This is a genomic window from Erwinia mallotivora (assembly GCF_000590885.1).
In the GTDB taxonomy this organism is placed as follows: Bacteria; Pseudomonadota; Gammaproteobacteria; order Enterobacterales; family Enterobacteriaceae; genus Erwinia; species Erwinia mallotivora.
Genome location: NZ_JFHN01000045.1, coordinates 288358 through 346028, shown reverse-complemented (window position 1 = coordinate 346028; position 57671 = coordinate 288358). Strand labels below are relative to the sequence as shown.

General features: G+C 52.5%; 47 protein-coding genes, 2 pseudogenes and 3 CRISPR repeat arrays (1 of these 52 running past the window's edge). Of the genes and pseudogenes, 24 read left to right on the top strand and 25 right to left on the bottom strand.

The features are described from left to right. Positions 1-1453: the 5' portion of a multicopper oxidase CueO gene (cueO, locus tag BG55_RS10390; RefSeq protein ID WP_034937214.1), read on the bottom strand. It extends 203 nt beyond the left edge of the window; only the first 1453 of its 1656 coding nucleotides appear in the window; the start codon lies at positions 1451-1453; its stop codon lies beyond the left edge, outside the window. A 197-nt stretch (positions 1454-1650) separates the two neighbouring features. Here cueO and BG55_RS10385 point away from each other — a divergent pair, with 197 nt between their 5' ends. The 3 genes from BG55_RS10385 to speD all read left to right on the top strand — a co-directional run bounded on the left by BG55_RS10385 (position 1651) and on the right by speD (position 3791). After that, positions 1651-1998 (top strand): YacC family pilotin-like protein, encoded by a 348-nt coding sequence (locus BG55_RS10385; RefSeq protein WP_034937211.1) that lies wholly within the window; start codon positions 1651-1653, stop codon positions 1996-1998. 108 nt (positions 1999-2106) lie between these two features. Then, positions 2107-2964 carry a polyamine aminopropyltransferase gene (gene speE / locus BG55_RS10380; RefSeq protein ID WP_034937210.1) on the top strand — a complete coding sequence of 286 codons (858 nt, stop codon included), beginning with the start codon at positions 2107-2109 and terminating at the stop codon, positions 2962-2964. A gap of 17 nt (positions 2965-2981) precedes the next feature. After that, a complete protein-coding gene (gene speD, locus BG55_RS10375) occupies positions 2982-3791 on the top strand; it encodes an adenosylmethionine decarboxylase (RefSeq protein ID WP_034937207.1) in 810 nt (269 codons plus the stop codon). A 45-nt stretch (positions 3792-3836) separates the two neighbouring features. Here the strand turns inward: speD and BG55_RS10370 are convergent, their stop codons facing one another. From BG55_RS10370 to dtnK, 3 genes are read right to left on the bottom strand one after another with little or no spacing between them, the layout of a single operon-like run. Further along, entirely contained in the window at positions 3837-4601 is a 765-nt protein-coding gene (locus BG55_RS10370) for a DeoR/GlpR family DNA-binding transcription regulator (RefSeq protein WP_034937205.1), read from the bottom strand. Between the two features lie 6 nt (positions 4602-4607). Further along, positions 4608-5588 carry a D-threonate 4-phosphate dehydrogenase gene (locus BG55_RS10365; protein WP_034937203.1) on the bottom strand — a complete coding sequence of 327 codons (981 nt, stop codon included), beginning with the start codon at positions 5586-5588 and terminating at the stop codon, positions 4608-4610. Next, on the bottom strand, positions 5581-6894 hold the full coding sequence (gene dtnK / locus BG55_RS10360; RefSeq protein WP_034937201.1) for a D-threonate kinase: 1314 nt from the start codon (positions 6892-6894) through the stop codon (positions 5581-5583). The genes BG55_RS10365 and dtnK overlap by 8 nt, the downstream gene beginning before the upstream one ends. Positions 6895-7094: 200 nt before the next feature. On the opposite strand from dtnK, the gene BG55_RS10355 reads away from it, so the two are divergent. The 9 genes from BG55_RS10355 (at position 7095) to BG55_RS10315 (ending at position 17039) form a co-directional block, all read left to right on the top strand. Further along, complete coding sequence (locus tag BG55_RS10355; protein ID WP_034937198.1) at positions 7095-8243, top strand: iron-containing alcohol dehydrogenase; 1149 nt, start codon at positions 7095-7097, stop codon at positions 8241-8243. A 16-nt stretch (positions 8244-8259) separates the two neighbouring features. Then, positions 8260-9144, top strand: a complete 885-nt coding sequence (locus tag BG55_RS10350) for a dihydrodipicolinate synthase family protein (RefSeq protein ID WP_034937196.1) — start codon at positions 8260-8262, stop codon at positions 9142-9144. Positions 9145-9185: 41 nt separating this feature from the next. Next, positions 9186-10136 carry a phosphoglycerate dehydrogenase gene (locus BG55_RS10345; protein WP_034937193.1) on the top strand — a complete coding sequence of 317 codons (951 nt, stop codon included), beginning with the start codon at positions 9186-9188 and terminating at the stop codon, positions 10134-10136. Positions 10137-10219: 83 nt separating this feature from the next. Next, the gene (locus BG55_RS10340) at positions 10220-11539 is read left to right on the top strand and encodes an MFS transporter (RefSeq protein WP_034937190.1); all 1320 of its coding nucleotides are present in this window, start codon (positions 10220-10222) and stop codon (positions 11537-11539) included. Positions 11540-11719: 180 nt separating this feature from the next. Next, positions 11720-13135, top strand: a complete 1416-nt coding sequence (locus BG55_RS10335; RefSeq protein ID WP_034937189.1) for a sodium:solute symporter family protein — start codon at positions 11720-11722, stop codon at positions 13133-13135. Further along, positions 13135-14322, top strand: a complete 1188-nt coding sequence (locus BG55_RS10330) for a sialidase family protein (protein WP_034937187.1) — start codon at positions 13135-13137, stop codon at positions 14320-14322. The genes BG55_RS10335 and BG55_RS10330 overlap by 1 nt, the downstream gene beginning before the upstream one ends. After that, positions 14319-14795 (top strand): NanQ anomerase/TabA/YiaL family protein, encoded by a 477-nt coding sequence (locus tag BG55_RS10325; protein WP_034937186.1) that lies wholly within the window; start codon positions 14319-14321, stop codon positions 14793-14795. The genes BG55_RS10330 and BG55_RS10325 overlap by 4 nt, the downstream gene beginning before the upstream one ends. After that, positions 14792-15469, top strand: a complete 678-nt coding sequence (locus BG55_RS10320) for an SDR family NAD(P)-dependent oxidoreductase (protein ID WP_034937184.1) — start codon at positions 14792-14794, stop codon at positions 15467-15469. The genes BG55_RS10325 and BG55_RS10320 overlap by 4 nt, the downstream gene beginning before the upstream one ends. A gap of 277 nt (positions 15470-15746) precedes the next feature. Continuing rightward, positions 15747-17039 carry a glycoside hydrolase family 28 protein gene (locus BG55_RS10315; RefSeq protein WP_034937182.1) on the top strand — a complete coding sequence of 431 codons (1293 nt, stop codon included), beginning with the start codon at positions 15747-15749 and terminating at the stop codon, positions 17037-17039. A gap of 396 nt (positions 17040-17435) precedes the next feature. Here the strand turns inward: BG55_RS10315 and BG55_RS10310 are convergent, their stop codons facing one another. Continuing rightward, positions 17436-17639: a hypothetical protein gene (locus tag BG55_RS10310; RefSeq protein ID WP_034937180.1), complete on the bottom strand. Its 204-nt coding sequence runs from the start codon at positions 17637-17639 to the stop codon at positions 17436-17438. Between the two features lie 13 nt (positions 17640-17652). Beyond that, positions 17653-17970 carry an MchS3 family protein gene (mchS3, locus tag BG55_RS10305; RefSeq protein ID WP_276525030.1) on the bottom strand — a complete coding sequence of 106 codons (318 nt, stop codon included), beginning with the start codon at positions 17968-17970 and terminating at the stop codon, positions 17653-17655. 1110 nt (positions 17971-19080) lie between these two features. Between mchS3 and BG55_RS10300 the strand changes: the two genes are divergently transcribed. After that, positions 19081-19395: a hypothetical protein gene (locus BG55_RS10300; protein ID WP_034937175.1), complete on the top strand. Its 315-nt coding sequence runs from the start codon at positions 19081-19083 to the stop codon at positions 19393-19395. Positions 19396-19554: 159 nt separating this feature from the next. Here the strand turns inward: BG55_RS10300 and BG55_RS22265 are convergent, their stop codons facing one another. Further along, on the bottom strand, positions 19555-19746 hold the full coding sequence (locus tag BG55_RS22265; RefSeq protein ID WP_034937172.1) for a hypothetical protein: 192 nt from the start codon (positions 19744-19746) through the stop codon (positions 19555-19557). A gap of 712 nt (positions 19747-20458) precedes the next feature. Next, positions 20459-20821 (bottom strand): protein YacL, encoded by a 363-nt coding sequence (gene yacL, locus BG55_RS10290; RefSeq protein ID WP_034937415.1) that lies wholly within the window; start codon positions 20819-20821, stop codon positions 20459-20461. Positions 20822-21398: 577 nt separating this feature from the next. On the opposite strand from yacL, the gene BG55_RS10285 reads away from it, so the two are divergent. Then, entirely contained in the window at positions 21399-21914 is a 516-nt protein-coding gene (locus BG55_RS10285) for a hypothetical protein (RefSeq protein WP_034937169.1), read from the top strand. A gap of 242 nt (positions 21915-22156) precedes the next feature. Continuing rightward, a CRISPR array of direct repeats spans positions 22157-23385; the repeat unit is 28 nt; unit sequence TTTCTAAGCTGCCTGTACGGCAGTGAAC. A gap of 129 nt (positions 23386-23514) precedes the next feature. On the opposite strand, the gene cas6f is transcribed toward BG55_RS10285, so the two are convergent. From cas6f to BG55_RS22545, 9 genes and pseudogenes are all read right to left on the bottom strand, one after another. Then, entirely contained in the window at positions 23515-24069 is a 555-nt protein-coding gene (gene cas6f, locus BG55_RS10280; protein ID WP_034937165.1) for a type I-F CRISPR-associated endoribonuclease Cas6/Csy4, read from the bottom strand. 8 nt (positions 24070-24077) lie between these two features. After that, positions 24078-25082 carry a type I-F CRISPR-associated protein Csy3 gene (gene csy3, locus BG55_RS10275; RefSeq protein ID WP_034937162.1) on the bottom strand — a complete coding sequence of 335 codons (1005 nt, stop codon included), beginning with the start codon at positions 25080-25082 and terminating at the stop codon, positions 24078-24080. A 17-nt stretch (positions 25083-25099) separates the two neighbouring features. Then, positions 25100-26050, bottom strand: a pseudogene (csy2, locus tag BG55_RS10270) (type I-F CRISPR-associated protein Csy2). Next, a complete protein-coding gene (gene csy1, locus BG55_RS10265) occupies positions 26047-27393 on the bottom strand; it encodes a type I-F CRISPR-associated protein Csy1 (protein WP_034937159.1) in 1347 nt (448 codons plus the stop codon). The pseudogene csy2 and the gene csy1 overlap by 4 nt, the downstream one beginning before the upstream one ends. 91 nt (positions 27394-27484) lie before the next feature. Continuing rightward, the gene (gene cas3f, locus BG55_RS10260; RefSeq protein WP_034937156.1) at positions 27485-30733 is read right to left on the bottom strand and encodes a type I-F CRISPR-associated helicase Cas3f; all 3249 of its coding nucleotides are present in this window, start codon (positions 30731-30733) and stop codon (positions 27485-27487) included. Next, positions 30730-31710 carry a type I-F CRISPR-associated endonuclease Cas1f gene (cas1f, locus tag BG55_RS10255; protein WP_420889617.1) on the bottom strand — a complete coding sequence of 327 codons (981 nt, stop codon included), beginning with the start codon at positions 31708-31710 and terminating at the stop codon, positions 30730-30732. The genes cas3f and cas1f overlap by 4 nt, the downstream gene beginning before the upstream one ends. Positions 31711-32039: 329 nt before the next feature. Continuing rightward, on the bottom strand, positions 32040-32501 hold the full coding sequence (locus BG55_RS10250; protein ID WP_052018782.1) for a lysozyme inhibitor LprI family protein: 462 nt from the start codon (positions 32499-32501) through the stop codon (positions 32040-32042). Continuing rightward, positions 32494-33420, bottom strand: coding sequence for a DUF8812 domain-containing protein (locus BG55_RS10245; protein WP_034937151.1), 927 nt, complete (start codon positions 33418-33420; stop codon positions 32494-32496). Before BG55_RS10245 ends, BG55_RS10250 begins: the two co-directional genes overlap by 8 nt. Before the next feature lie 199 nt (positions 33421-33619). Continuing rightward, a pseudogene (locus tag BG55_RS22545) lies at positions 33620-33757 on the bottom strand (Fic family protein); the annotation flags it as partial. Between the two features lie 175 nt (positions 33758-33932). Here BG55_RS22545 and BG55_RS10240 point away from each other — a divergent pair. Next, entirely contained in the window at positions 33933-34154 is a 222-nt protein-coding gene (locus BG55_RS10240) for a hypothetical protein (RefSeq protein WP_034937148.1), read from the top strand. A 61-nt stretch (positions 34155-34215) separates the two neighbouring features. After that, positions 34216-34964: direct repeats of the CRISPR family, unit length 28 nt; unit sequence TTTCTAAGCTGCCTGTACGGCAGTGAAC. A gap of 339 nt (positions 34965-35303) precedes the next feature. Here the strand turns inward: BG55_RS10240 and acnB are convergent. After that, a complete protein-coding gene (gene acnB / locus BG55_RS10235) occupies positions 35304-37901 on the bottom strand; it encodes a bifunctional aconitate hydratase 2/2-methylisocitrate dehydratase (protein WP_152542724.1) in 2598 nt (865 codons plus the stop codon). Positions 37902-38199: 298 nt separating this feature from the next. Here acnB and umuD point away from each other — a divergent pair, with 298 nt between their 5' ends. From umuD to BG55_RS10220, 3 genes are all read left to right on the top strand, one after another. Then, a complete protein-coding gene (umuD, locus tag BG55_RS10230; RefSeq protein WP_034937143.1) occupies positions 38200-38634 on the top strand; it encodes a translesion error-prone DNA polymerase V autoproteolytic subunit in 435 nt (144 codons plus the stop codon). Beyond that, positions 38618-39880 carry a translesion error-prone DNA polymerase V subunit UmuC gene (gene umuC / locus BG55_RS10225; RefSeq protein WP_034937141.1) on the top strand — a complete coding sequence of 421 codons (1263 nt, stop codon included), beginning with the start codon at positions 38618-38620 and terminating at the stop codon, positions 39878-39880. Before umuD ends, umuC begins: the two co-directional genes overlap by 17 nt. A gap of 212 nt (positions 39881-40092) precedes the next feature. Then, complete coding sequence (locus BG55_RS10220) at positions 40093-41466, top strand: glycoside hydrolase family 28 protein (protein ID WP_071995003.1); 1374 nt, start codon at positions 40093-40095, stop codon at positions 41464-41466. A gap of 72 nt (positions 41467-41538) precedes the next feature. Beyond that, positions 41539-41806: direct repeats of the CRISPR family, unit length 28 nt; unit sequence GTTCACTGCCGTACAGGCAGCTTAGAAA. Positions 41807-41893: 87 nt separating this feature from the next. On the opposite strand, the gene BG55_RS10215 is transcribed toward BG55_RS10220, so the two are convergent. The 4 genes from BG55_RS10215 to BG55_RS10200 all read right to left on the bottom strand — a co-directional run bounded on the left by BG55_RS10215 (position 41894) and on the right by BG55_RS10200 (position 46994). Then, the gene (locus BG55_RS10215; RefSeq protein ID WP_034937139.1) at positions 41894-45028 is read right to left on the bottom strand and encodes an efflux RND transporter permease subunit; all 3135 of its coding nucleotides are present in this window, start codon (positions 45026-45028) and stop codon (positions 41894-41896) included. Further along, the gene (locus BG55_RS10210; protein ID WP_034937137.1) at positions 45028-46200 is read right to left on the bottom strand and encodes an efflux RND transporter periplasmic adaptor subunit; all 1173 of its coding nucleotides are present in this window, start codon (positions 46198-46200) and stop codon (positions 45028-45030) included. Before BG55_RS10210 ends, BG55_RS10215 begins: the two co-directional genes overlap by 1 nt. 36 nt (positions 46201-46236) lie before the next feature. Next, positions 46237-46587: a helix-turn-helix domain-containing protein gene (locus BG55_RS10205; RefSeq protein ID WP_034937136.1), complete on the bottom strand. Its 351-nt coding sequence runs from the start codon at positions 46585-46587 to the stop codon at positions 46237-46239. Between the two features lie 152 nt (positions 46588-46739). Next, positions 46740-46994: a YdgH/BhsA/McbA-like domain containing protein gene (locus BG55_RS10200; RefSeq protein WP_034937134.1), complete on the bottom strand. Its 255-nt coding sequence runs from the start codon at positions 46992-46994 to the stop codon at positions 46740-46742. A 281-nt stretch (positions 46995-47275) separates the two neighbouring features. Here BG55_RS10200 and BG55_RS10195 point away from each other — a divergent pair, with 281 nt between their 5' ends. Continuing rightward, the gene (locus BG55_RS10195) at positions 47276-48169 is read left to right on the top strand and encodes a LysR family transcriptional regulator (protein WP_034937132.1); all 894 of its coding nucleotides are present in this window, start codon (positions 47276-47278) and stop codon (positions 48167-48169) included. A gap of 44 nt (positions 48170-48213) precedes the next feature. Here BG55_RS10195 and BG55_RS10190 read toward each other — a convergent pair whose 3' ends face one another. Next, complete coding sequence (locus BG55_RS10190) at positions 48214-49269, bottom strand: NAD(P)-dependent alcohol dehydrogenase (protein ID WP_034937130.1); 1056 nt, start codon at positions 49267-49269, stop codon at positions 48214-48216. A 1154-nt stretch (positions 49270-50423) separates the two neighbouring features. Here BG55_RS10190 and BG55_RS10180 point away from each other — a divergent pair. Together BG55_RS10180 and BG55_RS22980 are read left to right on the top strand one after the other, a co-directional pair. Further along, on the top strand, positions 50424-51149 hold the full coding sequence (locus tag BG55_RS10180; RefSeq protein WP_200871612.1) for a 2-oxoglutarate and iron-dependent oxygenase domain-containing protein: 726 nt from the start codon (positions 50424-50426) through the stop codon (positions 51147-51149). After that, a complete protein-coding gene (locus BG55_RS22980) occupies positions 51140-51439 on the top strand; it encodes an isopenicillin N synthase family oxygenase (protein ID WP_200871611.1) in 300 nt (99 codons plus the stop codon). The genes BG55_RS10180 and BG55_RS22980 overlap by 10 nt, the downstream gene beginning before the upstream one ends. Before the next feature lie 96 nt (positions 51440-51535). Here BG55_RS22980 and BG55_RS10175 read toward each other — a convergent pair whose 3' ends face one another. After that, complete coding sequence (locus BG55_RS10175; RefSeq protein WP_034937125.1) at positions 51536-52624, bottom strand: tartrate dehydrogenase; 1089 nt, start codon at positions 52622-52624, stop codon at positions 51536-51538. A 15-nt stretch (positions 52625-52639) separates the two neighbouring features. After that, positions 52640-53950 (bottom strand): MFS transporter, encoded by a 1311-nt coding sequence (locus BG55_RS10170; protein WP_034937123.1) that lies wholly within the window; start codon positions 53948-53950, stop codon positions 52640-52642. A gap of 125 nt (positions 53951-54075) precedes the next feature. On the opposite strand from BG55_RS10170, the gene BG55_RS10165 reads away from it, so the two are divergent. The 3 genes from BG55_RS10165 (at position 54076) to BG55_RS10155 (ending at position 57363) form a co-directional block, all read left to right on the top strand. Then, positions 54076-55011 carry a LysR family transcriptional regulator gene (locus BG55_RS10165; RefSeq protein WP_052018788.1) on the top strand — a complete coding sequence of 312 codons (936 nt, stop codon included), beginning with the start codon at positions 54076-54078 and terminating at the stop codon, positions 55009-55011. Between the two features lie 920 nt (positions 55012-55931). Further along, entirely contained in the window at positions 55932-56129 is a 198-nt protein-coding gene (locus BG55_RS21440; RefSeq protein WP_052018781.1) for a hypothetical protein, read from the top strand. Between the two features lie 154 nt (positions 56130-56283). Further along, positions 56284-57363, top strand: coding sequence for a tartrate dehydrogenase (locus tag BG55_RS10155; RefSeq protein WP_034937120.1), 1080 nt, complete (start codon positions 56284-56286; stop codon positions 57361-57363). Positions 57364-57671 lie beyond the last annotated feature (308 nt).

Sequence of the window (57671 nt, the reverse complement as noted above, 5' to 3'; positions counted from 1 at the left end):
ACTGCGTGCCGTGTATATGGAAAGGATGCAGCATCTGATCACCCTCGCCGGAAATGATCCACTTCTCCACAACACCCTGTTTTACATCGAACGATGGCCGATCCATATCAAAAGCAACGCCATTGATTTTGTTACCGTTATGGAAATCATATGCGCTGGCAGCTGGCTTATCATGTTCCATTCCTGGCATTGAATCGTGCTCCATGCCTGCCATTGAACCGTGCTCCATGCCTGCCATTGAACCGTGCCCTTTTTCGCCACCCGACATCGCAGACGATTCCCCATCGCCGTTATCATCGGCGTCGCCACTCATATCCGCCATCGCGGCATGACCATACTTTTCCATCAGCGCCAACATGCCGCGCCTGTCCAGCTCAGGGTCCATGGTCAGTTTCAACAGACGTGTGCTGACATCGTCATGCGGTGGTATGGCAGGCACCGCCACCAGCTTATCCGGCAGCGTACCACTGGCAAAAACCTGTAGCGGCTGGATGGTCAGCACCGGCAACGGTTGATCAAAAGGTGCCAGCGTCATTCCCATCTGCTGCACCGGTAGCGTTTGCAGATCAAAGGTTTTGCCATCATGGGTATCGATCAGTACTTCAAATCGCTCTCCGGGCAGCATCGGCAGTTCATTCAGTTTCACCGGTTCAGCCAGCAGCCCGCCATCGCTGCCAATCACATACAGCGGTCGGCCGTCGCTGGCAGTCAGATTCAGCGAACGGGCGTTACAACCATTCAGTAACCGTAACCGCAACCAGCCACGCGGCACGGCATGTACCGGATAAATCGCCCCGTTGGTCAGCATGGTTTTACCGAACCAGCCCACCGCCGCGCTCATTTCGTCAAGCTGATAGTCAATCCTGCTGCCATCCTCGCTCAGCCGTTTGTCCTGCAAAATGACCGGGATGTCATCCACGCCCCAGATCTTCGGCAACAGCAGCTTTTCACTCTCCTCATCTTTTACCACCACCAATCCGGCCAGTCCCTGTGCGACCTGATAGCCGGTGCGACCATGTTGATGTGGATGAAACCAGCAGGTAGCCGCAGGTTGATCCGGCGTAAAACTGACACTGCGAAACTCACCGGGCGCAATCAGCGCATGAGGCCCCCCATCCACCTCGCCGGGAACACCCAGCCCGTGCCAGTGGACGGTGGTCGCTTCCGGCAATCTGTTATGCAGATTCACCGTTACGGGTTTATGCCGCTCCAAAGCAATTGCCGGTCCCAACAGCGCACCGTTATAGCCCCAGCTGGCAACCGGTTTGCCCATCCACTGGCTCTGCCCCTGCTGTGCAGTGATGTTGATTAATCCTCGCGGGTCTGCGGTTAACAGAGTGGGTACAGGCAGACTGGAACGCGTCGTTTCCGCCATCAGTGAACGGCTCCACATTGGCAGCACACTGGCCGCAGCCATCGCAGTACTTAACTTAATAAAATCAAGGCGTTGCATCGCATTTTTCCTTAAACCGGCAATCTTTCAGAAGTCGCAGCATAACCCTTCCCCCAGCGGTAAGGTCAAGCCTGGCTGATGTTTTGCCACGGCCTTTGAAGAAAATACCCCATTACAGCCGTTTCCCTGGCAAAATTGTCTGAAGCCCGGCAATAACTGTGTTAACGTCTGGCTATTACAACTGGTTGAGAACAATTATGAAGAAAAGCATCAAGGCTCTGTTGTTACTGGGTCTGTTTGGCTTCTCGTCGACAAGTTTTGCGCTTAGCGAGTCGGAAGCGGAAGATCTGGCGGATCTGACCGCTGTATTTGTCTATCTGAAGAATGACTGCGGCTATCGCAACCTGCCGGACGATCAGATCCGCCGGGCGCTGTTGTTTCTCGCGCAGCAGAATCGCTGGGATTTGAGTAATTACAGCAGCTACAACATGAAATCGTTGGGCGAAGACAGTTATAAAGATCTCAGTGGTATCGCCATTCCTAACGATATGAAATGCAAATCCCTGGCCCGTGACTCCCTCAGTCTGCTCGCTTACGTTAAATAATCCCGCAACAATGCCCGTCAGGTGATAATTTGACCGTGCAACCACGGTCAGAGTTAGCTATTATACTGCCCCATTTTTCGTGGCTATTTTCCTCAGGAGAGCCTCATCATGGCTGAAAAGGACAGGTGGTATGAAACGCTTCATACCGGTTTCGGGCAGTATTTCTCTGTCGACAACGTGCTGTACCGTGAGCAAACCGAGCATCAGGATCTGATCATTTTTGAAAATGCCGCGCTGGGCCGTGTTATGGCGCTGGATGGCGTGGTGCAAACCACCGAGCGCGACGAGTTTATCTATCACGAGATGATGACCCACGTCCCGCTGCTGGCGCACGGTAACCCTGAGCGGGTGTTGATTATCGGCGGCGGCGACGGTGCCATGCTGCGTGAAGTCAGCCGCCATAAAACGGTTAAACAGATAACGATGGTGGAAATTGACGCAGGCGTGGTGACGTTCTGTCAGCAATATCTCCCCAACCACAGCGCAGGTGCTTATCAGGATCCCCGCCTTAATCTGGTGATTGACGATGGTGTTAACTTTGTCCGCACCTGTAGCGACAAGTTTGATGTGATTATCTCTGACTGCACCGATCCTGTCGGACCGGGTGAAAGTCTCTTCACCTCGGCGTTTTATCAGGGATGCCACCGCTGCCTTAATGAAAATGGCATTTTCGTGGCGCAGAATGGCGTGTGTTTCCTGCAACAGGATGAAGCAGTTAACAGCCATCGCAAACTGAGTCACTACTTCCGCGATGTCAGTTTTTACCAGGCTGCGATCCCGACTTACTACGGCGGCATCATGACCTTTGCCTGGGCCAGCGACAATTCTTCGCTCCGCCAGCTGGATAGCGCAACATTACAGGCCCGTTATGCTGCAACCGGCCTGAGCTGCCGTTATTACAATCCGGCTATCCATACTGGCAGTTTTTCCCTGCCGCAATATCTGTTAAATGCACTGGCTGACTGACCAGGGGGTGAACAAAATTGCAAAAGCTTAAACTACATGGCTTCAACAACCTGACAAAAAGCCTGAGTTTTTGTATCTACGATATCTGTTATGCCAGTTCCGATGCGGAACGTGACGGATATATTGCGTACATTGATGAGCAATACAATGCCAACCGCCTGACGGAGATCCTCAGCGAAACCTGCTCGATCATTGGCGCAAACGTGCTGAATATTGCCCGACAGGATTATGAGCCACAGGGGGCCAGCGTTACCATTCTGGTCAGTGAAGAACCGGTTGATCCGAAAGACATCGACACCTCAGAACACCCCGGCCCGCTGCCCAACTCGGTGGTTGCGCACCTGGATAAAAGCCATATTTGCGTTCATACCTACCCGGAAAGCCATCCTGAAGGCGGCCTTTGCACCTTTCGCGCCGATATTGAAGTCTCCACCTGTGGGGTTATCTCACCGCTGAAGGCGCTGAACTACCTGATCCACCAGCTGGAATCCGACATCGTCACCATCGATTACCGGGTGCGTGGCTTTACCCGCGATGTGAACGGCGTGAAGCACTATATCGATCATCAGATCAATTCGATTCAGAATTTTATGTCGGAAGACATGAAGTCGATGTACGACATGGTGGATGTGAACGTTTATCAGGAGAACATCTTTCACACCAAGATGCTGCTGAAAGAGTTCGATCTGAAACACTATCTGTTCAACACCCGACCTGAAGAGTTGAGCCAGCAGGAACACAAAAGAATCACCGACCTGCTGTGGAAAGAGATGCGAGAAATCTATTACGGGCGCAATATCCCGTCAGTCGGGGCAAAGGCACCTTAACATGCCACCCCAGAGGGCGGTCTGCGGATCGCCCTTTTTTTGCTCTCAGGACTGAGTGAGCCGCAGGTTAAATGGTTGATCGCTCAGCTGGCTCTGTACCTCTTCTGCCAGATGGCCGTCGGTAACGATATCCGTAAGATTTTGCAGCGGCGTGGCACAAAACAGCGACCATGAGCCATATTTGCTGCTGTCGGCCAGCAGCACCCGGCGACGGGCATTGACCAGCAGATCCTCTTTCAGCCCGGCTTTTTCTTCCGTCGGCGTGGTTATCCCCCTCTCCAGACTCCAGGAATTGCAGCTGACAAAGGCCACGTCAGGATAGAGATTGCGTAACAGCCTGCGACCGTGCTCGCCCACGCAGGACTGGCTGGAATCATCAATACGCCCACCGATAATCGTCACTTCAATCTGTTTGAATTCAGAAAGGAACAGCGCGATATGCAGATCGGCGGTGATCACCCGCAGCGGTAGATGCGTCAGTTGACGCGCCAGTTCCATCATCGTGGTTCCGGCATCCAGCACCACCGCATCGCCTGAACTGACCATGCTTGCCGCCGCACGGGCAATTGCCTGCTTTTCAACCAGATTGCGCTGCATTTTCTCAAGCGTGGTCGGCTGAGCAGGAATAAAACGGTTAAGCGTTACCCCGCCATGCGAACGGCTGATCACGCCTTCAAGATCGAGTTTGATTAAATCCCGCCGGATAGTGGCCGGTGACGCTTCAATGGCAGCCACCAGCTGATCGACGGTGACCAGATTATGACTTTTCAGAAAGTCCATAATCTGGTCGAGGCGACTTTGTCCCTTCATATATCCCTATGCGAGCTGCATCGCTAGCTGAATGGAAATCGCCATGCTCTCAGACTTCGCTTTACCTGTCCAGGCAATATCAAACGCCGTACCGTGGTCGGCAGAAGTACGAATAAACGGCAGCCCGGCAGTGATATTTACCCCATCGTAGAAGCCCAGTAGCTTCAGCGGAATATGTCCCTGATCGTGATACATCGCCACCACTATGTCGTACTGGCCTTCATAGCATTGCAGGAAAACCGTATCCGGCGGGCAGGGTCCGGTGACATTCAGCCCCTGCGCTTTCATCTTCTCAACGGACGGCCCGACGATTTTGATCTCCTCATCGCCAAACAGGCCATTTTCACCGGCATGTGGATTCACCCCGGCCACCGCAATACGTGGATTTGTATAGCCCACGCGCCTGAGGAAGGTATCTGCCATCGCGGTGACCGTCTCCACCCGCTCGCCGTTCAGTGTGTCAAGGAACTTACGCAGCGCAATGTGCGTGGTGACATGGATCACCTTCAGTCGGTCGGTGTAGAGCACCATCGCATAATCTTTGCTGTCGGTGAGTTTCGCCAGCAGTTCGGTATGGCCGGGGTAGAGATGTCCGGCGGCGTGCAGCGCCTCTTTGTTCAGTGGCGCGGTGGCGATGGCATGAACCTCGCCCGCCATCGCCAGCTCCGTGGCTCTTTTCACACAGCGGAAAGCCAGATCGCCCGCCGCAACCTGCACCACACCGGGCTTCAGCGCCTGCGGTTCGGCCAGCGGTTCGTCAATTACGTTAATGATCCCCGGCGCAAAACGGGCCTCCGCCACGCGGTTCAGCACGCGTATTTCCGCCTGGGGCGTAATGCCCATACCGAGCACCCGCCGCAGCGTACTGGCACACCCTACCACCACCGCCGTTGCACCTGACAGCTCTCCTTCCGCCAGAGATTTGATGATAATTTCCGGGCCAATACCCGCCGGATCGCCCATGGTAACCGCAATAATTTTACTCACCCGCCTTCTCCTCAATAAAACGAAAAACTTCTACCAGGGTGTTGTCATCACCAAAACCGCCAGCCTTCGTCAGCACCAGCAGGTCGTTTTTACCGTTTAGCAGTTGTCCCCAGGGAACGCAGTCCGCCACCTGGCCGGCAACGCAAAAACCGTTTGCGCCCAGCCCGCTGGCCACCGCAATCGCCACATCACCGCCGGAAAGATACAGCCCGGCAGGCTGAACCTCTGCCAGTACCGCGCGGGTCAGTCCGGCAAGAAAAGTACAAATCTGCTCGCCCAGTTGACGGCGGCTCAGGCCATATTGCTGACAGAGCGCCGCGATATCATGCCGCTGGCTGGCCTGCTGGCAGGTGCGGATAACACAGTGCTGACCGCGTTGCAGCGCCGTGACCGCCTGCTGTTGCCAGAGCCCCTCATCGGCGCTGGCGCTCAAAATCTGCCGGACGCTGATATCAATCAGACACAGCGAAAAGTGCTGTTGCAGGCGGGCAATTTGTCGGCTGCCCACCTCACTCATTGAGCCGGTCACCGCCAGCACCGCTGGCCTGACACTGACCGGCGCAGGGCGTAGAGCAGCCCTCTGCCCCTCTCCGGCCAGGTGTGCGCTCAGCGCATCGCTCAGCCCGGCCGCGCCGACCAGCAGTGGTCGCACCGCGAGTGCCGCCGCCGCCTGAACAATGTGCTGCAAATCTGACGGCTGCTCGGCATCAAGAACAATCAGCCGCTGACCGTCTGCTATCGCCGCCGCAAGATGCGCCGTCAGGTCTTGCTGGCGCACCACCTCCAGCGGCAGCAGGCCACCTTTTAACGCGCTCTGCTGCTGTAATCGTGCCAGCACGCAGTCCTCGCTGACCGGGGTTTTCGGATCGCTGGCGTATTCCGTTTCGGTCAACCGGTGGCCGTCGATATAGCACACCCCCTGCCGGGTGATGCGACCCAGTTTGGGCACCGCCGGCACCACCAGCGCCGCCGGGGCTGTGCTGGCCAGCAGCGCGGCCTCGACTTCCGCACCGGGATTACCGCGCAGCGTGGAGTCAATTTTCTTGAAGATCCAGCCGTTACGCGCCAGCTCTGCCTGCCGTGCCACCGCCTGCCGGGTGCGTTGGGCCGCCTCGTCGGCAGTGCAGGCGCGGCTGTCGGTATTAATCACCCAGACATCCGCTTCCAGCCCGTCTGTCTCCGCCGATGCGTTGAACAGCACGTTAACTCGCGCACCGGCCCCCGCCATGGCGCTTCCGGCATCATTTGCCCCGGTGAAGTCATCCGCCACCGCCAGTACCGGCTCTTTCCACTGCAAGGGCGTCATCGCATCTCCTGCCATTTATCACGGGAAGCCATCTCCCCTGCCGGTAATGATTATATTCAATCATAATTGATTATATGTGAGCAACTTCAAATTAATCGAAATCAATTTACCCTATAAAATTAAGCATGGACCGCAAGGCATTGCGGAGAAATGAGCAAATACAATCAACTCTGCTTCGCAGGCAGATAAAGGTATGGCAAATGAATATCAACAGCACCGTAATCAGTGGCTATCAGACTCTTCATGACATTGGCTGGCTGTTGCAGGATGTACAACACGTCCTGCTGGTGACAGATAAAAACATCGTCGGCATCCCGGCAGTAAGGGCGCTGACTGACCAGCTGAGCGACAGGGTTGCCACGCTGAGCCGGGTTGATACGGTGCCTCCGGAACCGAGCCAGCATGATGTGGCGGCGATCGTCAATGCGCTGGACACGCAGGGTGTCGATTTGGTGATCGGCGTGGGTGGCGGCAGCGTACTGGACGTGGCCAAACTGCTGTCGGTGCTCTGCGTGGAGAACCCGCCGACGCTGGATGCCTTGCTGGAGGGTGAGAAACCCCAGCGCCGAACCGCTTCGCTGCTTATTCCCACCACCGCAGGAACCGGCTCTGAAGCCACACCCAATGCCATTCTCGCCATCCCTGAAAAGGAAACCAAGGTAGGGATTATCTCGCCGGTGATGTTGCCTGACTATGTGGTGCTGGCACCGGAGCTGACCACCAGTATGCCCGCCCATATTGCCTCTTCTACCGGTATTGATGCGTTGTGCCATCTGATTGAGTGCTTCACCGCCACCGTCGCCAATCCGGTCAGCGATAACTATGCGCTGATGGGGCTGCAAAAGCTGTTCAACAGTCTGGAAAAAACGGTGGCGGAACCGGGCAATCTGGCGGCCAGGCTGGATATGCTGTGGGCATCGTATTACGGCGGTGCCGCCATTGCCCATGCCGGAACGCATCTGGTGCACGCCATGTCCTATCCGCTTGGCGGCAAATATCACATCCCACACGGCGTGGCGAATGCCATCCTGCTGGCACCCTGTATGCGATTTGTGCGTCCGGCGGCGGTCAGCAAATTTGCCCAGGCTTATCAGCTGCTGCCAGAGGCCGATCTCAGCCTGAGTGAAGAACAGCAGTCCCATGCGCTGGTGGATTATTTCACCGCACTGGTTAAACGCCTGCACCTTCCGGCCAGCCTGGACGAACTGGGTATCGGCGCGGACCACCTTCCCGGCCTGGTTGATGCCGCACTTGGCGTCCAGCGCCTGATGAAAAACGTACCCGCCCCGGTCAGCGCCGACGATGTTCGCGAAGTCTATCTGACGCTGTTTCCGGCGCTACACGCTTAACGATTACGAGGACACCATGAGTAAAAAAATATCCGGCGTACTGACCGCCATCGTGACCCCTTTTACCGTCGAAGGCGACTACCACGACGCCGCCATGCGTAAGCAGATTCAGCGTCAGCTGGCGGCGGGTAACGGCATTTTCTGCGGCGGCACCAACGGTGAGTTCTTTGTGCTGAACAGTGAAGAAAAGCTGGCCGTCGCCAGAACCTGCGTCGAGGAAGTTGCGGGTCGCGCCCCGGTTGTTGCGCACATCGGTGAGATTTCCACCCGTGAAACACTTCGTCTGGGTAAGCAGGTGGCCGCCACGGGGGTGGACGCGGTTTCTGCTATCACGCCGTGGTTTGTGCCGCTCAGTCAGCAGGAACTGATCGCCCATTACCGTGAGGTCGCCGATGCGCTGACCGTGCCGCTGTTTATCTACAACATTCCGGCGCGTACCGGCAACACGCTGCAACCGGAGACGGTGCGCGAACTGGCCGCCCACCCCAATATCGTCGGCATTAAGGACAGCGCGGGCAGTTATGACAGCCTGAGCGGGTTCCTCCGCGCCGCCGAAGGCCTCGACAATTTTGACGTGCTGAACGGTCCGGATTCACTGATTCATCAGGGATTTGTGGACGGCTGCTCCGCCTGTATTTCCGGGCTGGCTAACGTTGCCCCCAACGAAATCAACGCCATCTGGGCGCGGTTCCACGCGGGTGATATCGACGGTTCGCGCCGGGCGCAGGAAAACGTCACCGGTCTGAGAACCGATCTCTACAGCGTCGGCTTCTCGCCCGCAGCGGTGAAAAAAGCGGTGGCGCTGATGGGCCATGAGGTGGGTGAAAGCCGCTATGCCGTGCGCTTCAGCACGGAGCAGGAGCAGCGCATCCGCCAGATCGTTAATCAATACACTCACTAATGGGTGGTGGCGCTGTCTGGCGCCATCCCGGGATACGTAAAATGAAAGTGATTTGTACCTCTCCTTCATTCGCCAGATACGACAGCCAGCCAATCGAAGCCTTACGACAACAGGGGTTCGAGCTGGTGATGCTGCCTGCCGATGCCCCGCTGAGCGCACTGGAGCCGCATCTGACCGATACCGTGGCGATGATTGTCGCCTTCACCGAGGTGAAGGCCGCGTTACTGGCGAAGGCTCCCCGGCTGGGCATCGTCTGCAAACACGGTGTGGGGGTTGATAACATCGATCTGACGGCCTGCAAATCCCGGGGAATTTATGTCACCAACGTGCCGGATGCGAACAAACATGCGGTGGCCGACTTTGCCTTCGCGCTAATCCTCAATGCTGCCCGCCAGGTGACGCAGGCCTGTATCGCGACCCGTGCCGGAGAGTGGCCGCGCCTTTTCGCCACCGATGTGTATGGTAAAACGCTGGGGATTGTCGGCCTCGGTAATATCGGCAAGCAGGTGGCGCTGCGAGCCAGCGGTTTCAGTATGCGCGTACTGGCCTTTGATTTTTATCCGGATACGCAATTTGCTGCCGCGCACAACATTGAGTTTGTCTCGCTGGATCAACTGACGGCGCAAAGCGACTTTATCACCCTGCACACGCCCCTGACTGAGCAAACGCGGGATCTGTTCGATGCGGCAAGGATTGCACAGATGAAAAAATCTGCCTTTCTGATCAACGTGTCGCGGGGTGGCGTGGTCAATGAGAGCGACCTGTTTAATGCGCTGAACGACCGGATGATCGCCGGTGCCGCCGCAGACGTTTTTGACCACGAACCGCTGACCACACATCCGCTGTTCTCGCTGAATAACTTTATTCCCACGCCACATATTGCCGGCTACACCGATGGGGCAATCAGTGCCATTGGCGAGCGCTGTGTGCAGCAAATTGTGCAGTGTGTTAAAGCACAGCAACAGCCGGTCAACGTGATGAATGCACTGTAATCAGGGCCGGGGCGTCGTTGCCGCCCCGATAAAGAGAGCTGGACGGCGATCCAGCCTGGAACAACGCTTACCGGGGTCTGACGATGAATACTCATGCTGGAAATACCCGCATCCGCTGGTGGATTGCAGGTCTGATGTGGCTGGCGATTGCCATCAATTATATCGACCGCACCGTACTGTCAGCGGCCGCGCCGCATCTGATTGATGAACTGAAACTCAGCCCGGAAATGATGGGCTTTATCATGGCGGCATTCTTCTGGTCCTATTCCCTGCTACAGATCCCGGCGGGTTGGTTTGCCGACCGTTTCGGTCAGAAAAAAGGGCTGGGCCTCGCGGTAGCCTGGTGGTCCATCGCCACCTCAGCAATGGGGCTGGCAACCGGGTTTAAATCGCTTCTGGCGCTGCGCCTCGCGCTCGGCGTCGGTGAGGCCGCCGCCTACCCCAGTAACGCCGGTATCACCGCACGTTGGTTTCCGGATAAAGAACGCGCCACCGTTTCCGGCCTGTTCGACAGCGCCTCAAAATTTGGTGGCGCGGTGGCAATGCCGCTGATCGTCTGGATGATCTACATGTTCGACTGGCGGCTGACCTTTCTGATTATCGGCGGCGTCGGGCTGTTATGGGTCATCGCCTGGTATCTGATTTACGCTGAAAACCCGGAAGATCATCAACGTATCAGCAAACAGGAAGTCAGCCTGATCCGCGAAGGCCAGGCGCGCAGGCACGGTGAAAAAGGCGTCCTGCCGATGAAATGGTACAAACTGCTGCGCTACCGCAACATCCAGGCAATGTGTATCGGCTTTTTTACCATCAATTACACCTCCTATTTCTTTATCACCTGGCTACCCACTTACCTGGTGAAAGAGAAAGGTATGGATTTTATCAAGATGGGGATGATTGCCGCCCTGCCGCTGCTGTGCGGCATGGTGATTGAAGTCGCCGCAGGCTGGGCATCAGACCGCATGGTGCACCGCAAAGTCTTGTCGCTGACTGCCACCCGCAAACTGTTTCTGACTGTCGGTCTGCTGATGGCGCTGTGCATTGGCTTTGCACCCTTTACCGACTCAGTGGCAATGACCGTATTCCTGCTCTGCGTGGCGAAGTCGGGAACCACCGTGGCCGCATCGCAGGTATGGGCGCTGCCAGGCGACGTGGCCCCGAAAAACAGCGTCTCCGTGGTCGCCGGGCTGCAAAACACCGTCTCCAATCTGGGCGGCGCAATCGGGCCCATCGTTACCGGGGCCATCGTTGCCGCGACCGGCTCCTTCAACTGGGCACTGATTTTCTCTGCCGGACTGGTGGTGGTTGGCATCCTTAATTATCTGTTTTTAATGGGGAAAGTAGAACCCATCTCCAGCGAAGACTCATTAAAGGCGCGGCAGGTATCGATGGGCCGTGCATAGCAAAACAGGGGCAGACACAGGCTGGCTGCCCGCACACCTTTAACCCTGTATCACCGTTAACGCTGCTGGCTGGCGGGCTGTCCCGCCCTGCCTGTGGTTCCGTTTCACTTTACCTTAACCCTGCAAGGCGCGGACAGAACCACAAGGTCGGCGCGCCCTGACCGATAGTGAGGCATTACGATGAAAGAGTTTTCCTCCTCAGGCACGATGATCATCATCGGGATGGTGGTGGCCTACATTCTGTTCACCACCTGGCTGACTTACCGCTTACGCAGTAAAAGCTCCGGCGATTTTATGGAAGGTTCACGGGCGATGCCGGCCTTTATCGTCGGCATTATGCTGATGTCTGAATATATCGGTGCCAAGTCCACCATTGGCACCGCGCAGGCCGCTTTTGAAGATGGCTTTGCCGCCTCATGGTCGGTGATTGGCGCGGCGATTGGCTTCCCGATTTTCGGGCTGCTGCTGGTAAAACGCATCTACAATACCGGCAAAATCACCATCTCCGGCGCGGTGGCGGAGAAGTACGGCAGTACCACCAAAAACATCATTTCGCTGATTATGATTTATGCCCTGCTGCTGGTGAACGTGGGGAATTACGTCAGCGGCGCAGCCGCCATCTCTACCGTGCTGAAAGTTAACCTGCCGGTGGCCGCCTTTATCACCGCCGTAGTCAGCACCTTCTACTTTGCCTTTGGCGGCATGAAAGGCATGGCGTGGGTGACTATGCTGCACAGTGCGTTGAAATACATCGGTATTCTGATAATCCTCGGCGTGGCGCTGAAAATGACCGGGGGGATTACGCCGATGGTGCAGAAGATGCCGGACTTCTACTGGACCTGGGACGGCCACGTCGGTGCCAGCACCATTGTCGCCTGGCTGATTGGGACCATCGGGTCGATTTTCTGTACCCAGTTTGTCATCCAGGCGATCTCCTCAACCAAAAGCCCGGCTGCCGCCCGCCGCGCCACCTGGGTCGCCTTTTTCTTCTGCCTGCCCATTGGGCTTGCCATTGCGGTGATTGGCGTGGCGGCAAAATATCTGCATCCTGACATTAAAAGCCTCTATGCTCTGCCGGTGTTTTTACAGGATATGAGTCCGTGGCTGGCCGGGATTGTCACCACCTCGCTGGTGGCCTCGATTTTTGTCAGCGTCGGCACCGTGGCCCTGGCCATTGCCTCGTTGATCGTCAAAGATTTCTACGTCCCTTACCGCAATCCCACCCCGGAGCGGGAGTTCAAAATGACCCGCCTGCTGTCGCTGGTGATTGGTTTCGCACCGCTGATCTTCGTGCTGTTCGTGCCGGAAGTGCTAAAACTCTCCTTCTTTACCCGCGCCATTCGCCTGTCAATTTCCGTGGTCGCGATTATCGCCTTCTATCTGCCGATGTTTAAAAGCGCCCGCGGTGCAAACTGGGGACTGATTGGTGCCTGTGTGGTCACCTCGGTGTGGTTCCTGCTGGGCGACCCTTTTGGCATCAACAATATGTATATCGCCCTGATTACCCCGGCGGTGATTATGGCGATTGACCACCTGATACCCCGTCGGGAAAAAAGTAAGAAAACCAACGACAATTTGCAAAAAAGTGGAGCGTAATGATGATGGATAACGTAACCGTCGAGCGTGATGGCCTGGTACATCCGGCCGGTGACAGCCAGTTGCAGGTCGCGATGCTACCCTCCCCCTGCCCGCAGAACCATGCCGCCAACCTGCTGCCGCTGCCGGATGGCGATCTGCTCTGCTGCTGGTTTGGCGGCACCCAGGAAGGCATTGCCGATATCTCCATCTGGTGTTCGCGTCTGGCAAAAGGCAGCCAGTGCTGGAGCGAACCACAAAAACTGTCGGAGGACGACAGCCGCTCAGAGCAGAACCCCGTACTGTTTCTGGCACCGGATAACATTCTGTGGCTGATGTACACCGCCCAGAAATCGGGCAATCAGGACACCGCCATCGTTCGCTATCGTCAGTCGGCTGACTTTGGTCACAGCTGGGGGCCGATAGCCACGCTGCTGGACAGGCCGGGTACTTTTATCCGCCAGCCGGTAGTCGTGCTGCCAAATGGTAACTGGCTGCTGCCGGTGTTTTACTGCACCACCCGTCCCGGTGAAAAATGGCTGGGGAATGACGATACCAGCGCGGTGAAAATTTCCTCAGACCAGGGAAAAACCTGGCGCGATGTGGCGGTGCCGGAGAGCACCGGCTGTGTGCATATGAATGTCACTCTGCTGAAAGATGGCTCACTGCTGGCGCTGTTTCGCAGCCGCTGGGCTGACCATATCTGGCTCAGCCGTTCATACGACAATGGTGAAAGCTGGTCTGCACCAAAGCCCACCGAACTGCCGAATAACAACTCTTCCATTCAGGTCACCACGCTTGCTAACGGCTCACTGGCGCTGGTCTTCAACGCCATGAGCGCCGAAGGTGCCAGCGAGCGGCGTCTGTCACTGTATGATGAAATTGAAGACGAAGACGACGCTGCCACTGCGGAACCGGTCGCCCGCAGCGGCAAAACCGCCTTCTGGGGGGCACCACGCGCGCCAATGACGCTGGCTATTTCGAAAGATGGCGGTGACAGCTGGCCGTGGCAGCGCAATCTTGATGAGGGGGATGGCTACTGTATGACCAATAATTCGCAGCAAAAGCTGAACCGCGAGTTCTCCTATCCCAGCATTAAACAGGGCGTTAATGGTGAGCTGCATGTCGCGTACACTTATTTTCGTCAGGCGATTAAATACGTTTGTCTTCACGAAGAGTGGGTTACCGCTTCCGGAGAAACGCAATGATCACCGGCAACCTGAAGCGCCTGCCGCTGGCAACCCTGCCCCCTTTTCTGCACGCGCTGCTTGCCAGACCTGAACACAGTCTGGCAGCGTTGCAGGCGCAGGATGATGGTCGCTTTCAGCCAGAGGGTGAAGGCTGGTTTTACACCATCAGCATGGCGCAAACCGCCGCCGCTGCAACGCGCCATACCGAGTTTCATCGCCAGTATCTGGATATCCAGATCGTGCTGGACGGCAGCGAAACGATTAATTTTTCCTGTGCCGACGCCCGTCAGCAGCAGGCAGAAGAAAAGAAACCCGATCTGTTTATCGTTGCCCAACCGCAGCTGCCGCATTCGCTGCGGCTTACCGTCGGGGATTTCGTGACGTTCTATCCCGGCGAAGCGCATCAGGCGCTGTGCGCCAGCGGTCAACCGGCTCCGGTGCGCAAAGCGGTATTTAAAATCCCCCTGCCCCTGCTGGAGGCGGCCTTATGAGCCGTCACGCCCTGGTCACCGGGGCCAGCTCCGGCATTGGGGCCGCCATCGTCACCAGGCTGCTCGACGAAGGCTGGACGGTCACCGGGCTGAGCCGCACTCCCGTCACGCTCAGTCATCCCCGTTTTTGCTCGCGGCCGGTTGATCTGCTGAATACCGATGCGTTAAAGCAGCTGCTGGCAACACTGTCGCCGGTGGATGCGGTGGTCCATGCAGCGGGGATGATGAAGGCGGCACCTCTCGGAGAACTTGATGCCGCAATCAGTCAACAGCTGTGGCAGTTGCATATTGCCGTGGCAGAAATGCTGGCTAATCAGCTGGTGGCACAGCTACCGGACGGTGGGCGCATTATTCTGATTGGCAGTCGGACCTCGCGCGGCGCAGCAGGACGCAGCCAGTACGTCAGCACCAAATCGGCGATGAAAGGCATGGTCAGGAGCTGGGCAGCAGAGCTGGCACCGCGTGGCATTACTGTCAATATCGTCGCGCCCGGTGCAACCGCCACGCCAATGCTGAGTATGCCTGGCCGGGAAAGCTCACCGCCAACGTTGCCGCCCATCGGGCGCTATATTCAGCCGGAAGAGGTCGCCGGGCTGGTCAGCTTTCTGCTCTCCCCTGCCGCCGACGCCATCACCGGCCAGGAGATGGTAATCTGTGGCGGTGCCTCGTTGTAACGTCGGTTAAGATGCCGTGAGCTTTCCGGGCCATTGAGGCGTACAAAAAATCAGTAGGGTGCGCCTTTATCTTTCCGACCTTTGAAAATGGCAGCAGATTCACTTCCCCTTTGCTGCTCGCTATCTGTCTGTTCCCTGCAATGTATTCACTTTGGTTTTTTATCCCCCTGGTCTTTAAGCGTTGCTAACCTCTGATCCTGAACAATTTATCGCCTGCCAGTGGATGATACTTTTGTGGCGGTTATCTTTTGTGGTTCATACACCTAAGGCAGAACTTATGGCGATTTTAAACATATCCGATTTTGGTGCAGTGCCTGATGCTTCTTCCCTTTCCACCCGGGCGATACAGGCTGCCATCGATCGGGCCTCGGCAGGCGATACGGTACTGATCCCCGCAGGTCGTTTTCTTACCGGCTCGCTTTTCCTGAAGAGTCATCTGACGCTTAAACTGGCTGAAAACGCGGTACTGCTGGGTAGCCAGCAACTGGAAGATTATCCCCCGATCGCCACCCGCGTGGCCGGAATCGATATGACGTGGCCAGCCGGGATCATCAACATTAATCAGTGCCAGAATGTGACGGTCAGCGGTCCCGGCACCGTGGATGGTCAGGGTGCCATCTGGTGGCACAAATTCTGGGGGGAGGATGAAAATGGCGGGATGCTGGCGGAATATAACCAGCAGGATCTGCGTTGGGTTGTGGATTACGACTGTCAGCGTCCCCGCAATGTGGTGGTTTATCAGAGCCATTCCGTGGCGCTGGACAGCTTTACCTCCCGCGAGTCCGGCTTCTGGAATATTCACGTCTGCTATGCAAAACAGGTGGTGTTGCAGGGACTGCGGGTTGAGAATTCCGCCGGGCCCAGCACGGATGGCATTGATATTGATTCCAGCGAGCAGGTTCGCGTGCAGGGCTGTAGCGTGTCCTGTAACGATGACAATATCTGCATCAAATCCGGACGGGGCGCAGAGGCACAGCAGCTGGCGCGGACGGCCCGCGATATCACCATCCGCGACTGTCAATTGCTGAAAGGTTCCGGGATTACGCTCGGCAGCGAAACTTCTGGCGGAATCGAAAACATCATTATTGAGCACAATCGTTTTTCTGGCACCGGCGTCGGCTTTCGTATTAAGTCAGCCCGCAATCGGGGCGGCTGGATAAAAAACATTATTGTCCGTCATCTGACGATGGAGGATGTCTGCTATCCCTTTATGCTGCAACTGAACTGGTTTCCGCAGTACAGCTACAGCCAGCAATCTGCCGGGACAGAGCAGCCCTCTCACTGGCGCAAACTCAGTGAAGGGGTGGAAGGTCTGGCAGGTCTGACAAAGGTAGAAAATATTCTGGTCTCCCATGTCACCAGCCGACTGACCAGGGCTGACGGATTTTCCCGCGCCTTTTTTATCGAGGGCGCAGTAGAGCAGCCGATTACAACGCTGCACTTCAGCCATATCAGCGTGCAGGCGCAGGAGTTTGGCAAAATTGCCGGGGTAAAAGATTTGATGTTTAACCAGGTCAGTGTGGATGCGCCCGCGATCACTCTGGCGGAAAATGACATCTATCATCGTTAGTGGTGTAAGGGGTGATATCGGGTTATTGATGTCTTCGCCGCTCTTTACTGGCTGCATGATTTAACTTCGCGGTTGGTGAATACGCGCTCACGGTGTATCACCACGTCGTCCATTTCGGTTTATCCCCGCTGGTGCGGGGAACACATTTCCGAACGATAAATAAGTAATGAGCAATTCTTTTAACCCGCGGGATTTGATATTTAACGATCCAGTTGTCATGCAATCTGTAAAGCCATCAGAAGAGTTGCACTGATGTGACATACTGTTTTAAACAGAAAAAAGGCGGGACGATCCCGACTGAGTTCCGTTTTCCTCTTTACTCAGAAAATGCCAGTCAGCTTCCGGACTTTAACAACAGGCTTTATTCTGGCTGGCAGTCAGAAAATTTTAATAACATCAAAAGCTGAAGTCAGGAATATAAAATCCACCAGGGTACATGACGCCTGAAGATGTTCCGGACATCCAGCACGCGTTGGCTGCATCAATCCATGAGCCCATATCAGTTCCTCTGAAATCGGTAACGTTCAATGATTCTCTCAGGCCATCCAGATTCATCGCACCAGAAATACGGTACAGCTCTCTTTTTCCTGATTCTTTCATATTTTAATCTCCATTAATTGCATCCATTTAATATTATATTTCTAACAATATTACCCAAAGGCTCCTTCCTGAGCATATCGCCAATTAACACCGTAACGCTCAGTTCGTTGTACTCTTGCTTTAGTTTTATTTTATCTGCTTCTTTTTTCTCCCATAGTCCACAGGCAGCATATGCCCTGCCTTCTGGTGTTGAATGTTCGTTTTCCATAACGGCCTCAAAAATGGATAAGGCTTGATTACTCATCAAACATTTTTCGTAAATCATTTCCTCCGGCATTCTCTTTGCCACAAATCCGTTAAAGCCAACAGAAAATAAACGGACGGACGACAGCTCTTTTTCTAATTCCTGAATTGATTAGCTGAAGCAGGCATTAGCAATGAAGCACTCAGAAAAAAAATTAAAATCCATTTCATCACATACCTCCATTTTTTAAAAAATATACCTTCCCACAATTCTTATCTATTTCATCGGTCACAATAAACCGGTTAGTGTCAGTACGTTTCTCTTGATATAGCTTAATGGTAAACATCCAGCACGTTTATCGGTTTATCCCGCTCGCGCGGGGAACACTCATCAAGGCGATGCATACAGACGCAACTTGTTATCGTTCGGGGAACAGGTCGCGGTGTAGCACTGCGTGTCGATCAGTGCTGGCTGAGACGGGGTGTTGATATCGCTCTGTATTCATGGTCATGCTCCTTAAAAAGTGGTCTGTATTGCTGAAAAACTGTCACCCGTTTGAAAGCCGTTCGCCACAAGGGCGTGAAACAGCACGCCCCCCGAGTCTGTGCTGGGCTCGCTTGCGAGTCCCATTTCCCCTGGTCAGAAACAGTTAAGGGGTGTGCTTTTCTAAGATTCGGCGAACATACTCAGGCGGGTGAAAACACGACAGATGGATGAAAGGGGCACGCGGGCGAGAAAAGGCCCTGCGCCTCAGCAGTACCGGTACGGAGCCAGCGAGATACTCCAGCCTGCGGAGGTTGTATGGTTGCGTCAGTCGATGGAAACCCGTCTGCCCGGAAAGGGCCAGGGCAGAGACGCGAAGCGGCTCGGTGCAAAGCATGGCTGAGCTATGTCCCGAAGGGGCTGACACCCGATGTGGCATGAAGCCTGGAAAGAATAAAAATCAAATAAAGGTATCCGCATTGCTATGCGATACACCTCACACAATACTGAAAAAAACAGAACATTATATCTGTATATTGATCTGTAAAAATGAGAATTTTTTAACCCCTTCACAATAATAAATTAACAAGAAAGATTATTAAGATCTGACAAACCAATACATTTACTCTGGTTTAACTGACACAAAAACAATCAGACAAGACTGCAAAAGGGAATTATTACGTTCAATAAAAGTAAAAATAATTACATTTTATTTCAACGAAGGTGATGTTTATAATCCTGATGAGCCAGTAATAGTTTATAAAGGGGTTGGTTATGGAAAATATAAATACTGTATTAATGGAAAAAGTATCAGGAGCTGGGAATTATGCAGATAAACATGAAATAGGCAATTCCAGTGGCAGAGGTGGTGCTCCAGACTCCTGTGCAAACAGAGCCGGTCTGGGTGCAATAATTGGCACGCTGGGCGCACTGGCTACGGGCGCAACAGGTGGTCTGGCAGGTGTTGTCGTCGCTGGCGTGACCGGGGGGTTGTCATCAGTCATCGGATGCGAAAACCCTTCCTATAATGACAACAACAGCGGTAACAGCAGCCGTTCAGGTAACTATGGTGCGCAGTGCACGTGGTAAGGATTTAATATGAAATATCCAGGCTCAGGCACACGAATTCGCCGGATGATAATTCATCTGGCATGGCTGTGCACAATTTTCCCTCTTTCCCGTCGGCTTGCATCTTTAATCCCGAACGGTACTTACGAATGGACAGTACTGACAGCCTGGTTTTTCATGTTAATTGGCATTGGTGCTTTCTACAGCTGGATTTTTAAATGCTACGACTGGTTCAACAACAAAAAGTAACAACAACGTTTTTCGTTTCAGAAAGATTAAATTAAACGGGGACAGGACGGGTGAAGCCGCAGGCTGAACCGGCCCTGCTCCGCCGCCGTCAGGCAGCAGGGTTTCAAGCGCGGCCGGACGCATCGCCAGGCCTCCCCGTCCGACACCGGTTCCCCTGGTTAAGCCTTCAACTACATTATCGTTGATATATCCATCCAGCCTGCCGCACCTTCTCCGGACTCCTCTTTAGCCTCCTCCAGCAGTTTTTCTGCCAGTCCAGACTCGCGCCAGCGTATATGCGGACACGCTGACCGACCTGTTAAGCCGTTCGGTAGCGGAGCAAATGTCATCGGCAATCAAGCGGATAGTTTCAGTTTATGCCCGCTGTACGGCAGTGAACCCCTTCGACACGAGCTTCATCAACTGAGGCCATTTCTAAGCTGCCTGTAAGGCAGTGAACAAAAACAACGCACCGGTCACTTACGGAGCGCTTTTCTGAGCTGCCTCGCGCGGGGAACACTCTAAAACTAAATTACTGTTTTATAGGGCCAATTAAACAGGGGAAAAATCTACCGAATTTTAGTGGCAGATTAAGTCCGCAGATTATCAGAATTCATCACCGGCAAAATCCACAACTTTTCTTGCTGTCACTCTGACACAGTCAGACTTAACGCGGCTGTTTTTTCTTCAGTAACTAAAATTTACCTGGCCCTGATTACACAGTATTTCTGTGTCCGGGCCGGGACGAACAACCTGTTGGCAATAAAGAGTGAAGCCAGCTCGCCACGGTTCACAGGGATGCTTTTCCTGCTGATTTTCGAGCCTGTTCTGCACCACGGCCCGCCGCCAAGGATCCTCAGCGTTCCTGTAAAAAAGCGCGCCAGGCAGCAATCACCGCAAGAAAATCTTCCACGCCGCAAAAGCACAGGCTTTCTTCGTCGTAATAGCGCATCCCTTCTTCCATTTCGTCCCCCTCAAGACTGAGCAGGTTTGCACGAATGATCACCTCTTCCTCGTCCATCCACAGCGTATATTCGCGTCCCACCCGTTGCCACTGGCGCTCAGTGCCTTTTATCTCCGCTACGGCGTTTTCAACCTCATCAAGCAGCGTGAGATTATCTTCCACTTCTTCGTTAAACCAGTGCCCGACGGCTTCATGTCCCATCGACATGCGCACCTTCACCTTACCGGTAAGGTCACGTAAAAATTCGTATTCCATGCTGCTGTCCTCTGAACTCATTTCGCTGTTTCGCGCGTATTTTCCCTTCAGGGATTGGCGCTCTCTGTAAGATGGACAGCATTATCGCAGCACCGCACAGGAAAAACAGCGCTAAACGGCCCCGGCTTTTGGAAGGAAGTCGAAAGCAGTAAGCCGTTACTAATTTATAATTCTCATCGCAGTATGCTCATGCTCTCACCGGTTAATCCTGCACGGTCAGATGTTATCTTCTCTTTATCGGAGAAAGATAAACCTGCTCAGGCCAGCAGCCATCAAACAACCGACATTGATGCTACCTCCTGCCGGGCGTAAACCGGGTAATCACAGCGATGGGTTACCCTGAAATCTGCTTGCCGTAAGCTCGAATCAGGCATGGGTAAAATTCAAATTTTCTCATCAATTTATCTGTAAGCCGTGCCACCTTTTTATTACTATCACCTCAACTGGTTTCCAAATTTAAATACTTTTAAAACATATATTTATTTTTATTTTTCTGTTTTTTATGGCTGTTTATAAAAACTGATTATAGTTAATCATGACTCTTACCCATGCCATAACACTACAGAGGAATTAACCTATGCATGATTCTCAGCAGTCAGTAACGATTGATTTGGCCGATTCCGGCATAAAGGGAGTTGGATTGAACCGTTGTCCACAAGGGGTGCTGGCGAAAACACTCAGATCCTGCCTGCTTTCTCTGGCAGCCATTGTGGGAGCTGGCGCATTCTTCAGCCAGGCGCAGGCAGCGGTATATGTCTGTAGCAACGACAGCTGTAGCAGCTGGAAAGCCATTACCCAGGCACAGCGTGACACCAAATCCACCGATGGAGAAAATACCACCATCCAGCAGACATTAAGTCAGTCAGCGGATCAAAGCATTACCAATGGGGCGAGCGATCCCAGCGTTGGCAACACCAATCTCTATCTGAAAAGCAGCCTGTGGCATACGGGTGGTTATGATCCCTTCCACGGGAAGCAACATGTCACGGTCTACATTTATAAATCCACCGACCTTAATAAACGCCTGAAGACCTGCCACGCTTTCTCATTTACCAATGCGGGCGGAAAACGTTATCACGCTACCTGTGAGTGATTATTAACTTGCTTATCCCACTGACGCGTTCAGCCCGTGATTAATAATTTATTGCGTTAAAGATATTTTTATCTGACAGCGCGGCTTGATGGTCATGCTGAGGATGATTACAGACGGGCATGGAAGCCCCAGACAACCAGCTTGCGGATAGCCGGAAGAGTCATTTCCTTCCTTGTCAGGGGCTGGGGGACGGTGAAATTGACGTTCAGCGATTTACCGGGTTTTGCCAGTTCGGGCAGATATTTCTAAGCTGCCTGCACGGCAGTGAACCAGGCCGTTCAGACGCTGGCGTTTGTTGTCCATTTCTAAGCTGCCTGTGCGGCAGTGAACGTTACGGAACTCAAGAAAATGCTGGAGAAAAGTTTCTAAGCTGCTTGTACGGCAGTGAACGGGCGCGGCTGTACCGTCCGGATGTTATTTTGTTTCTAAGCTGCCTGTACGGCAGTGAACTCAGGAATAACCAACTCAGCCGCAGGCGTTCATTTCTAAGCTGCCTGTACGGCAGTGAACGAAAAGATACCGAATATTTGCTTCGGGTTGCCTTTCTAAGCTGCCTGTACGGCAGTGAACGCGGCGGTGGTGGCGGTGGTGGATACGCTGAATTTCTAAGCTGCCTGTACGGCAGTGAACATGTTTCGCCAAAAATAGACGGAATAAGATGTTTTCTAAGCTGCCTGTACGGCAGTGAACACTGGCCGGGCTGTTTATTGTTGACCGGGACGTTTCTAAGCTGCCTGTACGGCAGTGAACTTCGGGATGGGTTTCAGCAAAGGCCGTCAGCTTTTCTAAGCTGCCTGTACGGCAGTGAACTCACAACGATGGTTGTGACTTATCCTGATGGATTTCTAAGCTGCCTGTACGGCAGTGAACTATAGCCCTTTTTCCTGCTACGGTTTCGTTAATTTCTAAGCTGCCTGTACGGCAGTGAACACCAGTGCAAACCGGCATCACGCCGGTATCTGTTTCTAAGCTGCCTGTACGGCAGTGAACGGCTTTGAGTACCGCACTGTCGCGTTTGTATGTTTCTAAGCTGCCTGTACGGCAGTGAACGGCAGAAGTGGCCCGGTACAGTGACGAACGCTTTTCTAAGCTGCCTGTACGGCAGTGAACCAACTCCCGAATATGGCGCTCTATATCCATCATTTCTAAGCTGCCTGTACGGCAGTGAACAGGGTCTGAACACCTGTCGGAGCACAGGAATCGTTTCTAAGCTGCCTGTACGGCAGTGAACATAATCCCGGCCCGGTCGAACCCGTTCGGCGATTTCTAAGCTGCCTGTACGGCAGTGAACTCATCCAGACCCCGTTACGCAATTCCTGTATTTTTCTAAGCTGCCTGTACGGCAGTGAACATTGGCGAAGAATTCATGCCAATATTTTCTGATTTCTAAGCTGCCTGTACGGCAGTGAACGCGGTCATCACTGTAACCGGCCACTTCGGCCATTTCTAAGCTGCCTGTACGGCAGTGAACTGTTAGCAGTTAAATATAACCTTACGTTTTTAAAAGAAAAAAAGAATAATCCTCCTGAAAACCCTTTTTTTCACTTACCCGTCCCTGACCTTAAATATCAACAAGTTAAAAACAGTGTGAAAAAAAGGGTCAGAACCAGGGGACGGTTGCCTGTCCGCTCAGTCCATAGGCACTGAACCTGCCGGGAACGGCCTCGGCCACCAGCGGCCCCTGTTTAATAAACAACAGAAACTGTTGGCTACTTGACAGACTTTTCAGGCGAATAAAAGGCAGTGATAAACGCTGCTCATGCGCATCGGGAATGCGCATTTTTGCCTCATCCGCGCTCAGCCAGCCTTTCTTCACCGAGCGCCGCCGCAGCCTCTCCGCATTGCTCTTACACTGCACCCGGCTGATGGTACGGTATTGCGTTGTTGCCGGCACCGGCAAAATACCGCTGTAATCAATATGGTCACTCAACCCCTTACGCCAGGGCACCGCTTCCAGTTCGCACAACGCAGCCAGACAGCCATGCACTCGTATTCTGTCGCCAGGGGTATTTTTTGCAGCCGGAAAGCTCACGCCAATCCGCCCCTGCCCAACGCTACCCAGCACAGGATGCAGTTTGGCAAACAGCGCTGTCATCAGCATCTCCGGGCTGAACTCAGGGTCGGGAAGAATACGGATTTCAATATAATGATCCATAGCCACCCCTATTCACTTTTTTCACCAAAGACACCACCGCGGATCAGAACGGCCATTACATAATGCTGCTGCTCCGTTTCTGGCTTGATCCCTTTGGTCACCCAACCATCAAGCAGCGTGTAAAAATCCATTTTATCCTTTGGCTGGCGATACGCCCTGCCCCGACTGGTCACTGAACCATAAGGCTCCACCGCAATCGGTCCCAGCTCCAGCTCGGTGGCGGACGGATACCAGCTATCAATAGTGCGCAATGCGTTGCCGACTTTCTGTGAATGCAGCGCGGCACAGCCGCCAACCTGGTACAGCACTTTGCTTTTTTTACTGTTGCTGTCCAGCACCAGCTCCTGAGAAGGGAAGATCTCTTGCCCTTTTCCCAGACGCACAAAAGCATCAATGCTGAAAAAAGTGAAACCATCTCCCGCCAGTCCCTGTTCAATTTCCTGTGCCAGCTCCGCCAGATTTCCCGCAGGCTGGCTGAATTCACGCAGGCTCAGCTGGTCACTGTTAAATTCCCAACGTTGGCTTTTACCCGTGACGCAAACTTTGATGTCATCCGCGCCAACCCGGTTGCGCCACAGGAAACGGGCATTCGCCAGGTTTTCAGCATAGCGGCTGGCCAGCACGGATAATCCATGCTCACTGATATATCCGTTAATGATACCCGCCAGTTCTGCCTGATAGTGTTGATCGTTACAGACAGAAGGCAGCGCAAGGTTACCCAGTACGCGCAGGGAAAAGCTGACTTTAAGCGTGTCGCAGTCAAAAGGCAGGGCCGCAACATCCACCCGTTGCAGATTAGCCTTCTGAATCTCGGCATCCAGTTTTCCCGGGTCGCTGGCCGAGGCATTTTTGAGACGATTTGAAATCGTGCCACGTACCGCCTTTTCCTTTATTTCGATCGCCTGACACCGTTCTGGTTGCTGCCAGTCACAGGCATACATCATCGCGTCCGAATTGGATAACTTGCGTTCAAAAGCCAGCACGGAAGCGGTTTTAATCGTTGATTTAGCCATTCTTTTATTCCTTTGCGTTATTCTTCATCAATGAATTCGTAAGTGTCATCGGGAGCAGACGATACGGAGCAGCAGCGATAGAGGCCATCATGATAGTCATAGCGCCACAGCAGCGTTTCGAGGTCAGTAATACGATGTAAACTTCGCCACTCACCTGTGCCGTAAATGGCTTCAACAAAGCAGAAAGGTAGGGTGGGATCGCGGGACTTCTCCACTTCGCCCGCAGGAAAGAGCGGCGATACCGACTTCCACCCCGTCTGGATGGGCACCAGCCAGCCGGGCTGGGGACGAGGGACGTAGCGTCACCGGGCTGACGTTTCTTCTGAGGTGTTACTCTCCCGATCGGGCGCTGAAGCCGACATTTTTAGCGCAGCAAAATCCAGCCAGGCATCGATCATTTCCACCTGGGGATTTTCCTGCTTCAGTGCCTGATAATGCTCTGCAAGATATGCGGAACGATCCACTAAGGCAAAACCGGGTAACAGAGGATACAACACGCGCCGGAGTGCACTCTGCTCAACCGGCCAGGGCATTACGCGGGCCCGGCTCATGCTGATGATGGTTCCACCGGCCAGACGCTGGCTGACACACAGCGTCTGAAGATGCGCTTCCAGCGCTTTTGCACCTTCCCGGCCATTGGCAATCATCCCCTGACATTCAATTAATAAAGAAACCGTCATATGCATGCGTCCTTCTTCGTTAAAGGCCGCTGTTTTTGCTTCTCTGGTGAGCGGGTTTCGTGTCAGAGAAAAAAAGAAATCACGCCCGGAAGAGTACGCATGTAGCTGGTGCTGATGGCAGATCACCGCACAATTATCCAGCGAGAGTCCGTGACTCTGCTGCAACCTGCGTGAAAGCGCATGGGTATACCCCAGAAAATGGGAGATGGCAGGAAAACCCCACGTCAGCCCGGCGACAGCATTGGCATTTTCCACACGAAGATGACGTAACAGGATCAGCGTTCTCATTGTGATTCCTCCCTGACAGCCTGTTCAAATTCGCCCAGCCGCTGCTTAAACAGGGACGACCATTCGCGTCGCTCCACCTCTGACACTTTCAGTTCATCATGTTTTAACTGCCGGTTGAGCCAGACGCCAAAATCAATGGCGATTTCTCTTTGCCATTCACCGCTTTCACGTTCTGCCCGAAACTGGCTGTCCTCTTTTGCCCGTCCGACATCCAGCCACAGCTGCTGTGAACGTTTCAACTGACACGCGTCGCCCGCGCTCCAGCCGTGCTCCACGGCCATATTCTCTACTCCGGCGACATAGCTGAAGAGGATATCGATAATTTCATCGGTGTATGCCAGTCGGCGATGGCGTATTTCCCGGTTATTGGGTGCATCTTTCACTCTCAGTAAGAATTCGCGCAGTTGCCAGATAGTGGAACGAGCCATCTGACTGAATTCACTGTAATGATTGAAGATTGATTTGTGCTTTGTGGGTGCCCTGGGCTGATTTTGCCAGCAAGGTGGGGCACATGAGAGCAGCCAGTTGCGTCCTCTGCGTACGCTGTTGAGATAAGAAATGTTCTGCGGTTTAGAGCCGCCAGGGTTTTGCGACGCCATATTGAGGTAGCTGACACGCGGCTCTGCATGCCAGCGTTTCGCTTTGAAAGCCGCGTTAATCTCTTTGGCCTTATCACTGAAACGTGCATCGGCAATCCGCTGATGCAGCGCATGTGCTAACGAAGAGGAAAACAGCGGCCCCAGCAGGTGGTAGTCATTTTCGCCCACCGGGAAATAGAGCTGTTTTGCCAGCTTATGTGAGCCGGGCTGCTTATCCGTCAGCGCCTGCATAAAACCATTCACCCACTGCATCAGCTGCCCTTCCGTTTCTGCCAGCGGTGCCAGTGGGGAATAGTCTCCACGACGGAGCGTTTCAATTAACGATTCGCCCTGATATTCAGTTTGCAATAATCTGGCGACGTCCAGAGCAGCCGCATTGCCTACGGCATCAATCGCCGGTTTGTGCAATGTGGCGGTGGAAAGGTAAGTGGCATCGTCTTCTCTGGCGGACGCATCGAACCGACTGCTTCCTCTGGCATCACTGTGGGTAAATTTCAGCGCATGGGTGACCAGGTTGATCTGTTCGGCCCGACTGGCCGCATCGGTCAGCCAGCTTTTAATTTCGTAACGCTGCTCAAGTTCACGCCGCTGGCTGGCCGTTTCCTGTCTGACCAACGCAATCTGTTGAGCATCAGTCAGATTTGTCAGCTTCTTTTCGGCCTCTTTATCGAATGCCTCCAGCCGCGGCTCTCTGCGATCCTTTACATAACTGGTAATTAATAATGTGAATCCTTCATCCGCCATGGTTTACTCCTTAACCTTATATTTCAATAAATTATGGATATCATAATTGACCGTAATTGAAAATTTTTGCTGCCCGATCTTTTATACGCACTCAGTCGAGTGCGCCAAACACGCCAAGCAACGGATGATAAAGCCACCGCTCATCACCTCGCTTTTCAGCCAGGTTGATTTCGCCAAACCGCTGGCTAACCTGCCGCAGCTCCATATGTAACTCATCCGCCAGCTGCTGATATACTGGCAGATAATCAACGGCTATCCACGGACTGACGCCGCTGGCAAAACGGAGTTCACAGGGCTGAAAATCCGCGCTGACTTTCCACTGGCCGGGAACAACATCGGGAAACTTAAATAACGGCGAATCGCTTTCATCTTCCATCCACAGGCAGTACAACTCTTCAGGTGTCGAGCGCCGGAACGGCGTAATCCGTTGCTGCTCACCACTCCAGGTTGCCTGTTCCCGCCACCACTGTGCGGCGTAGTAATACCCCGGCCGCTCAGGTTTTATCAGCATGGCCTGTAAGGCAGTGTGCTCAAGTGCGGCAAGATTGGTTTCAGGCTGCTCATCATCACGCCGCTGCATACGGGGAATGGCGTTCATCACCTCATACTGATATGGCTGAAGGATCGCGTTGAGATCGTGGCTGCGCAGTGGAAATCGGACAGATTCAAATCCTGGCCGACAGTAAGCCAGTTCAACATTTTTAAGCGCTTTGCGATTTTTTTGCAGGATCAGGAGATTGGCAGACTGGCACTCTTTCCGGCGATGGCGCTGAATACGCCCGGCAAGCTGGATCAGTGAGCGAACCGAGCTGGGTTCAGCAATCGCCCAGTCATAATCATGATCGCGCCCCACTTCCGCTACCGGTGAGGCCAGCACCACAAACAGGTGATGTTTTTCGGGAGTGTCAAAGATATGACTGACCTCCGAAGTCTGCCAGATAGCCTGTTCATCGTAGCGGGTCAGCGTGGCATCCAGACGTCGTTCAATCTGCGAGCGCATCGCCAGCGGGTGCTGGCTGTGATAAACACAATAGTGCAGGCGAAAATCTTCCGGGGCCGCCGTTTGCAGTAACCGCCTGGCGACCGCCACCAGTGGGTCGATATTTGCCATGCGGATCAGCCCGACCGACAGCGTTTTTCCTGATTTGTGGCGTTGATGATGACGGGTATGCAGACTGTGCATCGCTTTCAGCAGTTTTGCGGCCATACTGTCCAGCACGTCTTTTTCACGGGGCGTGGGCGGATTGACCGCCAGCAGTTCACCCCGCCGCAGAACCTCAGCGTCCTGTAATTTACTCACCCGCTTTTTGACAAAATCATCATGATGCTGAACAAAGTTTTTGATCGCCGTAATATCATGATGCGCGCAATCATATTCATCAAACCAGGCACAGCAGATACTCACCGGCAGGTCTGGCTCACCGCAGGCATACTGATAATCCGCTCGCCCCGCACGGTAAGCGCTGAACAGCGCCTGCACCAGATCAGGCGGCAGAGTAGCGGAAGAGAGCAGCACACGGCAGCCAAGCAGACCTGCCCAGTTCACCAGGCGACATAGCGCTGGCAGGTCGTTTTTATCAAAATCGTCAGGTTCATCCAGTACCAGATCGGCAGTTAACAAGCGCAGCATCGGCGCAATCTGCTTACCGCCACGAGTCCCTTCCGTCGCCCCAATAAGATGATCGATAGTACTCACCAACACCGGCGCACTGATCAATTGATGCAGTTCAGGGGAGCGGCGCAACCACTGGCTTAAGCGTCCATCATCAAGCGTGCCATCGTAACGGACGTACTGATGTTCTGCGAAGATCGCCTCTTCAGCGTCATGGCTGTCATCAGAGGATATGGCGACTTTTTTACTCCAGAAATCATGCAGCTGTCGTACCGGCTGTGAACCAATCAGCACCGCCAGATCGTCATCCTGTAGATGCAGTTTTTCTCTGAGCGCCTCACCCGTTTGTAATGTCAGGGTACGCAGGCCAAGCGCAACGGAAAAACGGCATCCCTGTTTTTCATCCGCCAGCGCATACATGATGCGCGCATTAGCAAAAGTTTTACCACAGCCAGTGGAAGCCATATTGATGCCGAAAAAACCCTGTACCTTTGTCCTTTCACCTAACGATGTTGCCAGTTCGAAAGCTTTGTCCTGCCAGCGAAAGCGCTCTTCTTTGCTGCGTTGTTTAAATCCTTTGTGTCGGGTAATGGCCGGTAAAGTCGTGCGCAACTGCGGCAGGCAGCGGCCCAGCAGCAGAGCATTCTGGCTCACTCCAATATTATGCTCGTCCAGCCGTTGCTTTAACGCCTTTGTCTGCTGACAGGTGTTGGCCCAGATTTTACTGTCAGGTGCCTGCCAGCCTGTCGTGGCGGGCAATGCGGAGTAGTGGTGGTCGGCCAGCATCAGAACCAGACGCGCCATATGGCTGCTGAACCGGTGATCCAGCCCCCCAAAGCGGCTTAGTGAAGGTAACTTCAGCGCACGACCAGCAAATTTTTTCGCCTTTTCACGCCAGACCGCGCTGCGCAAAGGCGTGCCATGCGGAAAACGCCAGACGGCGGCCAACCCCTCTTTTGTCCAGTTTTGCAGGTGGTTCGTCGAGTTCCACTCTGCCGTCAGCTGTCCGGTCAGCCAGTCAGACATCCGTGTGATATCTGGCGGATAGTCTGTATCCGCAGAGCAGGCGGGCAGGCGGTGATGAGAGAGAATCAACCACGCTACGGTGGTGGCGACTGGCGGTAGATTAATGAAGGGATTCTGATAAGGAGGATAAGGATCCTGGCAGAGGTTTTGCCATATTTGTTGCTCATCCTCCTCCGTCACCTGGCTGAGCGCGGTTAACCATTGCGGGTCCGTTCTGTTAGCCACCCATGCACAGAACAGGCGCAGCGATATCCATTCATGCCGCCAGGGCTGAAAACGTTTTCCTTCTCCCTTAAGTGTGTCCTGGAACAGCTGGTTAGCCTTGCCAAAATCATGAAACAGGCCCGCCAGCGCCGCCAGCAGGCTGATACTTTCACCACAGTGCCACTGATTTTCACTGTGATTTTTCAGAATATCACGTTCTGTGGTGTCAGTGGGAACCGCTCCCTGAGGATTAAACCGACGCAGATTGCCGACAATCCATACCAGCTCCGTTTGATTGCTGGATTTGATCCAGTGGCAGGCTACCGCCGTGTTACGCCGTGCCGTTTTCTTTAACAGCTTTCGTAAGGTATTCAGGCCTTCAAGGGTGATAGCTGTCTGCCAGGTTCTGTCCCCCTTACGTTCCGCAAACTGATCGAGAATACGCCTTGTTTCTGTCAGTGCCCGCTTGTGACATTGTGAAACCAGCAGAATATTCATTTGGCCGCCTTACTGAGCATTGCTGCACTGTTTTGCACTGTTTCAATCATCACCTCAAGCGCCTCCGCCTTTTGCAGACCACGAATGCAGCGTTGCCGAAATTCCTGCTCATCTTCTCCGGACATGGCAGCAATAAAAGCCTGCGGTAAAATCAGGGCGTCTTTAATCAGATCCGCCACATCAAAAACCAGTCCGCCACGTCGCGTTTTACCATGTAATACCGCCAGCCCGTGGGGTAAGCCAGTTACCCAACATGCCACGGCTGCCAGCCCGTAAGCCAGATAGTTGCCGTGATCGAGAAAACGATTGGCAGCGTCCACCCCGCCACCGCGTTTTGCTCGCGTGAAATCACCATAATTAACCGTCTGCGCGGCCAGTTTATAAAGCGCTTTGGTCATTACTGCTTCCTGCGCCAGCAAATCCTGCGAGTTCTGGCTTTGCGATAAACTCTCTTCGAATCGATCCAACAGTATGGTTAATTTCTGCGGTTCACAGGAGAACTTGCCTTCTCTTCTGATGATATCGGCAGACCAGTGCTGGCGAATCTGACTGATACGTGTTCGCTGAAAACATTTCGCTGCCTCAAGACGGCTGCTATCGTCAAACCAAAAACTCACCCACTGTTGCAGATATTCTGTAGGGCGATATTCACTTTGTGATGTCAGCCAGGAAACGGTGGTTTCTGCTTCATTTGCTGCATATAAAGGCGTGCCGCCACCCCCGCAAAACCCCACCAGTACTCCTGCTCTGGCAAATTCACGCATTGCTGCCTGAGTGACCGAGGTTCCCGTCCCCAGCATAATTACCGTGGTGTTAGCGATGGGAATATTCCAGTAAAGCGACTGTTTGCCCTCTTCTGTGACATATTCAACGCGCCCGCCATTAACCAGCACCCGGCAACATTGCAAATAATAAATATTACTCCGTTTGGAGTGTAATATGGTTTCCAGATCGGAGGGTTTAATTGATTCCAAAATAACTTTTCCCTGTACTGTTTTTCCTTATTGAGGAATCATAGTATAAATATTCATATTCTTTTATCTGCGAGCTGCCTTCCATTTCAGTAATCAAAGACGATCTGACTATGAATAAGGAAAAACTGTCGAAAAAACTTTTCTGCGTAGCTGATATCATTCTGCTTTACCATATAGTGATGAAACAGTAAGGGGTATGATATCAGCTCGCCTCAGCGGTACGTAAACCGGGGCTGGATCCTGACGCTACAAAAACGTACACCAGGTACGTTTTTTAAATAAGGGTTTACTATTTATCGATAATGATTAATGCAGTAAAAATTAACTGGGTTTTACCCCTCTGAAAGATCGGGATGGACCATTCTGATTTCGTCTCTACGTCTTATTGCCATGTTAATCTGGCAGCTTAACGCTATTGCGCTATAGCCGTCGATGCCTTCAGCCCCGGCGCTGGCTGCTTTACAGTAGTCCTGACGATACTTTAACCACAATTCCTGACTGCGGATAAAAGCGTCCTTCATCTCTTCTCTCTGTCTTTTTTCTCCCATCCACCACTGGCTGTAATCGTAATTTGAAATTTCTTTTAATTTATCCTGATAGGCTGTATTTAATTTTGCTTCTGTCATTTTACTTACTGAACTCAGGCATTCACTGTCATTGTCACCACCTTTTGCTATACATGCAGCAACCTCTTTATTTTCAACAATGCTACCTGAATTTAATTCAGCATAAACATTGATGGCGAACGTTGATAATGCCGCACCAAAAATACAATTTAAAAAATATCTAACCATTTTTCAGACTCCTGATCCTTATATTATTTCTTCGCCTGTCGCCACTTAAAATTGAATCGTTTTTCAGATATTCCATTATCTCCGTGCGGGTCCCACCGTGCGCCATTATTTTCACCATCTCTGGTGCAGTCTTGTTCCCCTGGTAAATTGTATCAACAAAAACATCCCGTATTATTTTATCCACGTTATACCAGGTCAGTGCGTCAGGAACATGACGTGAATTTCTTGAATATACATCTTTCGCATAATTAAGCTTTTCTCTGTAAACAATTTTAAAAAGTCTTATTTGCTGACCATGTGTAATCTCTCCGATAAGCGGGCCATAAACCTTGACAAACTGCCCGGCCAGGCGACCTTTCAGATGTGATGCTTTTGAACATATAACAGCTTTATATTCCTCAATACCCGCCTGGCTGAGTGTTGAGTATATCTCGCCACGACTGCGTCTTCCCATATCGTATCCTCTTCCAAGAGTTACACCGGATGAGAATTTAGGAGGCCAGTGTAATATACGGGAAAAATTTGGGTAAGCATGCTGTCTGAATGGCTCCACCGCAGTAATATAATCAACGCCTTCTGAATCAAACGTCACCTGTCCCTCACCGACCCAAAGAGAACCCGATATATGCTGTGGCCGCTGTCCCGGAGAGTACGCATTTTCAATCGCTTTCATAAAGAAACTGTCTGTGGGATTAACAAGCCCGTCGGGGGATAACGTTAACAGGCGTTGATACCATATTATCGCCTGGTTTGTTTCCGGGCCACATACGCCATTTGCTCTGACAGTTCTTCCGGTAGCAAGCCGGTATCCGGCATTGATTATCATTTTCTGTATTTTTGTTACGTCCTCAGGATTATTGGCTCCACAATTGCCAACAGTTCCTTTCAGACGGTATATCCGTGGATTATGATATGACATTTATTTCTTCCTTTTAGCGAAATTTTAATTCCCTTTATCTTTGGTAATGACAAAACAGAAACAGGGTTATTTTACTCAGACCCTTTAGCAAACTGTATATGATGTAGCCACCAGATTACATGGTTATTATTGGGACGGACAAACCGCAGTATATCCTGCTGCAAATTCACCTTACAGAACCCCAGCTAATGGCCTGTCACCGCGAAAAAAGAACAGGCTGAACATCCGTTTCCAGGCGCAGATGCCGGAGTAACTCCAGTTCGGTCAGCGCATCGACCAGAAGGGAGTCAAAACTGGGATTCAGAAGCGAGAGTTCAAAGTGATTAAATTGAGCCATGATGTTTAGTTATCTCAACTCTTGCATGAGGTTATCTCAAAAATACAATAAAAATACTAACATAATCAATAAATCAGAAAGAAGGTGATTTTTTATTATCTCAAAATCCTTGTTTCAGGATATCAAATATAAGTTTGAAAGATGCTGAAAATGAGGGATATCGGGTTTTGTATGCATGATGCAGTATGGGTGTTTTATCGTTGGCTTTATGCCAGTTTTTAGCGCCACTATGTTTGAGCCTGATTCTACAGATAACACCCCTCTTTCCCCTGAGCACCGATTTTTAGTGATAGCCCTTACTAAAACAAAGCAATTTTTGTGGGGCATTCCCGAAGGCGCTGTTTATGAGAAAAATATATTATTGATTAAATTGAATTTACAGTCTGGTTTCACCTGAGTTTCTGCTCTGCCTGTATGGTAGTGAATGTTTAAAAAGCGCCGTCCCGACTACAGAAAAGTTTCTAAGCTACCTGTACGGCAGTGAACACGGCGTGCGCGTCTCTGAGCCGCATCATGATTTTCTAAGCTACCTGTACGGCAGTGAACATGTTGCGCTAGGCGAGTTCAGGCTCGATGAATTTCTAAGCTGCCTGTACGGCAGTGAACACGGGTTTACCGCCCGAAGGCGTCGTCTCTCATTTCTAAGCTGCCTGTACGGCAGTGAACAACTCCGGCTGCACACTATCTGCTGTTTTGTCTTTCTAAGCTGCCTGTACGGCAGTGAACCGGCACAGCTACGCCATGCACATGCTCTACGCTTTCTAAGCTGCCTGCACGGCAGTGAACGTAATCGCAGTTTTGAGCGCCCGGATAACGTATTTCTAAGCTGCCTGCACGGCAGTGAACATTTTGTTAAGTTTGCTGACGATCCAGTTATATTTCTAAGCTGCCTGCACGGCAGTGAACCACGCCGCTGGCAGGTTTTGAAGCTGAGTTCATTTCTAAGCTGCCTGCACGGCAGTGAACTTCCTTGCTCCTACTGAACAGCCACGGCTGCTTTTCTAAGCTGCCTGCACGGCAGTGAACCCGGAACCCTAGATTTTTCCGCGACCAGTGTTTTTCTAAGCTGCCTGCACGGCAGTGAACAGGGGGGAAGCGTATATTCAAAACGCTGGATGCTTTCTAAGCTGCCTGCACGGCAGTGAACCTTGATCGTCCTGAATTGTTCCGGCTCCTGAATTTCTAAGCTGCCTGCACGGCAGTGAACCGTAGCGCATAAAGCTTAACTCACCGATTTAAAAAGAAATTTGACCGCCATCGCTTAAATACCCTCTTTTCCATCTCCTTAAAAATCCCATTTCTTATCAGTCAGTTAAATTTGCAGTAAAAAAAAGGGTTGTTTCCATCACCCGATTTTTCTCTTTTCAACATGCGGTAATCGCTGAACAGACAATGACCGACGCAGCTCTGAAGCGTTTATAAAATCAGCTTCCGCCCCGGAAACAGACAAAAAAAATCCGGGAAAAATAATTCCCGGATTTTCAAAACACAGATTGCGTCAGACTGCTTCTGCATCGCCTGAGCGCGCAAGCTGCCCGCAGGCTTCTTACACCGCCGTCTGGAAAATAACGCCGTCAGCTTTCTCGGTATACTGCGCCAGCTGGTCGAAGTTCAGATAACGATAGGTATCCACCGCCGTCTTATCAACCTGATCCATAAACTGCTGGTATTCGTCCGGCGTGGGCAACTTGCCCAGTAAAGAGGCGACCGCAGCCAGTTCAGCAGAGGCCAGGTACACGTTAGCACCGTTACCCAGACGATTCGGGAAGTTACGGGTAGAAGTCGAAACCACCGTCGCTCCATCCTTCACCCGCGCCTGGTTGCCCATACAGAGTGAACAACCCGGGATCTCAATACGCGCACCGCTCTTACCAAAGACGCTGTAGTAGCCCTCTTCCGTCAGCTGCGCCGCGTCCATCTTGGTCGGTGGTGCCACCCATAAACGGGTAGGCAACTGGCCCTTATGGCTGTCCAGCAACTTACCTGCCGCACGGAAGTGGCCGATGTTAGTCATACAGGAACCGATAAAGACCTCATCGATCTTCTCGCCCTGCACATCAGACAATACGCGGGCGTCGTCCGGATCGTTCGGCGCGCACAGAATCGGCTCTTTGATTTCCGCCAAATCGATATCGATCACCGCGGCATACTCCGCATCCGCATCGCCTTCCAGCAGTTCAGGCTCGGCCAGCCATTTCTCCATGCCCTGAATACGGCGCTCCAGCGTACGGCGATCGCCGTAACCTTCAGAGATCATCCACTTCAGCAGCACAATGTTGGAGTTGAGATATTCAATAATCGGATCTTTGCCCAGCTTGATGGTACAACCCGCCGCAGAGCGCTCAGCCGACGCATCAGAAAGCTCAAATGCCTGCTCGACTTTCAGATCCGGCAGACCTTCAATTTCCAGGATGCGGCCAGAGAAGATATTTTTCTTACCTTTCTTCTCAACGGTCAGCAGACCCTGTTTGATGGCATACAGCGGAATGGCGTGAACCAGATCGCGCAGGGTGATCCCCGGCTGCATTTTACCTTTGAAGCGCACCAGCACCGACTCCGGCATATCCAGCGGCATCACGCCGGTTGCCGCCGCAAAGGCCACCAGCCCGGATCCTGCCGGAAAAGAGATGCCAATCGGGAAGCGGGTATGGGAATCCCCGCCGGTGCCCACGGTATCCGGCAGCAGCATACGGTTCAGCCAGCTGTGGATAATGCCGTCGCCCGGACGCAGCGAGACACCGCCACGGTTCATAATAAAGTCTGGCAGGGTATGGTGGGTCGAGACGTCAACCGGCTTGGGATAGGCTGCGGTATGACAGAAGGACTGCATCACCAGGTCAGCGGAGAAGCCAAGGCAGGCGAGGTCTTTCAGCTCATCACGGGTCATTGGGCCGGTGGTGTCCTGAGATCCCACAGACGTCATTTTCGGCTCACAGTAAGCGCCAGGGCGGATACCGTCAGTCCCACAGGCGCGGCCGACCATTTTCTGTGCCAGAGAGTAGCCACGGCTGCTTGCAGCAACATCTTTCGCCTGGCGGAATACGTCACTGTGCGGCAGGCCAAGGGATTCACGCGCTTTGCTGGTCAGGCCGCGTCCGATGATCAACGGAATACGACCACCGGCACGAACTTCATCCAGCAGCACTTCGGTTTTCAGCTCAAAGTTAGCCAGCACTTCACCGGTTTCATGATTCAGCACTTCACCTTTGTACGGGAAAATGTCAATCACATCGCCCATATTCAGCTTATCGACATCGACTTCAATCGGCAGCGCCCCGGCATCTTCCATGGTGTTAAAGAAGATTGGCGCGATTTTTCCACCCAGCACCACGCCGCCGCCTTTCTTGTTCGGCACGAACGGGATGTCTTCACCCATAAACCACAGCACCGAGTTGGTGGCAGATTTACGTGAGGAGCCAGTACCGACCACATCACCGACATAGGCCAGAGGGAATCCCTTTTCCTGCAAGGCTTCGATCTGCTTAATTGGGCCAATATTGCCAGCGTCGTCAGGCTCAATACCTTCACGGGCGATTTTCAGCATCGCCAGCGCATGCAATGGGATATCAGGGCGGGACCAGGCATCAGGAGCGGGAGAGAGGTCATCGGTATTGGTTTCGCCGGTGACTTTGAAAACGGTAACGGTAATTTTTTCGGCCAGTTTCGGGCGGGAAAGATACCAGTCGGCGTCAGCCCAGGATTGCAGAACCTGCTGAGCATGCGGGTTGCCAGCTTTGGCTTTTTCTTCCACATCGTAGAAGCTGTCAAACATCAGCAGCGTGTGGCACAGCGCTTTGGCCGCAATCGGAGCCAGTTTTTCATCGTCCAGCGCGTCAATCAGCGGATGGATATTGTAACCGCCCTGCATGGTGCCCAGCAGCTCTACGGCTTTTTCCGGAGTGACCAGAGGGGAGCTGGCTTCGCCTTTGGCGATCGCCGCCAGAAAGCCCGCTTTGACGTAGGCAGCTTCATCAACACCCGGTGGGACGCGGTTAATCAGCAAATCGGACAGGAATTCTTCTTCACCCGCTGGCGGGTTCTTCAGCAGTTCAACCAGCGCGGCCATTTGGGAAGCATCTAACGGTTTAGGAACGATCCCTTCGGCTGCACGCTCGGCAACGTGCTTACGGTATTCTTCTAGCACGACGTTCTCCTCGCTCACATTGTAATGGCTACCGGGCGCCCTCAGGTTCACCGCGAAGTGATTTGCTCATTCTGTAGGGTAAAGCGCCCGGTTCCGCGTGGGCCAGCATAGCAGGATTTCCTGCTGGTGTTAATCTGTTTACAAAAAAGCAACATTATTTGTCGTCGCCACGGCGATACTCCTGAGAAAACTAAATTTCGCGCCACATCAACGCGTTCAGATTTTGGCTGGCGAAGGGGCTTGCTCCAGTACGTTGCGCGTAATACTGTATATAAATACAGTTAAAGGAGTGTCAATCATGCCAGTAATAAGCCGTCCGCTGATCCATCAGACTCTGCACTTACCACTTTATCTTGAACGGGTTCCCTGTGGTTTTCCCAGTCCGGCGCAGGATTATGTCGAGGACGCTCTCGATCTGAACAACCTGGTGGTAAAGCACCCGAGTGCGACTTACTTTGTCAGAGTCAGCGGTGATTCGATGCTTGGCGCAGGTATCAGCGACGGCGATCTGCTGGTGGTGGATCGCTCTTTGTCAGCAGAACACGGCGATATTGTGGTGGCGGCGATAGCGGGAGAATTTACCGTCAAAGAGCTTCGTACCAGGCCATCCGTGCAACTTATTCCTCACAACAGCAACTATTCTCCGCTGACTTTTCAGGATGAAGAAGAGCTGGAAATATTTGGCGTAGTCACCTTCACATTGAAATCTAATAAACATGTACGCACTTGTTGATGTTAATAATTTCTATGCCTCCTGCGAGACTATTTTTCGTCCGGACCTGCGCGGCAAACCGATAGTGGTCGTCTCGAATAACGATGGCTGTATTATTTCGCGCTCGGCGGAAGCAAAAGCGCTGGGCATTAAGATGGCGGCCCCTTATTTCAAAATAAAAGAGGCGCTCCGCCAGCATCAGGTGACGGTTTTCAGCTCGAACTACGCCCTGTATGCCGATATCAGTCATCGTGTGATGCTGACCCTGACCGAAGCGGCCCCCGCCGTTGAGGTTTACTCTATCGATGAAGCCTTTCTTGATATCACCGGCCTTTCCCATTGCCTTTCCCTGACCGCCTTCGGACATCAGTTACGTAACCAGGTGCTGAAAAACACCGGACTGACGGTCGGCGTGGGGATGGCCCCCACCAGGACACTGGCGAAACTGGCTAATTATGCGGCAAAAAAGTGGCCCGGATTCAGCGGGGTTGTCGATCTGTCCGACCCTCTACACCAGCAAAAACTGCTGGCCAGAGTACCGGTAGAGGAAGTCTGGGGGGTGGGTCGCCGTCTCAGTAAACAGCTGCATACTTTGGGTATCGAAACCGCCCTGCAACTGGCGGGCACCAGCCCCTCGTTGATTCGTAAAAAATTCAGTGTTGTGCTTGAACGTACGGCGCGTGAGCTGCGTGGTGAATCCTGTCTGGCATTTGATGAGCTGATCCCGGCCAAACAACAAATTATCTGTAGTCGTTCTTTTGGGCATCGCATTACCCGGTATGACGATATGCATCAGGCGGTCTGCACTTACGCCGCGCGCGCCGCCGAAAAATTACGGGCTGAGGAGCGGTTTTGCTGTGTCATCAGCGTATTTATGCGTACCAGCCCCCATGCCGACAATGAACTGTTTTACGCCCCGCAGGCCAGCGGTCGGCTGGCAATCCCTTCTCAAGATACGCGTGACATACTACGTGTCGCCATCAGTTCACTGGACAGGATCTGGAAAGAGGGTTTTCGCTATATGAAAGCAGGCGTGATGCTGAGTGATTTTTTCAGCGAGGGCGTAGCGCAACTCAATCTGTTTGAGGCGCATCAACCCCGGCGCAACAGTCATGAGTTGATGCAGACCATTGATAAAATCAATCGTAAAGGCCGGGGTACGATATGGTTTGCCGGACAGGGCGCTGAGCACAGCTGGGCAATGAAACGCGACATGCTGTCACCCGGTTACACCACGCGCTATGCCGAATTGCCGGTGGTTAAATAGCGAGTGCCGGAGAGATCGCCGGGGAATGCTGCTGAACCGCTATCTGCCACAGATTTTAAACCGCTGCGAGTAAAAAACGACGCCCGACCATTTTGTCCATCTGGCGCACATTTTTGAACACCCTGTGCTAAATCCGTGCTTTTGCACAATAGTGCTGCCCGTGTGGATGTGCTGGAGTCAACGTCTGTTCAGAGGAGAAGGCAAAGAGAGGAATGATGAACAAATCGCGGCTGACGTTATTCTGTTGTGGAATGCTGTTCGTTTGCGTAGCGCAGGCTGCGCACTGTTTACCGGAAACATTTGCGGGTAAGGCCGATGGCAAAACGCTGAATACCAGCGCTATTCAGCAGGCTATCCAACAGTGCGCCGAACGCGGTGGCGGCACGGTTTACCTCTCTTCCGGCGTCTGGCTGAGCGGACCGTTACAGTTACAAAACAATATCACCCTGCAAATAAGCAAAGACGCCACGCTGAAGGCCAGCAATCAGGAAGGGAAGTTCATAGCAGCGTTTATTGGCCGTCCGGCACAGCGTAATGAGGCCTTTATCTTTGCCAGTAACGTCCGCAACGTGGTGATTAACGGCGGGGGCACCCTCGACGGCGATGGCGAAAAAAGCTGGTGGCCTGAAGCTCTGCGGATTCGGGCGGAAGTGCGTAGCGGTAATCCACACGTCTTCCGCGATCGCTTTCCCGGCGTTCCTCTGGCAAACGGCGTACCCCGTCCGTGGTTTATTGAGTTTAACGCGGTGAGCGGCGGCCGGATTGAACAGGTACATCTGACCAACTCACCGATGTGGAACATTGTCATCCGCAACAGTGAACATATTGATATCCATCAGGTAAAAATCAGCAATCCCGTCACCTCGCCCAATACGGACGGCGTGGATGTGGTGTCGTCGCGCGACATCACGATGTCAAATATGGATATTCATACCGGCGACGATAATATCGCCATCAAATCCGGGCTGATCCCCGGCACGGCTGCGCCAGCGCAGGACATCACCATCAGGGATTCGGTTATGCGTGACGGACACGGTATCTCCGCTGGCAGCGAAACCGCCAATGGTATTGGTCGGGTCACCATCAGCAATGTCACCTTTCTTAACACCGAAAACGGGATCCGCATAAAATCAGCACGCGATCGTGGCAATTATATTGGACCGCTGACGGCCGATAATCTGACCATGACCGATGTGGCAACGCCTGTTCTGGTCACCAGCAGCTACAGCGGGCAGTCCGGGGCGGCGGGCCACACGCTTACCAGTGCCATTGAGCACGCAGCAGTGACCGCATCCACGCCCAAAATTCGTGGTATCCACATTTCGAATCTCAGCGCCACCGGTGCCAGCCACGCGATGATTTTCAGCGGCCTGCCGGAATCGCAGGTGCAGGATGTGGTGCTTAAAAATATCGATATTGCAGCAAAACAGGGGGTGCAGGCGCGCTACGTTAGCGGCAGTGGACAACATGTGCGGATCAGGGTTGAACAGGGACCGATTGTCGCGCAAGGCCCGCAGGCAGCGTTAGCCCTGAGTCAGGACCTGACGGCGTCAGATGCCACGGGTGATAATGCAAAGCAGCATTGAGGCAGAAAATCACACTGACAGGCTGCGGTAAAGGGTGGTGATAAAGGTGCTGCCCACAGGCTGGCTCTTCTGGTTCACTGCCGTAAAGGCAGCTTAGAAATACGGTCGTCAGTACCTGATGATTGTTCAACAGTTCACTGCCGCACAGGCAGCTTAGAAAACATGCAGGACGCCATGTATCGCGAGGGCTTTGTTCACTGCCGTACAGGCAGCTTAGAAATGAGAGCCAGCATAGCCAGCTGCTAATGAACCGTTCACTGCCGTACAGGCAGCTTAGAAAACGTTCGTCGTGGCCACGGCATCTCTGCTGAGGTTCACTGCCGCACAGGCAGCTCAGAAAAACGCCTGACGGATTTACCTGTGGAAGGGGCCAACGGCTGAAATCACCATTATGGCCCCCTTCTCTTACACGAAGCCGATGTGGCTGTTACTCATCCTCATCTTCTTCATCGCGGGGTTTTCCGGCAAAACGATTACGCACCAGCACAAAAAACACCGGCACAAAGTAGATCGCCAGCAGGGTCGCCGCCACCATGCCACCAATTACCCCGGTGCCGACCGCGTTCTGCGCACCAGAACCTGCACCAGAGCTGAGTGCCAGTGGCAACACGCCAAGGATAAATGCCAGTGACGTCATCAGAATCGGCCGCAAACGCATGCGCGCTGCCGTCAGTGTGGCTTCCACCACGCCCTTCCCTTCCTGCTCAATCTGATCTTTAGCAAACTCGACAATCAGAATCGCGTTCTTCGCCGACAGGCCAATGGTAGTCAGCAGCCCGACCACAAAATAGACATCGTTATTCAGGCCACGCAGCAGGGTTGCCACCAACGCACCAAATACGCCAAGCGGCACCACCAGCATCACCGAAAAGGGAATCGACCAGCTTTCGTACAGCGCAGCCAGGCAGAGAAACACCACAATCAGCGAAATGGCGTACAGCGCAGGTGCCTGCTCACCGCTCATCCGCTCCTGATATGACATGCCGGTCCAGTCATAACCAATACCAGAAGGTAACTGCTGTGCCAGCTGTTCCATCAGCGCCATCGCTTCACCAGAGCTTTTGCCAGGCGCAGGCTGCCCCAGAATTTCCACCGATGACAGGCCATTGTAGCGTTCCAGCCGCGGCGAGCCGTGTACCCATTGCGCAGTGGAGAAGCTGGCAAAGGGCACCATCTTGCCGTTAGCGGCCCGCACATACCAGTTGTTAAGATCCTCCGGCATCATGCGATACGGCGCATCACTCATCACGTAGACTTTTTTTACCCTGCCATGATCAACAAAGTCATTAATATAGCTGCCGCCCCAGGCGCTGCTCAGCGTGGTGTTAATGTCGGAGAGATCCACGCCCAGCGCCGTGGCCTTTTCCTGATCGATATCCAGCTTATATTGCGGGCTGTCCTCCATGCCGTTTGCACGAACGGCCACCAGCGTCTCCGGATGCTGGCGCGCCAGAGCCAGCAGCTGGTCGCGGGCCGCCATCAGCTGGTCGTGCCCCAGGCTTGCCCGGTCGGTCAGTTCGAAATCGAAGCCGGTCGCATTGCCCAGCGCGATAATCGGCGGCAGGTTAAAGGCCACCACGTTGCCATCCATAATGCGACTGAATGCCTGCGCCGCACGGCTGACAATGGCATCAACCCTGTTCTCGTTGCCGCCCCGCTGCGACCAGTCTTTCAGACCGATAAACGCTATCCCCACATTCTGCCCGCGTCCGGCAAAACCAAAACCGTTAACCGTCAGCACGTTCTCAACGTTATTTTTCTCCTGATGCAGATAGTGATCCGTCACCTGATCGAGCACCGCCTGGGTACGTGCCTGGGTGGCTCCGGCAGGCAGAATCGCCTGGGTAGCCAGTACCCCCTGGTCTTCCGAAGGCAGGAATGAGGTGGGCAGACGCAGAAACAGCACCGCCATTGCCGCCACAATCACGCCATAAATCAGCAGATAGCGCCCGCTACGGTTGAGCATTCGCGCCACCGAATGGGTGTAATGCCCGGCGCTCTGGTCAAATTTGCGGTTAAACCAGCCAAACAGCCCGCGCGGTTGCTGATGTGTTCCCGGCTTAACCGGTTTGAGTATGGTCACGCAAAGGGCAGGCGTCAGGATCAACGCGACCAGTACCGACAGCACCATCGCGGAAACGATGGTAATCGAGAACTGACGATAGATAACGCCGGTACTGCCGCCAAAGAATGCCATCGGCACAAATACCGCAGAAAGTACCAGCGCAATCCCCACCAGCGCGCCCTGTATCTGTTCCATCGACTTACGGGTGGCAGCTTTTGGCTTCAGCCCCTCTTCGGCCATCACCCGCTCAACGTTTTCCACCACCACAATGGCATCATCGACCAGCAGCCCAATCGCCAGCACCATGCCAAACATAGTCAGGGTGTTAATGGAGTAGCCGAAGGCGCTGAGAATACCAAAGGTGCCAAGCAGCACCACCGGCACCGCAATGGTTGGGATCAGCGTCGCCCGGAAGCTTTGTAAAAACAGATACATGACCAGGAACACCAGCACGATGGCCTCAAACAGCGTCTTGACCACCTCATCAATCGAGATGCTGATAAACGGCGTGGTGTCATAGGGGTAAACCACCTTCAGACCTTGCGGAAAGTAGGGCTTCAGCTCATCAATTTTTGCCCGAATCGCCGCGGCAGTATCCAGCGCGTTGGCCCCGCTCGCCAGCTGGATCCCCAGCGCCGATGCCGGTTTTCCGTTGATTTTCACCACAAAATTGTAGTTCTCACCGCCACGCTCAATACGGGCCACGTCGTGCAGCCGTACCTGTGAGCCATCACCGTTGACTTTCAACAGAATATTGCCGAATGCCTCCGGTGAGGTCAGGCGGGTCTGGGCAATAATCGACGCGTTAAGCTGCTGCCCCGCCACCGGCGGCGCGCCACCCAGCTGCCCCGCCGCCACCTGGGCATTTTGTGTCTCGATCATGCTGATGACATCCACCGGGGTCAGCTGGTAGTTATTCAGCTTATTGGGATCGAGCCAGATGCGCATGGCGTACTGTGAACCAAACAGGGTGCTGTCACCCACCCCGTTGATACGGCTGATGGGATCTTTCAGGTTGGTCGCCACATAATCAGCAATGTCTTCCATACTCATCCGGCCGCTTTCATCGACAAAGCCGGGCACGAGGAAAAAGACGCTGGAGGATTTCCGCACGGTAATCCCCTGCTGCTGGACCTCCTGCGGCAGCAGGGGCGTGGCGAGTTGCAATTTGTTCTGCACCTGCACCTGGGCGATATCTGCATCAGTGCCGTTTTCAAACGACAGCGTCAGTTGCAGCGTGCCGGAAGAATCACTGGTGGAGGACATGTACATCAGGCCATCCAGCCCGCTCATGTTCTGCTCAATCACCTGGGTCACGCTGTTCTGCAAGGTGGTGGCATCCGCACCGGGATAGGTGGCACGGATTTGCACAGCAGTGGGGGCAACATCGGGATATTGCTCAACCGGCAGCTTAAGGATCGAAATCCCACCGGCCAGCATCACAATAATGGCCAGTACCCAGGCAAAAATGGGCCGATCGATAAAAAATCTGGACATCAGTCAGCGGTTCCTGTTGACGGGGAGGATGAATCGGAAGCGGCGACGGGTTTCACCGTCATACCGGGCCGGGCGCGTTGTAAACCGGAGATAATCACCCGTTCACCCGCCCGCAGCCCGGCGGTCACCCGCCATTTATCGCCGACAGCCTGTGACACCTGAATCGCACGAACGGATACCCGGTTGTCGCTGTCCACCACCATCGTGCTGGCATCACCGCGCGGCGTGCGCGTTACCGCCTGCTGGGGGATCAGTAGCGCACCGGGATCGCGGCCTTCCTCAAGGCGTGCGCGCACGAACATGCCGGGCAACAGCTGATGATCCGGATTGGGTATCACCGCACGCAGCGTGATTGAGCCGGTGGTTTGATCAACAGTGACATCAGAAAATGCCAGCGTGCCGGGATGGGGAAAAAGCACGCCGTTGCCGGTCACCACACTGACCCGCACCTTATCCGTTTGCTGTTGCAGACGTCCCGCGGCCAGTTCCTGTTGCAGATGCATAAACGCCTGTTCCGACTGGGTGACGTCGACATACAGCGGATCAAGCTGCTGCACCGTCGCCAGCGCATCAGATTGTGCGCTCTGCACCAGCGCGCCTTCGGTGACCGAAGAACGGCCAATGCGCCCACTGACAGGCGCGGTGATGGTGCTCCAGCCCAGGTTGATACGGGCGGTTTCCCGCGCGGCTTCAGCCACTGCCACTGCCGCCTGAGTTTGTGCAACCGTGGCCTGAGCCTGATCAAAGTCCTGTCGGCTGACGTACTGGTTGCCGGTCAGTGAGCGGTAGCGATTCAGCGTGACTCTGGCAATTTGCGCTCTGGCCTGCGCTTCAGATACTGCCGCGCTGGCGTTGTCATAGCTGGCCCGGAACGGTGCCGGATCGATCTGGTAGAGCGTCTGGCCGGCAACCACATCGCTGCCCTCAGTAAAGGCGCGTTTTAAAATGATGCCGGATACCTGAGGCCGCACCTGCGCGACCCGGAACGCCGAAGTGCGTCCGGGTAGCTCGGTGATAACCGGTAAATCCTGACTGACAAGGGTAAGCACTTTCACTTCGGGCGCATCCTGCGCCTGAGCCGTCGGCTCTGAGGATTGATCACAGCCGGTTAACGTTGAAATAACCAACGCGCATAGCAAAGCCAGAGGCTTTATTGCCACATTTTTGGGCATTATTATTTTCTCCCGGAAACCGGTGAAGGCGTTAAATTACAGCAGGTAATTGGCGTTATCAGTATTTAAGCGTCGCCAGGCCGCAGGAGGAACACGGTATTTCCTGACAAAAGAGCGGGTAAAGGATTGCTGGGACTCGTAACCATATTTAACCGAGATATCAATAACCGTGGCGCTGCTGTCAATCAAATCGTGCGCTGCCAGCTCCAGCTTTTTATTACGAATATAGTGGCCAAGGCTGATATTCATTACCCGAAAAAACATGCGTTGCAGGTGCCATTTGGAATAACCGGCGCGCAAAGCCACATCTTCAATTTTCAAAGGGCTGCGGATATTTTCATTTATCCAGACGATAAGATCCTGAACGATCATTCTTTGTCGGTTCATTCTTACCCCTTTTTAATCAGAGAGAAATTAGCGATGAAGAAGGACGAAATAAATCACAAGCAAGATGGACAGTTTTACACTGTAATATATCGCCACGGGTCAGAAGATCTGGCAGAGAGCCTGTGCAGAGCTATTTCGACTTCAGAAAGGGACTACTTGTAGATTTCAGCCACGCCATGAAGTTTATTATCCCCACCGGCCGCGATCACTTTAATGGCGGTCGCACCCTGCGCTCTGGCTTTATGCGAAAGTTTGCTGGTCAGACCGTCAAGGGAATAAGCATTCTCAGCAGAAACCACACCGATTTTCTGCTTACCGGCAATGGAATTATCCATCTCTGCGGCCAGAGCTGAATTTACCGCCAACAGGCTGGTCAGCACCATCATTACTGCGGTTACATTTTTCATATAAGCCTCACTGAATATTAAGAAACAAAACTACCCAACTGCGCAATAAGAGTATCATTGGCAGTTACATTTTATTAGCATGCTATCACTGATAAAGCTTATGAGTCGAAATCATCAATATCAGAAAAAAGCGGTAAAAAAGGCCAGAATGCCGGTTTGAGATTGCATTTCCATGCCACCTGAGCCGATTTTCACTGGTCAAATTGTGAAAAAATTACATATATTCTCCCTCTCTGTTGATGTCGGGGCACCGCCCGGCACGACCAGGCCAGGAGCCCACTATGCTGAAGGAAAACTTTAACGACCTGACCTATCTGGTGATGGTCGCAAATGAAAGGAGCTTCACCCGCGCGGCAGCGAAACTGGGCGTCTCCCAGTCAGCACTCAGTCATGCTATTCGCGGGCTGGAAGAGAGGCTGAACACCCGACTGTTAACCCGCACCACCCGCAGCGTGGCTCCCACGGAAGCGGGGGAACAACTTATCCGCAGCGTAGGCCCGATGATTGCCGACATCGAAAAAGCCCTGCTTAATCTGACGGAAAACCAGGGGAAGACCTCGGGCAATATCCGTATAACGGCTGGCGAACATGCGCTGCACTCCACCCTGTGGCCACTGCTGAAACCCTTTCTGGATGCCTGTCCGGAAGTGAATATTGAGTTATCCGTAGACAATACCCTGACGGATATTGTCAGCGGGCGCTTTGATGCAGGGGTGCGGCTGGGTGAGCAGGTGGAAAAAGATATGATTGCCGTCAGGATCGGACCGGACTGGAAAATGTCGGTGGTCGCCGCGCCAGACTATCTGGCACGCAGAGGCACGCCTGCAACCCCCTATGAGTTGCAGCATCACAACTGCATTAATATGCGTCTGCCGACCCTGGGCGGATTGTATAACTGGGAGTTCAGCAAGGATGGCAAGGAAATCCGCGTGAAGGTGGAAGGACAGCTGATCTTCAACAATCTGGCTTCACGAATTGATGCCGCACTGTCAGGGATGGGAATTGCTTATGTGCCCGAGGATTCCGTACGCAAACTGACGGAAGAAGGAAAACTGGCGAGCATACTGGAAGACTGGTGCGAACCCTTCAGCGGTTATTATCTCTATTATCCCAGCCGTAAACAGCACACAACCGCTTTTGCCAGGCTGATAGAGGCGGTCAGATACCGGGGTTGAGCGTTCATGGCAGTGAACATCCCTGCCATGAACTGAACGGACGCTTACGCCTGGAGTGAGGCAATATCGATCACAAAACGGTATTTCACGTCGCTTTTCAGCATCCGCTTCCAGGCAGCATTGATCTCCTGCATGGTGATCATCTCCACATCAGAAGTAATGCCGTGCTCACCGCAGAAATCCAGCATTTCCTGGGTTTCGGCAATACCGCCAATCACCGAACCTGCCACCGCCCTGCGCCCCATCACCAGCGGCGCGCTGTTCAGTACCGGTTCGAGAGGCCCCAGATAACCGACCAGTACCAGCGTACCACTCAGCGCCAGGGTAGGGATATAGGGCTGAAGATCATGCACATAGGGAACAGTGTCGATGATCAGATCAAACTGGTTAGCGACCGCTTTCATCTGCGCCTCATCGGTCGAAATCACCATATGCTTAGCACCCAGACGACGCGCATCCGCCTCTTTACCGGGCGAACGGCTGAAAAGTGTCACCTCCGCCCCCAGCGCTGTCGCCAGCTTAAGGGCCATATGACCAAGCCCTCCCAGCCCTGTCACCGCGACCTTGCTACCCGGTCCCACGTTCCAGTGACGCAGTGGAGACCAGGTGGTGATCCCGGCACACAGCAGCGGTGCCGAACTTTTTAAATCCAGCCCGTCCGGCACTTTAACGACAAACTTCTCCGTCACCACGATTTTATTTGAATAGCCGCCCCAGGTGGGCATGCCATCGTGCGGGTCAACGTCGTTGTAGGTCAGGGTATTGCCCTGTTCGCAATACTGCTCAAGCCCCTGCTCACAGGCGCTGCAATGCTGGCAGGAGTCCACCATACAACCGACGCCGACATGGTCACCTGGCGCAAATTTTGTCACCGCTTTTCCCACCTGCGTGACGCGGCCAATAATTTCATGACCCGGCACCATCGGATATTTTGCGCCGCCCCAGTCGTTGTGCGCATTGTGAATATCGGAGTGGCAGACACCACTGTATAAAATTTCGATCACCACATCATTATCGCGCGGGTCGCGACGTACAAACTGATGCGGAACTAAATCTTCTTTGGCCGCAAAGGCCGCATAACCCGTTACGTTTATGGTCATTTTTTTCTCCTGAAACTCAGTGTATTACCAGGGATAAATCTATTATTCATGCCAGTAACATTCAGCATGAGCAGTAAAGAAAGGCATTACGGACACTATTTCTGTCAGTTACTGGCAAGTAAAAAGGTTTTTTTCCTTCACCCCTTCACCACCAGAAACTACGCATTATGAATATAAATGGCCCGGTATTATTTCGTTTATTCCGACAGGGCCATCTTTTCGACAAAGACCAACTATCCGGCAAAGGGATAACGTTATCCTTCAACCCTAAAATAAATGACCAAAAAGAACAGCGATAATTATGCGCAATAATTGCAAGGGCCTGTGAATCAGATTCATTAATGCTATTACTGCCAGTAGAAAAGATATCCTGAAAAGTTATACAGCGATGGACAAAAGGGTGTCGGAGCCACAGCTGCCTCTTTGCCAACGATGACACCGTTGATCAGGTGACAGGGTGTTGTGCAGTGAGTTGCAGCCTGCATCCTGATAAAAACCTGAAACCAGCGCGCCTCTTGTTTTGTCTGATACAGACACCATGGCGCGCAAAAAATAATCAGTTATATAATTTTCACCTGACTATCCTTAACTTTCCCCCTTCAGAAACATCTTATTTATTCATCATTAAGCCAATTACCGGCAAAGACTCCCGTATAAAAAACCGACAAAAAAGACCATTGAGCCCGGATGGATGAAAAAAAACGCCCCGCTACAGCCATAAAATGACAGTACCTGTGCAGAAAAAAAATCATAAGAAAAATCTAAAAAAATAACCTTGCAAAGTGGAGTTTACGATAAACGCCAATATCTGAAAACGCCGTAATCTCTGGCGCGAGCTGATAAAACCCCAGGTGAAATAAAAAATAAAATAACCAGCAAAAAAAATACTCTGAAAAAATAACGGAACTGAAAATACTTTTTTCCCACTCAGTATTGAATGTGGCAAAAGAAAAAAAACCGACGCACATCACTGACTATGAAAAATTATTCCACAGCGATTGCATTGGTATATCGCCGTATCATATATTCCCCCAACCATAAGTTATTCTGATATTCACTTATTGGTTTTACTAAACATTCCTTTTCAACCTGTTTATTTCAGGTTGCCATTGGTTGTGTGATTTTTTTATTTTCCGATACTAAGGAGTACAATAATGAAATTCAGCTTGCCAGCGATTGTTTCTGGAAGTAAATCCGATCGTCAATTAGGTAAAGAGATGATTGACGTGTGGCGTCGTGATGGCATATTTGAAGTTCAGCTCACACCGGAGCAGGCTTCGGTGGCGGATGCGGCGATTAACAGCAGTAAAAACTTTTTTAAAGAACCGCTGGAAAAGAAAAAAAGTCTTCTTAATGACATCTCATACAGTGGTTATATTGCCAGCAGAGAAGAAATAACCGCAGGTGAAGAAGACTATTCGGAGATATTTACCGTCTGTAAAGATCTGCCATTATCCGATCAGAGAGTCGAAGCGGGCTGGCCCTGCCATGGTCCGGTTCCGTGGCCCAATCATACTTTTAAAGAAAATGTCTCCGTGCATATGAATATGATGGGTGGAATTGGCGATAAACTATTACAGCTGGCCGCGCTCGGACTGGGATTAGAATTAAATCAACTTAAATCACTGACCGAAGATGGCTGGCATCATATGAGAATGTTGCGCTTTCAGCAGGCGGTGACTGAATCTGACCGGGGCATTGGTTCCCATCCGATTATGGTTTTCTGGTTATTGCTATTCAGAAAGATGCCGATGGACTGGATATCCGTCCTCCTCTGGCGGCCGATGGCAGCAGGGAAGTCAGAAAGAAAAACTGGCTGGAGGGCCAGAGTACCGCCGGAGAATATCAGAACGATCCCCACTGGGTCAGAATGCCGCTGACGCCGGATGTCGTCACCGTTTTCCCTGGCGATTTACTTCAGTACCTGACCGGTAATTATCTGATTTCCACGCCTCACAAAATCATTTTGCACCCGGAAAGAGAGAGATTCGCGCTGGCTTATTTCCACGAGCCAAATTTCCGCCAGGCGATAAGGCCGCTAATGGGGGAAAATCAACCCGCGTCGATCACTTACGGCGAACATTTCACCAATATGTTTATGCGGTGCTATCCGGAAAGACCGGCCACGAAACGGATTATTGCTGAGAACCGCCAGAAAATTTTCTCCTGATTCTGAAGGTAACAGGCTGGGTATAAGCGCAGAGTCTGTGCCACCTGCATATGGCCGGTGTCAGTCACGCCACCGGCCATCGTATGTGCAGAAAGGTTATGCAGTCTCAGCGACCTGAGCCTTGGCGGTAATAAAGGCTACCACTGCCTGAGTCACCTCAGCGGTGGTAGCTTTACCACCAATATCCGGGGTCATGATGCCTTTGCGGCAGGCCTCCTCTGTACCGGCCATGATCAGCGCCGCCGCGTAACGCTCTCCCAGATGTTCCAGCATCTGCGCTGCCGTCCAGAAACTGGCAACCGGGTTAGCGATACCTTTGCCGGTGATATCAAATGCCGAACCGTGAATCGGTTCAAACATTGATGGAAAACGGCGTTCCGGGTCGATATTTGCCGTTGGTGCCACGCCCAGACTGCCTGCCAGCGCACCGGCCAGATCGGAGAGAATATCCGCATGCAGGTTGGTGGCAACGATGGTATCCAGACTTTGCGGATGCAGGGTCATGCGATGCGTCATCGCATCCACCAGCATCTTGTCCCACTGCACATCCGGAAATTCCTGCGCCACTTCCGCCGCAATTTCATCCCACATCACCATGCCATGTCGTTGCGCATTAGACTTGGTAACCACCGTCAACAACTTACGTGGACGAGACTGCGCCAGACGGAAGGCATAACGCATAATTCGCGTCACGCCCACCCGGGTAAAAATGGCTACTTCAGTGCCGACTTCCTCCGGAAGACCGCGGTGCGCACGTCCACCGTTGCCGGAATATTCACCTTCTGAATTCTCACGCACGATCACCCAGTCCAGGCAGCCCGGCCCGCAGTTGCGCAGCGGTGGTGTAATCCCCGGCAGGATCCGGGTGGGACGAACATTGGCATATTGATCAAATCCCTGGCAGATGGGTAAGCGCAGCCCCCACAAAGTAATATGATCCGGCACGTCAGGCGCCCCCACCGCGCCAAAATAGATCGCGTCAAATTTCTTCAGCGTTTGCAATCCGTCTTCCGGCATCATCACGCCGTGCTTTTTGTAATAATCAGAACCCCAGTCAAAATTCTCAATAGTGAATTTCAGTGAGCGGTCCTGCTTTTCCAGCGCACGCAGTACCTCAATACCGGATGAAATCACTTCAGGGCCGATACCATCCGCAGGAATAGCAGCAATTGCATAGTGGCGCATAATAATCTCCAGTCGTTAGCGTATTTCAGGATGAGAAAAACAGGTCGTTTGTGGCTTTTTCTTTTTCAGCGATAACAGAAAAATAATCAGTGCAGACAACATCAGTAATCCGGCGACAAAATAAAGTCCCCAATGCCATGAGCCGGTTTGTTGACGAATAACACCAATAATCACCGGCCCGACAAAACCACCAAGATTGCCAATGGAATTAATAGCGGCAATTCCGGCTGCCGCTGCCGGACCGGAAAGAAACAGCCCAGGCATACTCCACAGCGGCGGCTTGGATGCGCTGATACCGATATTAATCAGCGTCAGCGCAATAATTACGCCGGTGAGTGAAAGAACATTTCCCGCCAGCAGCAGCCCTGCCGCTGCCAGCAGACAGGCGGCAATAACATGCCAGCTACGTTCACCGCTACGGTCAGAATGTCGCGCCCACAACACCATTGCCAGCACACCGAGCACGGCTGGAAAGGCGTTGAAAACCCCCGTTGCCAGCGCCGATGCGCCGAAGGAGTGAATGATTTGTGGCGACCAGATACTGAGGGTGTAAAGTCCTGCGGAAGTACCAAAATAGACCAGCGCCAGCGCCAGTACCCGACGGTCAGCCAGCCCACGCCAGACGGTGCTGTGTCTGCCAGCCTCAGCGGGGGAACGCGTTTCATCCGCCAGGGTGTTCTGTAACCAGTCCCGCTCCTGTTGCGTCAGCCATTTCGCCTTTGCCGGGCGATCGGTGAGAAAAAATAACACCACGCACCCTGACACCACCGCCGGTACAGCCTCAAGTACGAACATCCACTGCCAGCCCGCAAAACCCATTACGCCCTGCATCTGTAACAACGCTGCCGAAAGCGGCGAACCCAATGCCGTCGATAAGGGAGCCGCCGCCATAAAAATAGCCGTCACCTGAGCCCGCCGCGCAGCCGGAAACCAGTAGCTGAGATAGAGAATAATGCCGGGGAAAAATCCTGCTTCTGCCACACCCAATAAAAAGCGCAGCAGATAAAAGCTGTTTGCTCCCTGCACCAGTGCCATGCAACCGGAAACTAATCCCCAGCTAATCATCACCCGCGCTATCCAGATGCGGGCACCCACCTTATGCAAAATAAGGTTGGAGGGTACTTCAAATAAGAAATAGCCGAGAAAAAATATTCCCGCACCCGCACCAAATACCGTCGGTGATAGTCCCAGATCTTTATTCATGGTCAGTGCGGCAAAACCAAGATTCACACGATCTATAAAGGCGATGAAATAGAGCAACATAATAAAAGGCACAATGCGCAGAGTAACTTTACGCATCACCTTTTTTTCGAGGTGAGTATTCATTCTGACGTGCTCCGCAGGTTGTACAGGGTATTTTTTTAATAAGCTTCAGTATGCAGTTCGGTCTGGACTTATCATCAGAGGTGGATTATATAATTTATTTAAATTATCCCGAGGTGACGAAAAATATGGATATAAATCAATTACGTTGCTTTATGGCAGTGGCAGAAGAACTGCACTTTGGTCAGGCGGCACAAAAGCTGGAAATGATGCCTGCATCACTAAGCCGCTTTATTCGTCTGCTGGAAGATGACCTTGGCGTACGCCTGCTTAACCGTTCGACTCGCAATGTTTCGCTGACGGAGGCAGGGACAGAATTTTTCGATGAAGCAGGTAAAGTGATTGCTCAGTTTGACGCCCTGGCGGAACGTTTTAAAAAGACCAAAAAGAGTGGCCGCCGGGTGCTGCGGATTGGTGCCATCGACAGTGCAGCAAGAGGCCTGCTGCCACAATTGTTAAACCGGTTTATGCAGGAGCATCCTGAAGCAGACGTTCACCTGACAGAAGATAAGACCGCCAGCCTGCTTCCGCGCCTGAAATCAGGCTGGCTGGATATGATTTTTATTCGTCCCCCGGAAAGCCTGGACAGTAGCCTGTCCGTACAGTTTATTACCCGCGAAACCTGTGTGCTGGCCGTTCCCGTCATGCATCCTTTGTCATCAAGATCCTCTGTCTGCGTGGAGGATTTTAAGCAGGAAGCGATGATCGTCCCGGAAAGAAGAGCCCGGCCACACAGTCACGATCTGACCATGAATTTGTTCAGAACATCAGGGCTGACACCGCGTGTGGTGCAATACGCTGAAGAAAAACAAACCATTCTCAGTTTTGTGGCAGCAGGCCTGGGGTTGGCAATCGTGCCCGCCTCATTTTGCAATATGAATACCGAAGGCGTGACCTATATAAAGTTAATAATGAATAATGAAATCAGGGGATTGCCGTTAAGTATGGTGTGGCATAAGGGTAGCAATGACAGCAATGTCCTCGCTTTGCTGACGCTTTTTTCCGCGCACAAAGCGCACTGGGTTGCCGGGCTTCTGGGAATTGACAGCCGGGAGGATGGCTAATGATACGGACTCGCGCGGTGCTGCTGATAATGTTTATCCACGCGATGAGCAGAGAACCCGATGGTCATAATCAGTCACCGACTGACAGGTAATTTAAAAATTGTTAATTGGTCCCGTTTTCCGCAGACCGATTATTTTGCCAATGCCACCGTGTCGTTGTAGGGAAATCCCTGGAATATTATTTTTCTGTCTGAATCTTTAAAAGATGATCGACCTAATCCGCTGCTCTGTGTTAACTAACTAAGGGCCAGTACAAAACAGAAATCTGGCGCAATCAATGAGCTTTTCTGTAGTCAGAAAAAAGACATTGATAAGAAAATTTATCTTTCTCAGTAAAAAGATAACCATGCATCATCATTCTATCGATGCAAAATATTTAATCTTTTACCTGAAAAATGATTATTTAAATTCAACTTTCCCCCCTGCATTGTCTGCCTGCCGTTCAATCCATAAAATTAATCATTCGGAATAATCAGAAAAATCAGTACCGGCTTTAATCTTATCTCTGATAAAGAGATTTTTAACGTGCTGTTGACTGACAGGCCTTCCTTTGTGTGAAAAAAAATCATTCCTTTTTTTTAGAAAAAAAAGCTAATTCTCAGGCGAGAAAAATATTTTTTTACACCCGCAGTCAGGCCACACCCTGGTCGCATCAGCAGGTGGGAATCATAAGTTCATGTCTTTCAATCAGGTTGAAAATATAAACGAGGCTTACCAACCCGGCAGGGGCTAAATCTGTAAAATAATTATCGCCCAGTCAATCGATTTATAATGTCCGGGCAACAAAGCACCAACACATTCAACAAGATTTTAATCTAATAACCATTGGACCATATAACATGCCCGCTGAATACTATTATGTTACACAACACACCGACCAGGCCGGTTATCACCTTCTCCACCGGGCGGGGTGTATTAAAATGCCGGCCCGTAATTCGCTGGTTTTTATTGGCAGTCTGTATAATTCGTTGCAGGCGCTGACTGTTGCCAGAGTACGTTTTGGTGACAACGTGAAAGCATGCTACTTCTGCTGCCTGTCACATCATGAAAAAGGTGGCCGTTTTTCTCATCCCCTCCCCCCGGTACAACGCCGCCCGTCTGGCCGGGTAACAGAATGAGTCATTGACACAGCATGCTGTCAGAGATGACAAATACAACACAAAATGACAATTCCTGCTGGAAAGCGCTGAATGTTAAGAGTTTTTACAGCGCATAATTGGATTTCCGACTATTAATTTTTATGTCGTAAATTCATTTACTCAGGAGTGTCTGATGCCAGTAGCGAGATACAGAATTGCCGTTATCCCCGGTGACGGGATAGGTAAAGAAGTGATGCCGGAAGGTGTGAAAGTGATGGATGCCGTCGCCCGGCTTTTTGACATCCAGTTCGAATGGACCTGGTTTGACTTTGCCAGTGCAGAATATTATCAGCAACACGGCAAAATGTTACCTGATGACTGGTTCGATACCCTCAGATCTTTCGATGCTATCTACTTTGGTGCCACAGGATGGCCGGATGCGGTGCCTGATCACGTCTCGCTCTGGGGCTCGCTACTCCAGTTTCGCCGTCAGTTTGATCAGTATGTCAACCTCCGTCCGGTCAGGCTGCTTGCCGGAGTTAAAGCCCCGCTGGCAAACCATCAGCCCGGTGATATCGACTTCTATGTGGTCAGAGAAAATACCGAAGGAGAATATTCCAGCGTCGGCGGAACTCTTTTTCCAGGAACCGAACGGGAAATTGTGATTCAGGAAACGGTGATGACCCGGACTGGCGTTGATCGTATCCTGAAATATGCCTTTGAACTGGCGAAAAAACGGCCAGCTCAGCATCTGACATCGGCGACCAAGTCAAATGGCATCGCTATCACTATGCCCTGGTGGGACAGCCGGGTAGCGGCAATGGCTGAGCATTATCCTGAACTCCGCGTGGATAAATATCATATCGATATTTTAACGGCGCACTTCGTTTTGCATCCGGAACGTTTCGATGTGGTGGTCGCGAGTAACCTGTTCGGCGATATTCTTTCCGACCTTGGGCCGGCCTGTACCGGCACCATCGGTATTGCCCCTTCCGCCAATATTAATCCCGAGCGTAACTATCCCAGTTTATTTGAGCCTGTTCACGGTTCCGCACCGGATATCGCAGGAAAAGGCATTGCCAACCCGACTGGGCAGATTTGGTGTGGGGCGATGATGCTGGATCACCTGGGCCACAGTGAAGCAGCAGAAGCCGTGCTAAAGGCAATAGAGGTGGTTCTGGCGAACAGCGAAAATAAACATCTTTTAACTCCCGATATGCAGGGTACCGGGCGCACGAAGGATTTGGGTAGCGCAATTGCTGACGCGCTGTAATCTTCAGGTGGCAGACGGATTCATCCAGCCTGCCACCGTTAATTTCTGAGATATCCGTTCAATTATTTACCACTTCACCTCGAAACAAATTTAATTTTAATTTAATATGAGAACATTCCTATTAAAAATCATTCAGAGCTGCCAGCCATATCTTAATTAAGTTAATTTCTATCACAATTAAGATTACACCTGGACAATAACATTTCGCAAATAACATTTAATCAACATATTTTAAAAAATAAAAAACTTGCTCCCTGTTAACATATTAAGAATGAACAAAATTAAAATAAAAGATCATGGCTAAATTA

Excerpts from the sequence above, each read along its gene's own strand:
- BG55_RS10385 (WP_034937211.1), top strand. The coding sequence starts at position 1,651 with ATGAAGAAAAGCATCAAGGCTCTGTTGTTACTGGGTCTGTTTGGCTTC.
- speE (WP_034937210.1), top strand. The coding sequence starts at position 2,107 with ATGGCTGAAAAGGACAGGTGGTATGAAACGCTTCATACCGGTTTCGGG.
- BG55_RS10370 (WP_034937205.1), bottom strand. The coding sequence starts at position 4,601 with ATGAAGGGACAAAGTCGCCTCGACCAGATTATGGACTTTCTGAAAAGT.
- dtnK (WP_034937201.1), bottom strand. The coding sequence starts at position 6,894 with ATGACGCCCTTGCAGTGGAAAGAGCCGGTACTGGCGGTGGCGGATGAC.
- BG55_RS10355 (WP_034937198.1), top strand. The coding sequence starts at position 7,095 with ATGAATATCAACAGCACCGTAATCAGTGGCTATCAGACTCTTCATGAC.
- BG55_RS10350 (WP_034937196.1), top strand. The coding sequence starts at position 8,260 with ATGAGTAAAAAAATATCCGGCGTACTGACCGCCATCGTGACCCCTTTT.
- BG55_RS10345 (WP_034937193.1), top strand. The coding sequence starts at position 9,186 with ATGAAAGTGATTTGTACCTCTCCTTCATTCGCCAGATACGACAGCCAG.
- BG55_RS10340 (WP_034937190.1), top strand. The coding sequence starts at position 10,220 with ATGAATACTCATGCTGGAAATACCCGCATCCGCTGGTGGATTGCAGGT.
- BG55_RS10335 (WP_034937189.1), top strand. The coding sequence starts at position 11,720 with ATGAAAGAGTTTTCCTCCTCAGGCACGATGATCATCATCGGGATGGTG.
- BG55_RS10330 (WP_034937187.1), top strand. The coding sequence starts at position 13,135 with ATGATGATGGATAACGTAACCGTCGAGCGTGATGGCCTGGTACATCCG.
- BG55_RS10325 (WP_034937186.1), top strand. The coding sequence starts at position 14,319 with ATGATCACCGGCAACCTGAAGCGCCTGCCGCTGGCAACCCTGCCCCCT.
- BG55_RS10320 (WP_034937184.1), top strand. The coding sequence starts at position 14,792 with ATGAGCCGTCACGCCCTGGTCACCGGGGCCAGCTCCGGCATTGGGGCC.
- BG55_RS10315 (WP_034937182.1), top strand. The coding sequence starts at position 15,747 with ATGGCGATTTTAAACATATCCGATTTTGGTGCAGTGCCTGATGCTTCT.
- BG55_RS10310 (WP_034937180.1), bottom strand. The coding sequence starts at position 17,639 with ATGAAAGAATCAGGAAAAAGAGAGCTGTACCGTATTTCTGGTGCGATG.
- BG55_RS10300 (WP_034937175.1), top strand. The coding sequence starts at position 19,081 with ATGGAAAATATAAATACTGTATTAATGGAAAAAGTATCAGGAGCTGGG.
- BG55_RS22265 (WP_034937172.1), bottom strand. The coding sequence starts at position 19,746 with ATGCGTCCGGCCGCGCTTGAAACCCTGCTGCCTGACGGCGGCGGAGCA.
- yacL (WP_034937415.1), bottom strand. The coding sequence starts at position 20,821 with ATGGAATACGAATTTTTACGTGACCTTACCGGTAAGGTGAAGGTGCGC.
- BG55_RS10285 (WP_034937169.1), top strand. The coding sequence starts at position 21,399 with ATGCATGATTCTCAGCAGTCAGTAACGATTGATTTGGCCGATTCCGGC.
- cas6f (WP_034937165.1), bottom strand. The coding sequence starts at position 24,069 with ATGGATCATTATATTGAAATCCGTATTCTTCCCGACCCTGAGTTCAGC.
- csy3 (WP_034937162.1), bottom strand. The coding sequence starts at position 25,082 with ATGGCTAAATCAACGATTAAAACCGCTTCCGTGCTGGCTTTTGAACGC.
- csy1 (WP_034937159.1), bottom strand. The coding sequence starts at position 27,393 with ATGGCGGATGAAGGATTCACATTATTAATTACCAGTTATGTAAAGGAT.
- cas3f (WP_034937156.1), bottom strand. The coding sequence starts at position 30,733 with ATGAATATTCTGCTGGTTTCACAATGTCACAAGCGGGCACTGACAGAA.
- BG55_RS10250 (WP_052018782.1), bottom strand. The coding sequence starts at position 32,501 with ATGGTTAGATATTTTTTAAATTGTATTTTTGGTGCGGCATTATCAACG.
- BG55_RS10245 (WP_034937151.1), bottom strand. The coding sequence starts at position 33,420 with ATGTCATATCATAATCCACGGATATACCGTCTGAAAGGAACTGTTGGC.
- BG55_RS10240 (WP_034937148.1), top strand. The coding sequence starts at position 33,933 with ATGATGCAGTATGGGTGTTTTATCGTTGGCTTTATGCCAGTTTTTAGC.
- umuD (WP_034937143.1), top strand. The coding sequence starts at position 38,200 with ATGCCAGTAATAAGCCGTCCGCTGATCCATCAGACTCTGCACTTACCA.
- umuC (WP_034937141.1), top strand. The coding sequence starts at position 38,618 with ATGTACGCACTTGTTGATGTTAATAATTTCTATGCCTCCTGCGAGACT.
- BG55_RS10220 (WP_071995003.1), top strand. The coding sequence starts at position 40,093 with ATGATGAACAAATCGCGGCTGACGTTATTCTGTTGTGGAATGCTGTTC.
- BG55_RS10215 (WP_034937139.1), bottom strand. The coding sequence starts at position 45,028 with ATGTCCAGATTTTTTATCGATCGGCCCATTTTTGCCTGGGTACTGGCC.
- BG55_RS10210 (WP_034937137.1), bottom strand. The coding sequence starts at position 46,200 with ATGCCCAAAAATGTGGCAATAAAGCCTCTGGCTTTGCTATGCGCGTTG.
- BG55_RS10205 (WP_034937136.1), bottom strand. The coding sequence starts at position 46,587 with ATGAACCGACAAAGAATGATCGTTCAGGATCTTATCGTCTGGATAAAT.
- BG55_RS10200 (WP_034937134.1), bottom strand. The coding sequence starts at position 46,994 with ATGAAAAATGTAACCGCAGTAATGATGGTGCTGACCAGCCTGTTGGCG.
- BG55_RS10195 (WP_034937132.1), top strand. The coding sequence starts at position 47,276 with ATGCTGAAGGAAAACTTTAACGACCTGACCTATCTGGTGATGGTCGCA.
- BG55_RS10190 (WP_034937130.1), bottom strand. The coding sequence starts at position 49,269 with ATGACCATAAACGTAACGGGTTATGCGGCCTTTGCGGCCAAAGAAGAT.
- BG55_RS10180 (WP_200871612.1), top strand. The coding sequence starts at position 50,424 with ATGAAATTCAGCTTGCCAGCGATTGTTTCTGGAAGTAAATCCGATCGT.
- BG55_RS22980 (WP_200871611.1), top strand. The coding sequence starts at position 51,140 with ATGCCGCTGACGCCGGATGTCGTCACCGTTTTCCCTGGCGATTTACTT.
- BG55_RS10175 (WP_034937125.1), bottom strand. The coding sequence starts at position 52,624 with ATGCGCCACTATGCAATTGCTGCTATTCCTGCGGATGGTATCGGCCCT.
- BG55_RS10170 (WP_034937123.1), bottom strand. The coding sequence starts at position 53,950 with ATGAATACTCACCTCGAAAAAAAGGTGATGCGTAAAGTTACTCTGCGC.
- BG55_RS10165 (WP_052018788.1), top strand. The coding sequence starts at position 54,076 with ATGGATATAAATCAATTACGTTGCTTTATGGCAGTGGCAGAAGAACTG.
- BG55_RS21440 (WP_052018781.1), top strand. The coding sequence starts at position 55,932 with ATGCCGGCCCGTAATTCGCTGGTTTTTATTGGCAGTCTGTATAATTCG.
- BG55_RS10155 (WP_034937120.1), top strand. The coding sequence starts at position 56,284 with ATGCCAGTAGCGAGATACAGAATTGCCGTTATCCCCGGTGACGGGATA.